This is a genomic window from Aquamicrobium sp. YD-1-mutant5 (genome assembly GCF_059509755.1).
In genome coordinates, this window is record NZ_JCAKKP010000001.1 from 282,027 (window position 1) to 336,488 (window position 54,462).

General features: G+C 61.7%; 60 protein-coding genes, 1 tRNA gene and 1 pseudogene (2 of these 62 running past the window's edge). 42 read left to right on the plus strand and 20 right to left on the minus strand.

Annotation, left to right across the window (positions count from 1 at the left end):
• On the plus strand, positions 1-102 hold the end of the coding sequence (locus AC5XE7_RS01330; RefSeq protein WP_495364462.1) for a DinB family protein. It extends 411 nt beyond the left edge of the window; 102 of the gene's 513 nt are visible here — the last part of the coding sequence; its start codon lies off the left edge, out of view; the stop codon is at positions 100-102.
• 60 nt (positions 103-162) lie between these two features.
• Positions 163-2,040: an ABC-F family ATP-binding cassette domain-containing protein gene (locus AC5XE7_RS01335; RefSeq protein WP_495364461.1), complete on the plus strand. Its 1,878-nt coding sequence runs from the start codon at positions 163-165 to the stop codon at positions 2,038-2,040.
• 101 nt (positions 2,041-2,141) lie between these two features.
• Here the strand turns inward: AC5XE7_RS01335 and AC5XE7_RS01340 are convergent, their stop codons facing one another.
• The 3 genes from AC5XE7_RS01340 to purM are packed head-to-tail and all read right to left on the minus strand — an operon-like array spanning position 2,142 to position 4,437.
• Complete coding sequence (locus AC5XE7_RS01340; protein ID WP_495364460.1) at positions 2,142-2,657, minus strand: SixA phosphatase family protein; 516 nt, start codon at positions 2,655-2,657, stop codon at positions 2,142-2,144.
• A 5-nt stretch (positions 2,658-2,662) separates the two neighbouring features.
• Positions 2,663-3,376, minus strand: coding sequence for a phosphoribosylglycinamide formyltransferase (purN, locus tag AC5XE7_RS01345; protein ID WP_495364459.1), 714 nt, complete (start codon positions 3,374-3,376; stop codon positions 2,663-2,665).
• A complete protein-coding gene (purM, locus tag AC5XE7_RS01350; protein WP_183830385.1) occupies positions 3,373-4,437 on the minus strand; it encodes a phosphoribosylformylglycinamidine cyclo-ligase in 1,065 nt (354 codons plus the stop codon). Before purM ends, purN begins: the two co-directional genes overlap by 4 nt.
• A 258-nt stretch (positions 4,438-4,695) precedes the next feature.
• Here purM and AC5XE7_RS01355 point away from each other — a divergent pair, with 258 nt between their 5' ends.
• Positions 4,696-5,853, plus strand: coding sequence for an AI-2E family transporter (locus AC5XE7_RS01355; RefSeq protein ID WP_495364458.1), 1,158 nt, complete (start codon positions 4,696-4,698; stop codon positions 5,851-5,853).
• A 7-nt stretch (positions 5,854-5,860) separates the two neighbouring features.
• Positions 5,861-6,562: a DnaA regulatory inactivator HdaA gene (hdaA, locus tag AC5XE7_RS01360; RefSeq protein ID WP_495364457.1), complete on the plus strand. Its 702-nt coding sequence runs from the start codon at positions 5,861-5,863 to the stop codon at positions 6,560-6,562.
• Positions 6,563-6,827: 265 nt separating this feature from the next.
• On the opposite strand, the gene AC5XE7_RS01365 is transcribed toward hdaA, so the two are convergent.
• Positions 6,828-8,033 carry a tyrosine-type recombinase/integrase gene (locus tag AC5XE7_RS01365; RefSeq protein ID WP_495364456.1) on the minus strand — a complete coding sequence of 402 codons (1,206 nt, stop codon included), beginning with the start codon at positions 8,031-8,033 and terminating at the stop codon, positions 6,828-6,830.
• Complete coding sequence (locus tag AC5XE7_RS01370; RefSeq protein ID WP_495364455.1) at positions 8,033-8,563, minus strand: hypothetical protein; 531 nt, start codon at positions 8,561-8,563, stop codon at positions 8,033-8,035. Before AC5XE7_RS01370 ends, AC5XE7_RS01365 begins: the two co-directional genes overlap by 1 nt.
• A gap of 128 nt (positions 8,564-8,691) precedes the next feature.
• On the opposite strand from AC5XE7_RS01370, the gene AC5XE7_RS01375 reads away from it, so the two are divergent.
• The 13 genes from AC5XE7_RS01375 to AC5XE7_RS01435 all read left to right on the plus strand — a co-directional run bounded on the left by AC5XE7_RS01375 (position 8,692) and on the right by AC5XE7_RS01435 (position 16,967).
• Positions 8,692-8,889, plus strand: a complete 198-nt coding sequence (locus AC5XE7_RS01375; RefSeq protein ID WP_495364454.1) for a DNA-binding protein — start codon at positions 8,692-8,694, stop codon at positions 8,887-8,889.
• Entirely contained in the window at positions 8,886-9,299 is a 414-nt protein-coding gene (locus tag AC5XE7_RS01380; protein WP_495364453.1) for a hypothetical protein, read from the plus strand. Before AC5XE7_RS01375 ends, AC5XE7_RS01380 begins: the two co-directional genes overlap by 4 nt.
• On the plus strand, positions 9,296-9,517 hold the full coding sequence (locus tag AC5XE7_RS01385; RefSeq protein ID WP_495364452.1) for a hypothetical protein: 222 nt from the start codon (positions 9,296-9,298) through the stop codon (positions 9,515-9,517). Before AC5XE7_RS01380 ends, AC5XE7_RS01385 begins: the two co-directional genes overlap by 4 nt.
• Positions 9,517-9,765 (plus strand): hypothetical protein, encoded by a 249-nt coding sequence (locus tag AC5XE7_RS01390; protein WP_495364451.1) that lies wholly within the window; start codon positions 9,517-9,519, stop codon positions 9,763-9,765. The genes AC5XE7_RS01385 and AC5XE7_RS01390 overlap by 1 nt, the downstream gene beginning before the upstream one ends.
• Positions 9,765-10,256: a hypothetical protein gene (locus tag AC5XE7_RS01395; protein ID WP_495364450.1), complete on the plus strand. Its 492-nt coding sequence runs from the start codon at positions 9,765-9,767 to the stop codon at positions 10,254-10,256. The genes AC5XE7_RS01390 and AC5XE7_RS01395 overlap by 1 nt, the downstream gene beginning before the upstream one ends.
• Positions 10,257-10,512: 256 nt before the next feature.
• Positions 10,513-10,893 (plus strand): hypothetical protein, encoded by a 381-nt coding sequence (locus AC5XE7_RS01400; protein WP_495364449.1) that lies wholly within the window; start codon positions 10,513-10,515, stop codon positions 10,891-10,893.
• Complete coding sequence (locus AC5XE7_RS01405; protein ID WP_495364448.1) at positions 10,890-12,524, plus strand: terminase large subunit domain-containing protein; 1,635 nt, start codon at positions 10,890-10,892, stop codon at positions 12,522-12,524. Before AC5XE7_RS01400 ends, AC5XE7_RS01405 begins: the two co-directional genes overlap by 4 nt.
• The gene (locus AC5XE7_RS01410) at positions 12,515-12,823 is read left to right on the plus strand and encodes an HNH endonuclease (protein ID WP_495364447.1); all 309 of its coding nucleotides are present in this window, start codon (positions 12,515-12,517) and stop codon (positions 12,821-12,823) included. Before AC5XE7_RS01405 ends, AC5XE7_RS01410 begins: the two co-directional genes overlap by 10 nt.
• Before the next feature lie 39 nt (positions 12,824-12,862).
• On the plus strand, positions 12,863-14,140 hold the full coding sequence (locus AC5XE7_RS01415) for a phage major capsid protein (protein WP_495364446.1): 1,278 nt from the start codon (positions 12,863-12,865) through the stop codon (positions 14,138-14,140).
• Positions 14,140-14,757: an HK97 family phage prohead protease gene (locus AC5XE7_RS01420; RefSeq protein ID WP_495364444.1), complete on the plus strand. Its 618-nt coding sequence runs from the start codon at positions 14,140-14,142 to the stop codon at positions 14,755-14,757. Before AC5XE7_RS01415 ends, AC5XE7_RS01420 begins: the two co-directional genes overlap by 1 nt.
• Position 14,758: 1 nt before the next feature.
• Complete coding sequence (locus AC5XE7_RS01425; protein ID WP_495364443.1) at positions 14,759-15,298, plus strand: hypothetical protein; 540 nt, start codon at positions 14,759-14,761, stop codon at positions 15,296-15,298.
• The gene (locus tag AC5XE7_RS01430; protein ID WP_495364442.1) at positions 15,295-16,377 is read left to right on the plus strand and encodes a phage portal protein; all 1,083 of its coding nucleotides are present in this window, start codon (positions 15,295-15,297) and stop codon (positions 16,375-16,377) included. The genes AC5XE7_RS01425 and AC5XE7_RS01430 overlap by 4 nt, the downstream gene beginning before the upstream one ends.
• On the plus strand, positions 16,377-16,967 hold the full coding sequence (locus tag AC5XE7_RS01435) for a hypothetical protein (RefSeq protein WP_495364441.1): 591 nt from the start codon (positions 16,377-16,379) through the stop codon (positions 16,965-16,967). The genes AC5XE7_RS01430 and AC5XE7_RS01435 overlap by 1 nt, the downstream gene beginning before the upstream one ends.
• A 371-nt stretch (positions 16,968-17,338) precedes the next feature.
• Here AC5XE7_RS01435 and AC5XE7_RS01440 read toward each other — a convergent pair whose 3' ends face one another.
• From AC5XE7_RS01440 to AC5XE7_RS01450, 3 genes are all read right to left on the minus strand, one after another.
• Positions 17,339-17,662, minus strand: coding sequence for a hypothetical protein (locus tag AC5XE7_RS01440; protein WP_495364440.1), 324 nt, complete (start codon positions 17,660-17,662; stop codon positions 17,339-17,341).
• A gap of 138 nt (positions 17,663-17,800) precedes the next feature.
• Positions 17,801-17,874 (minus strand) — tRNA-Gln (locus tag AC5XE7_RS01445).
• Positions 17,875-18,033: 159 nt separating this feature from the next.
• A complete protein-coding gene (locus AC5XE7_RS01450) occupies positions 18,034-18,966 on the minus strand; it encodes a putative bifunctional lysylphosphatidylglycerol flippase/synthetase (RefSeq protein ID WP_495364439.1) in 933 nt (310 codons plus the stop codon).
• Between the two features lie 391 nt (positions 18,967-19,357).
• Here AC5XE7_RS01450 and AC5XE7_RS01455 point away from each other — a divergent pair, with 391 nt between their 5' ends.
• From AC5XE7_RS01455 to guaB, 3 genes are all read left to right on the plus strand, one after another.
• Positions 19,358-20,632: a Ppx/GppA phosphatase family protein gene (locus AC5XE7_RS01455; protein ID WP_495364656.1), complete on the plus strand. Its 1,275-nt coding sequence runs from the start codon at positions 19,358-19,360 to the stop codon at positions 20,630-20,632.
• Positions 20,629-21,351: an RlmE family RNA methyltransferase gene (locus tag AC5XE7_RS01460; RefSeq protein WP_495364438.1), complete on the plus strand. Its 723-nt coding sequence runs from the start codon at positions 20,629-20,631 to the stop codon at positions 21,349-21,351. The genes AC5XE7_RS01455 and AC5XE7_RS01460 overlap by 4 nt, the downstream gene beginning before the upstream one ends.
• 136 nt (positions 21,352-21,487) lie before the next feature.
• A complete protein-coding gene (guaB, locus tag AC5XE7_RS01465; RefSeq protein WP_495364437.1) occupies positions 21,488-22,990 on the plus strand; it encodes an IMP dehydrogenase in 1,503 nt (500 codons plus the stop codon).
• 168 nt (positions 22,991-23,158) lie between these two features.
• On the opposite strand, the gene dprA is transcribed toward guaB, so the two are convergent.
• The 4 genes from dprA to AC5XE7_RS01485 form a co-directional block, all read right to left on the minus strand.
• The gene (dprA, locus tag AC5XE7_RS01470; protein WP_495364436.1) at positions 23,159-24,286 is read right to left on the minus strand and encodes a DNA-processing protein DprA; all 1,128 of its coding nucleotides are present in this window, start codon (positions 24,284-24,286) and stop codon (positions 23,159-23,161) included.
• 8 nt (positions 24,287-24,294) lie between these two features.
• Positions 24,295-24,882, minus strand: coding sequence for a glycerol-3-phosphate 1-O-acyltransferase PlsY (plsY, locus tag AC5XE7_RS01475; protein ID WP_495364435.1), 588 nt, complete (start codon positions 24,880-24,882; stop codon positions 24,295-24,297).
• Between the two features lie 133 nt (positions 24,883-25,015).
• A complete protein-coding gene (locus AC5XE7_RS01480) occupies positions 25,016-26,302 on the minus strand; it encodes a dihydroorotase (protein WP_495364434.1) in 1,287 nt (428 codons plus the stop codon).
• Positions 26,299-27,279, minus strand: coding sequence for an aspartate carbamoyltransferase catalytic subunit (locus AC5XE7_RS01485; RefSeq protein ID WP_495364433.1), 981 nt, complete (start codon positions 27,277-27,279; stop codon positions 26,299-26,301). Before AC5XE7_RS01485 ends, AC5XE7_RS01480 begins: the two co-directional genes overlap by 4 nt.
• A 185-nt stretch (positions 27,280-27,464) precedes the next feature.
• On the opposite strand from AC5XE7_RS01485, the gene AC5XE7_RS01490 reads away from it, so the two are divergent.
• Both AC5XE7_RS01490 and AC5XE7_RS01495 read left to right on the plus strand, forming a co-directional pair.
• A complete protein-coding gene (locus AC5XE7_RS01490) occupies positions 27,465-29,096 on the plus strand; it encodes a DNA alkylation response protein (protein WP_239798845.1) in 1,632 nt (543 codons plus the stop codon).
• Between the two features lie 192 nt (positions 29,097-29,288).
• Positions 29,289-29,558 (plus strand): annotated as a pseudogene (locus AC5XE7_RS01495) (DUF6105 family protein); the annotation flags it as partial.
• Between the two features lie 18 nt (positions 29,559-29,576).
• Here the strand turns inward: AC5XE7_RS01495 and ruvX are convergent.
• The gene (gene ruvX / locus AC5XE7_RS01500; RefSeq protein ID WP_495364432.1) at positions 29,577-30,053 is read right to left on the minus strand and encodes a Holliday junction resolvase RuvX; all 477 of its coding nucleotides are present in this window, start codon (positions 30,051-30,053) and stop codon (positions 29,577-29,579) included.
• 93 nt (positions 30,054-30,146) lie between these two features.
• Here ruvX and AC5XE7_RS01505 point away from each other — a divergent pair, with 93 nt between their 5' ends.
• From AC5XE7_RS01505 to AC5XE7_RS01520, 4 genes are all read left to right on the plus strand, one after another.
• A complete protein-coding gene (locus tag AC5XE7_RS01505; protein WP_495364431.1) occupies positions 30,147-30,851 on the plus strand; it encodes a metal-dependent hydrolase in 705 nt (234 codons plus the stop codon).
• 82 nt (positions 30,852-30,933) lie between these two features.
• Positions 30,934-31,221: an Asp-tRNA(Asn)/Glu-tRNA(Gln) amidotransferase subunit GatC gene (gene gatC / locus AC5XE7_RS01510; RefSeq protein ID WP_239798843.1), complete on the plus strand. Its 288-nt coding sequence runs from the start codon at positions 30,934-30,936 to the stop codon at positions 31,219-31,221.
• Between the two features lie 56 nt (positions 31,222-31,277).
• Positions 31,278-32,759, plus strand: coding sequence for an Asp-tRNA(Asn)/Glu-tRNA(Gln) amidotransferase subunit GatA (gene gatA / locus AC5XE7_RS01515; RefSeq protein WP_495364430.1), 1,482 nt, complete (start codon positions 31,278-31,280; stop codon positions 32,757-32,759).
• 23 nt (positions 32,760-32,782) lie between these two features.
• On the plus strand, positions 32,783-33,583 hold the full coding sequence (locus tag AC5XE7_RS01520) for a YdcF family protein (protein WP_280197477.1): 801 nt from the start codon (positions 32,783-32,785) through the stop codon (positions 33,581-33,583).
• Here AC5XE7_RS01520 and AC5XE7_RS01525 read toward each other — a convergent pair.
• Complete coding sequence (locus AC5XE7_RS01525; protein WP_495364429.1) at positions 33,532-34,287, minus strand: DUF599 domain-containing protein; 756 nt, start codon at positions 34,285-34,287, stop codon at positions 33,532-33,534. The genes AC5XE7_RS01520 and AC5XE7_RS01525 overlap by 52 nt on opposite strands.
• A gap of 147 nt (positions 34,288-34,434) precedes the next feature.
• Here AC5XE7_RS01525 and AC5XE7_RS01530 point away from each other — a divergent pair, with 147 nt between their 5' ends.
• Both AC5XE7_RS01530 and AC5XE7_RS01535 read left to right on the plus strand, forming a co-directional pair.
• Entirely contained in the window at positions 34,435-35,838 is a 1,404-nt protein-coding gene (locus tag AC5XE7_RS01530) for an L-serine ammonia-lyase (RefSeq protein WP_495364428.1), read from the plus strand.
• A gap of 85 nt (positions 35,839-35,923) precedes the next feature.
• Positions 35,924-36,361 (plus strand): DUF1489 family protein, encoded by a 438-nt coding sequence (locus tag AC5XE7_RS01535; RefSeq protein WP_495364427.1) that lies wholly within the window; start codon positions 35,924-35,926, stop codon positions 36,359-36,361.
• Between the two features lie 28 nt (positions 36,362-36,389).
• Here AC5XE7_RS01535 and AC5XE7_RS01540 read toward each other — a convergent pair whose 3' ends face one another.
• Both AC5XE7_RS01540 and AC5XE7_RS01545 read right to left on the minus strand, forming a co-directional pair.
• The gene (locus AC5XE7_RS01540) at positions 36,390-36,668 is read right to left on the minus strand and encodes a hypothetical protein (protein WP_495364426.1); all 279 of its coding nucleotides are present in this window, start codon (positions 36,666-36,668) and stop codon (positions 36,390-36,392) included.
• Between the two features lie 49 nt (positions 36,669-36,717).
• Entirely contained in the window at positions 36,718-38,091 is a 1,374-nt protein-coding gene (locus AC5XE7_RS01545) for an SPOR domain-containing protein (RefSeq protein WP_495364425.1), read from the minus strand.
• Positions 38,092-38,376: 285 nt separating this feature from the next.
• Here AC5XE7_RS01545 and AC5XE7_RS01550 point away from each other — a divergent pair, with 285 nt between their 5' ends.
• The 3 genes from AC5XE7_RS01550 to clpA all read left to right on the plus strand — a co-directional run bounded on the left by AC5XE7_RS01550 (position 38,377) and on the right by clpA (position 41,761).
• Positions 38,377-38,709: a phasin family protein gene (locus tag AC5XE7_RS01550; protein ID WP_183830316.1), complete on the plus strand. Its 333-nt coding sequence runs from the start codon at positions 38,377-38,379 to the stop codon at positions 38,707-38,709.
• A gap of 262 nt (positions 38,710-38,971) precedes the next feature.
• Positions 38,972-39,298 carry an ATP-dependent Clp protease adapter ClpS gene (gene clpS / locus AC5XE7_RS01555; RefSeq protein WP_210307345.1) on the plus strand — a complete coding sequence of 109 codons (327 nt, stop codon included), beginning with the start codon at positions 38,972-38,974 and terminating at the stop codon, positions 39,296-39,298.
• A 6-nt stretch (positions 39,299-39,304) separates the two neighbouring features.
• Positions 39,305-41,761: an ATP-dependent Clp protease ATP-binding subunit ClpA gene (clpA, locus tag AC5XE7_RS01560; protein WP_495364424.1), complete on the plus strand. Its 2,457-nt coding sequence runs from the start codon at positions 39,305-39,307 to the stop codon at positions 41,759-41,761.
• A gap of 62 nt (positions 41,762-41,823) precedes the next feature.
• Here the strand turns inward: clpA and AC5XE7_RS01565 are convergent, their stop codons facing one another.
• Positions 41,824-42,246, minus strand: coding sequence for an HIT family protein (locus tag AC5XE7_RS01565; RefSeq protein ID WP_287943217.1), 423 nt, complete (start codon positions 42,244-42,246; stop codon positions 41,824-41,826).
• Positions 42,247-42,413: 167 nt separating this feature from the next.
• On the opposite strand from AC5XE7_RS01565, the gene AC5XE7_RS01570 reads away from it, so the two are divergent.
• Entirely contained in the window at positions 42,414-42,749 is a 336-nt protein-coding gene (locus AC5XE7_RS01570) for a DMT family transporter (RefSeq protein ID WP_425291441.1), read from the plus strand.
• Here the strand turns inward: AC5XE7_RS01570 and AC5XE7_RS01575 are convergent.
• From AC5XE7_RS01575 to AC5XE7_RS01585, 3 genes are read right to left on the minus strand one after another with little or no spacing between them, the layout of a single operon-like run.
• Positions 42,743-43,948, minus strand: a complete 1,206-nt coding sequence (locus AC5XE7_RS01575; RefSeq protein ID WP_495364423.1) for a GNAT family N-acetyltransferase — start codon at positions 43,946-43,948, stop codon at positions 42,743-42,745. The genes AC5XE7_RS01570 and AC5XE7_RS01575 overlap by 7 nt on opposite strands.
• A gap of 47 nt (positions 43,949-43,995) precedes the next feature.
• A complete protein-coding gene (locus tag AC5XE7_RS01580) occupies positions 43,996-44,721 on the minus strand; it encodes a glycerophosphodiester phosphodiesterase (protein WP_495364422.1) in 726 nt (241 codons plus the stop codon).
• Between the two features lie 6 nt (positions 44,722-44,727).
• A complete protein-coding gene (locus AC5XE7_RS01585) occupies positions 44,728-45,192 on the minus strand; it encodes a RidA family protein (RefSeq protein ID WP_280197469.1) in 465 nt (154 codons plus the stop codon).
• A 137-nt stretch (positions 45,193-45,329) separates the two neighbouring features.
• Here AC5XE7_RS01585 and AC5XE7_RS01590 point away from each other — a divergent pair, with 137 nt between their 5' ends.
• The 10 genes from AC5XE7_RS01590 to bamA all read left to right on the plus strand — a co-directional run.
• Complete coding sequence (locus AC5XE7_RS01590; RefSeq protein WP_495364421.1) at positions 45,330-46,163, plus strand: cell envelope integrity EipB family protein; 834 nt, start codon at positions 45,330-45,332, stop codon at positions 46,161-46,163.
• Between the two features lie 10 nt (positions 46,164-46,173).
• Positions 46,174-46,464: a DUF4031 domain-containing protein gene (locus AC5XE7_RS01595; protein WP_495364420.1), complete on the plus strand. Its 291-nt coding sequence runs from the start codon at positions 46,174-46,176 to the stop codon at positions 46,462-46,464.
• A 172-nt stretch (positions 46,465-46,636) separates the two neighbouring features.
• Positions 46,637-47,422, plus strand: coding sequence for a 30S ribosomal protein S2 (rpsB, locus tag AC5XE7_RS01600; RefSeq protein WP_183830288.1), 786 nt, complete (start codon positions 46,637-46,639; stop codon positions 47,420-47,422).
• Positions 47,423-47,539: 117 nt separating this feature from the next.
• Positions 47,540-48,460, plus strand: a complete 921-nt coding sequence (tsf, locus tag AC5XE7_RS01605) for a translation elongation factor Ts (protein WP_495364419.1) — start codon at positions 47,540-47,542, stop codon at positions 48,458-48,460.
• A gap of 139 nt (positions 48,461-48,599) precedes the next feature.
• Complete coding sequence (gene pyrH, locus AC5XE7_RS01610) at positions 48,600-49,322, plus strand: UMP kinase (protein WP_495364418.1); 723 nt, start codon at positions 48,600-48,602, stop codon at positions 49,320-49,322.
• Between the two features lie 81 nt (positions 49,323-49,403).
• Positions 49,404-49,958 (plus strand): ribosome recycling factor, encoded by a 555-nt coding sequence (frr, locus tag AC5XE7_RS01615; protein WP_280197466.1) that lies wholly within the window; start codon positions 49,404-49,406, stop codon positions 49,956-49,958.
• A 45-nt stretch (positions 49,959-50,003) separates the two neighbouring features.
• Positions 50,004-50,738 (plus strand): isoprenyl transferase, encoded by a 735-nt coding sequence (locus tag AC5XE7_RS01620; RefSeq protein ID WP_495364417.1) that lies wholly within the window; start codon positions 50,004-50,006, stop codon positions 50,736-50,738.
• Positions 50,735-51,550: a phosphatidate cytidylyltransferase gene (locus AC5XE7_RS01625; RefSeq protein ID WP_495364416.1), complete on the plus strand. Its 816-nt coding sequence runs from the start codon at positions 50,735-50,737 to the stop codon at positions 51,548-51,550. The genes AC5XE7_RS01620 and AC5XE7_RS01625 overlap by 4 nt, the downstream gene beginning before the upstream one ends.
• 105 nt (positions 51,551-51,655) lie before the next feature.
• Positions 51,656-52,798, plus strand: coding sequence for an RIP metalloprotease RseP (gene rseP, locus AC5XE7_RS01630; RefSeq protein ID WP_495364415.1), 1,143 nt, complete (start codon positions 51,656-51,658; stop codon positions 52,796-52,798).
• 214 nt (positions 52,799-53,012) lie between these two features.
• Positions 53,013-54,462, plus strand: partial view of an outer membrane protein assembly factor BamA gene (bamA, locus tag AC5XE7_RS01635; RefSeq protein ID WP_495364655.1) — the 5' portion only. The gene runs 911 nt beyond the window's last position; 1,450 of the gene's 2,361 nt are visible here — the first part of the coding sequence; the start codon lies at positions 53,013-53,015; its stop codon lies beyond the right edge, outside the window.

Here is a 54,462-nt window from a genome sequence, read left to right on the forward strand (position 1 = left end):
CGCGGACAGGCGCATGCCATCCTGACGATGCTCGGCCAGCCTTCCGTCGTTCTGGATCTCGTCTATTTCCAGCGCACCGAAGAGGGCAGGGCCTACGCCTGAGCGGTCAGATCGCGCTTTCGGCCTTGCCATTAATGCAAAGGCGGGCCAAAACGCGCCACCATGTTGATCATAAATGACCTTTCGCTGCGTATTGCCGGCCGCCTGCTGCTCGACCACGCCTCGCTGACCCTTCCGGCAGGAAGCAAGGCCGGCCTGGTGGGACGCAACGGCACCGGCAAGACTACCCTGTTTCGCGCCATCACCGGCGATCTCGCCTCTGAAACCGGCAATGTTTCGATGCCGAAGAACACGCGCATCGGCCAGGTTGCGCAGGAAGCTCCGGGCACCGAGGAACCGCTGATCGAGATCGTGCTGAAGGCCGACAAGGAGCGCGCGGCCCTTCTTGAGGAAGAAAAGACGGCGACCGATCCGAACCGGATCGCCGAAATCCACATCCGTCTCGCAGATATCGACGCGCATACGGCCGAAGCGCGCGCGGCGACCATCCTGTCCGGGCTCGGTTTCGACGAAGAAGCGCAGAAGCGCCCGGCGTCGTCGTTTTCCGGTGGCTGGCGCATGCGTGTGGCGCTGGCGGCGGTTCTGTTTTCGGAACCGGATCTGCTGCTTCTCGACGAGCCGACCAACTATCTCGATCTGGAAGGCACGCTGTGGCTGGAAAGCTATGTGGCGAAATATCCGCATACCGTGCTGCTCATCAGCCACGACCGCGACCTTCTGAACCGGGCGGTGAACTCCATCGTCCATCTCGACCAGAAAAAGCTGACCTTCTGGCGCGGCGGCTACGACCAGTTCGAGCGTCAGCTTGCCGAGCAGCGGGAGCTTCAGGAAAAAGGCCGGGTCAAGCAGGAGGCGCACCGCAAGCATCTGCAATCCTTCATCGACCGCTTCCGCGCCAAGGCCAGCAAGGCAAGGCAGGCGCAGTCGCGCATCAAGGCGCTGGAGCGCATGAAGCCGATCGGTGCGGTTCTCGATGAATCGGTGCGGCCATTCTCGTTTCCCGAGCCGCAGAAAATTGTGGCCTCGCCCATCGTGGCCTTCACCGGCGTCGATGTCGGCTATACGCCGGGCAAGCCGGTTTTGAAGCGCATGACGCTGCGCATCGACAATGACGACCGCATCGCGCTTCTGGGGGCCAACGGCAACGGCAAGTCCACCTTCGCAAAACTGCTGGCTGGAAGGCTGCCGCCGGAAGCGGGCACGATCACCATTGCGCCGGGCCTGAAAGTCTCCATCTTCGCCCAGCACCAGATGGACGATTTGCGGCCGGAGGAAAATGCTTATGAGCATGTGCGGCGGCTGATGCCGGATGCACCGGAGGCGAAGGTGAGGGCGCGCGTCGCCCAGTTTGGTCTCGCAACCGAGAAGATGAACACCGCCGCCAGGGATCTCTCCGGCGGCGAGAAGGCGCGGCTTCTGATGGGGCTTGCCGCCTTCGAGGGGCCGAACCTGTTCATCCTCGACGAGCCGACCAACCATCTCGACATCGACAGCCGCGAGGCGCTGATTCATGCGCTGAACGATTTTCCCGGTGCCGTCATTCTCGTCAGCCACGACCGCCATCTGCTTGAGGCGACGGTGGATCGGCTGTGGCTGGTCAAGGATGGCCGTGTCGAGCCTTTCGACGGCGACCTTGACGATTACAAGACCATCGTCACCGGCCAGCCCGCCGACCGCCGCGAAAAGCGCGAGGCTGAAAAGGCCAACAAGGCCGATCGCCGCCGCGAGGCCGCGCAGCGCCGGGCGGCACTTGAGCCGCTGGCCAAGCAGATCAGGGCTACCGAAGGGCTGATGGATCGGCTGCGCAAGCGCATCGACGGGATCGAGGACGAACTGGCCGATCCGGCTCTCTACGAGAAGGACGCCGCCCGCGCCACAAAGCTGGCCAAAGAGCGTTCCGAACTCGCTTCACAGCTCAGCGGTCATGAAGAGCGCTGGCTGGAAATGTCTGCCGAATATGAAGCGGGCATCGCCGAATAGAGCATTGTGCAGTCAGACGGGATCGTCTGACTGCACACATGCGGCTAAGGAAAACATGCTGGAGCAGGAGGCGTTCGTCAGAGCGCGCCCTGCTCCAAGCGTCAGGCGATGTCCTTCGGTGTGATGAAGTCGGTCAGACGGGATGTTTCGGCGGATAGGTCCTGCCAGTTTGAGCCGATTTCGAGGCGCACGATCGCGGCCGTCGGAAACTTGCGTTCAAGCTTTTCGAGGGTGGGGATCGAGGAACCCGGCCCGGCGAGCATTCCGGCCAGAAGCTCCAACCCCGGATTGTGCCCGATGACGAGCAGGCTGCCTGCCTCGTCGGGCATTTTCCGTATTCCTGCCAGAATGTCCGCTGGATCGGCTTCGTAAATCGTTTCGGTGCAGATGCTGGTGCAGGGATTTTTCCACTGTGCGGAAACCAGTTCCCATGTCTGGCGCGTGCGCACCGAAGACGAGATCAGCGCCAGATCGGGGAGCCATCCCCGTCGCGCCATTTCCCTTCCCATGAGTGGAGCGGCCCGCCTGCCGCGGTTGGCGAGCGGGCGCTGGAAGTCGCTGAGCGATGGGTCGTCCCAGCTCGATTTCGCATGCCGCAGGAGAAAAAGCTGGCGCACCCGCTTCAGGGCGTGAAACGCGCCAGCGCTTCCAGATCGACCTCGTCGCGCAGGTCTGCCGGGGAAAACAGGATGGTGTCCGCATTCTCGACCAGACCTGTGCCAGCGGCAAAGCGGACCTTTCCGTCTTCCATGGCGACCTTGCCCTCTGCCAGCATCTTGAGTGCCAGCACATAGAGCGGATGCTCGGCCTTCAGAACGCGCGCGACAAGCGAAGCTTCGTCATCGCCGGCCAGAACCGGCACGGCCGCCTGAGCGATGATCGGGCCGTCATCCATCTCCGGCGTGACGAAATGGACCGTGCAGCCATGGACCTTCACGCCGGCCTCCAGCGCGCGCCTGTGCGGCTCAAGACCCTTGAAGGAGGGCAGCAGGGAAGGGTGGATATTGATCATCCGGCCTGCCCATTTCTCGGCGAACCCGGCGGTCAGCAGGCGCATGTAGCCGGCAAGAGCGACGATATCGGCATTGAACCCGTTGAGTGCTGCATCGATGGCAGCGTCGTGATGCGCCTTGCTGGCATAGTCGCCACGCACGATAGTGCGGGTGGGAATGCCACGCGCTGCCGCCACGCGCAGGCCGTGTGCGTCCGGCTGGTCGCTGATGACGCCGACGATTTCAGCCGGATAGCTGGTGTCCGATGCCGCCTCGATCAGGGCAGCCATGTTCGAGCCGCGTCCGGAAATCAGGACGACCGTGCGCTTACGTGCGGTTTTCATAGGCCGATTTCCCCCCGATAGATCACGCCTGCGTCGCCGCGCGGCACGATACGGCCGACCGGCTTCACGGTCTCGCCGGCTTCCTGCAGAACGGCAGCCACCTGCGCTGCCTGACCGGAGGCCACCACGATCACCATGCCGATGCCGCAGTTGAAGGTGCGCATCATCTCATTGGCTTCCACGCCACCCGTCTTAGCCAGCCAGGAGAAGACAGGCGGGACGTCGATGGTGTCAAGATCGAGTTCGGCGGAGAATTCCTTCGACAGCACGCGCGGAATGTTCTCCGGGAAACCACCGCCGGTGATATGCGCCAGCGCCTTGATGCCATGCGTGCTTCGTATCGCCTTGAGGATCGGCTTCACATAGATGCGGGTGGGTTCCAGCAGGGCTTCGGCAAGCGTCAGATCCTTGTCGAAGGGAGCGGGATCCGACCAGTTCAGACCGGATGCGGCGACGATGCGGCGCACCAGTGAATAGCCATTGGAATGCACGCCGGAAGATGAAAGGCCGAGAATGACATCGCCTTCGGCGATATCGTCGGTCGGCAGAAGCTGGCCGCGTTCGGCAGCACCGACGGCAAAGCCGGCGAGGTCATAGTCGTCGCCGTGATACATGCCGGGCATCTCAGCTGTTTCGCCGCCAATCAGCGCACAGCCGGCATCGCGGCAGCCACGGGCTATTCCGCCCACAATGGCTGCGCCCTGTTCGGGATCGAGCTTGCCGGTGGCCAGATAGTCGAGGAAGAACAGCGGCTCCGCGCCCTGCACAACGAGGTCGTTGACGCACATGGCAACGAGGTCGATGCCGATCGTGTCGTGCTTGCCCGCATCGATGGCGATCTTGAGCTTGGTTCCGACGCCGTCATTGGCCGCGACCAGAACCGGATCGGTGAAGCCGGCTGCCTTCAGGTCGAACAGGCCGCCAAAGCCGCCGATTTCGCCATCGGCCCCGGGCCGGCGGGTAGCCCGCACCAGCGGCTTGATTTTCTCGACCATGAGATTGCCGGCATCGATGTCGACGCCCGCTTCCGCATAAGTCAGCCCGGTCTTGCGCTCAGCCATCGCTTTCCCCTTGCTAAAGCGGGCTCTTCGCATGAACCGCCCTGTCCCGCAAGGTAGCGCATCGGCACATGATGACGGAACTGGGGAAAGCCACATTTTGCACCATATGGCGCCGGCAATTTGTCGGTTTGCGGCAATATTGCCGGACAGTCGGCAACTCTCGTTCCACAGGCAGTGCTCCGGATTGTCGGGCCAGCCTCTTGACCATCACTTCGACAGCGGCCTATCTCGATTATTGGCTGAAGCACATGAGCGGCAATGGCAAAGGCAATACGACCGGCAAGCGATAAAGATGCCTCCAGAGCCGACATGTCTGTCGCTCTGAGACGGCAGGCGCTGTTCTGGGGAACGGCGATGGTTCTGCTGATCCTCTTTCTCTACGTGTTCTCGGGAATCCTGCTGCCCTTCGTAGCCGGCATGGCGCTCGCCTATTTCCTCGATCCGGTGGCTGACCGCCTGCAGCGACTGGGGCTCTCGCGTCTGATGGCGACGATCGTCATTCTGTTCGCCTTCGTCATCGTGCTGGTGCTTGGCTTTGTCGTGCTGGTGCCCATCCTCGCATCCCAGATGGCGGATTTTGCCGCACGGCTGCCGGATTACATGACGCGGCTTCAGGCGCTGGTCACCAATTTCGACCCTGCATGGCTGGAACGCCGCTTCGGCGTTGATGCAGCGGGACTGAAGGAGGGGCTCAACTCCTTGCTGACCTCCGGATTCGGCCTGCTGACGTCTCTGTTCCAGTCGATCTGGAACTCGGGAATGGCGCTGGTCTCGGTGGTCAGCCTGCTGGTGGTGACGCCGGTGGTTGCGTTCTACATGCTGCTCGACTGGGACCGCATGATCGCCGTCGTCGACAGCTGGGTGCCGCGCGACCATGTGCAGACGGTGCGGACGATTTTTTCCGACATCAACACGGCAACGGCCGGATTCGTGCGCGGGCAGGGCACTTTGTGCCTGGTTCTGGGGGGCATGTATGCGTTCGGCCTGACGCTGACGGGGCTCAACTTCAGCATCCTGATAGGTCTGTTTGCCGGGCTGATCAGCTTCATTCCCTATGTCGGATCGCTGACCGGGCTGGTGCTGGCGGTAGGCGTTGCCTTTGTGCAGTTCTGGCCGGACTGGATCATGGTCGCGGCTGTCGCCTGTGTGTTTTTTGTCGGGCAGTTCATCGAAGGCAACATTCTGCAGCCGAAGCTGGTGGGAAAAAGCGTAGGCCTGCATCCGGTCTGGCTGATGTTCGCGCTGTTCGCCTTCGGCGCGCTGTTCGGCTTCGTGGGCCTTTTGATTGCCGTGCCGGCAGCCGCCGCAATTGCCGTTCTGGTGCGTTTCGCGCTCTCCCGTTATCTGGAATCGCCCCTCTACAAGGGAACCAGTAACGAGGACGCTCCGGCTGTGGCGCGCCCCGGAAAAGACTGATCCCGGCATGGTACAGCAGCCTGAAAAACCACGGCAGTTGCCGCTCGATTTCGGCCATGCGCCGGGTTATTCGCGCGATGATCTCGTCGTTTCGCCGGCCAATGAAGAGGCCGTGGCGCTCATCGACCGCTGGCCGGAATGGCCGGCGCCCGTCATGGTGCTTTCCGGCCCTACAGGTGCTGGAAAAACCCATCTGGCGGAGATCTGGCGCGCTCAGGCAGATGCTGTTACGCTGAGGCCAGCCAACATCTCGTCTTCACTGGAAATGCTCGAAACCCGGCCGGTGCTGCTCGACGATGTCGACCGCGGACCGATCGATGAAACCGGGTTGTTCCACCTGATCAATCATATACGCGCCAATGAGAGCCATCTGCTGATCACCGCGCGCCGTTTTCCGGCTGCGTGGGGTGTGACGCTGGCGGATCTGGTGTCGCGCCTGAAAGCCGCGCCGGTGGTGGAAATACGCGAGCCGGATGACCTGCTGCTCGCCGGCGTCATAACCAAGCTCTTCGCAGACCGGCAGATCGAGGTTGATCTTCCGGTGGTCCAGTATCTCGTGCGCCGCATCGAGCGCTCGCTGGCAACCGCGATACGGGTGGTCGAGCGGCTGGATCGCATGGCTCTAGAAGAGCACAGCCGCATAACACGCGCTCTTGCCGCCGAAGCCGTCAATGCCATGGACGAGGGGCAGGCCGAATTCGATCTCTGATCGCGGGCAGAAGGGATGTTTCCCCGCAATCGTGGTAACCAGATTGTCCTGAATTTTGCGGTGGTTAAGAAATGAAGATTATCTGACGCAGGAAATATGATCTTGCCGTGCGTGGCGAGCCACGCGCATCATCGCGATGGTTAAGACGGGAGATTGTGTGAAGAAAGAAATTTGGCTGGGGAACCTGGATTCGAACCAGGACTAACGGAGTCAGAGTGTTCTAACTGTCTCTGTTTTCATTTCACTTTTCGTCTATATGTCGCGCCTATGTCGCGTTGACCGCCAGCAAACGGCTTTCTGCATCGGCCAAAGCCTGCGCTTCATCGGCGGCCGGGAACAGGTGTCCGTAGGTGTCGAAAGTTACCTGAATGCTGGAGTGGCCCATGCGGGCTTGCACCGCCTTGGGGGATAACTCCAACCCGCCATCGGCCTTGGAATTGATGCACCACGACGCGAACCAGTGCCGCAGGGCATGAAGGCCCGTATACTTCACAGCAAGGATCGGCTGGCCTTCCTTGTTTCGCTTCCCGGTGTCTGTCGTTACGCCTGCCGCGATCAGGGTAGGGTGCAGGCCGCGCTTGATGATGTTCGCGTGCCACTCAACGTTGCCCTCGCCATTCGGGAAGACGAGGTTCAAGTCGCCCTTGGGGCAGGCCAGCTTCCATTCCTTGAGCGTGTTCACCACCATCGGCGTGAGCGGGATTGTCCGCTGCCCGGCGTCTGACTTCGGCATTCCTATGACGTGATATTTGTCGGCGCGCTGCCGGACGTGGATTTGCGCTTTGTCGAGATCGACATCGGCCCATGTCAGACCGCGAAGCTCTGACGCTCTCATGCCTGTGAAAATGGCCGTGACGATAAAGGGGCGATAGCGGCCTTCCGCAGCCTCCAGAACGGCGCGGACCTCCTGCATGGTGGGAATGTCTACGCCATACCGCAGACGGGCTTTCTGGCGCTTCTCGACCGTATTGCCGCCCCGGCCGCGCTTCGCCATCTCATGCACCGCATTTCGCACGACGAGGCCGCGCTCCTGCGCATCCGACAAGATGCTGCCGAGGCTGACCGTCACGCGCTTTATCATCGCAGCGGATCGGCCGTTCTCTCTCAACTCCTCCTGAAACGCCCGCACGGCCGGCACCGTGATCTTGCTCAACTTCACCGGACCGATTGTCGGCTCGATATGAAGGCGAAGGTGCTGTTCATACTGATCGAGCGTTGACCGCTCCAGTCCGGCCGCGTCACAGCTCTTGAGCCACAGGTCGCCAGCTTCCTTGACCGTGACGGTTTCCCGGTCGGCGACGTGAACGCCCTCGCGGACCTCAACGCTGGCGGTTGCTGCGAACTGATCGGCATCCTTCTTCTTCGCGAAGGTTTTCAGCCGGCGCTTGCCCTTGGTGTCCACATAGTCAACGACCCAGGCTGTCTTCTCGACGCCCTTGCCGGTGGTCCATGTGCGTTTGCGGATCGACATTAGAACGGTATTTCCGCTTGTGGAACGTCGGAGGCTCCTATCGCGTCAATCCACTTTGGGGCTTCAAGGTTGGCATCCTTCAAAGCTTGGGCCATCGCCTCACCTGCTTGGAAGAAATTTTTCGCCTTCATGTCGTCATGCAGTTGAATGAATTCATCGATACGCGGCCAAAGCACATCGATATAGTGGTTCACGAAGCGATCATAGGTCGGCGTCTGGTAAAAGAAGGGCCAGTGAAGGCGCGTGAATGCGAGGCGCTTCTCTTCCTCGTACGTAGGGAAAAAGTCAGAGTTGGAAGCGATCTTTAATGCTCGCACGCCATCGCTGACGTCCCAGAAGTACTGCCAGCTGACGTAGCCATCTCCGGTGGAAACAGATTCATTGGAGGCTGCGTTCACAATTGCGCGCTCTACAACAGTCGTTATCGTCTGTCCTTTCAGGCGGGACAGATATTCAAGCACAAATCGGGTCTTCGGATCGAGCCTGATTGTTAACGTTTCGCTTTTCGAAGCCTTTGGCTCACGTGCCATTCGTGCGATTCCCTGTTTTCCCCACGTAATTACGCGCACTGCATCAAGAGTGCAAATATTGCTTGACGACGCATAGTTAATGGGCAATCCGAACGTATTGCAAATGCAGTGCGAAAGGATGCCACGCAATGACAGTGAATGCCGAACGAATTGAGAACATGGAGTTGGTGTGGGGCTGTACCGAGATCGCCAAGGTCATCGGTCGCTCGGCTCGCGCGACCTTCCATATGCTCGATAAGGGGGAACTGCCGGCGAAAAAGGTCGGTGGTCGCTGGGTCGCTGAACGCGGTCAGCTTCTGCGGTTCTTTCTTGAGACGGCCGCGTGATCGTCATGTCCCAGAAAACGAAAAGGCCCGGCGGTGCTGGAACACCTGCCGAGCCCATGTCCGCAGCAAACCTCGCGAAAGGAAAGCCTATGAACTTGCAGATGGATACCACGGCAACGGCCGGAACGGCAAGAGAGGCTGCGGTCGCGGCCGCAATGCGCGACCTCGAAGATGACATATGCTCGGTCCTGAGCATGGCTCGTATCCTTGCCGACCTGCTCGACAATGATCTGGTGGGATATGAAAACGGCAAGAAAATCCAGATGCCGGAGCGGGGCAAGCCCATGAAGGTTTACCTCAGCTACGATCAGATGGAGTGCCTGTCCTTCGCGTGGAATGACGTGATTAACCGGGCATTCCGGCTCAAGAACAAGTTCTATGCTGCGCACGATGCTGGGGTTGCAGCATGAGCGTCAAACCTTCCTTCGACAACATCACCGACTGGCTGGCCGCGAAGCCGGCCGGTCACTTCACGGTCGAGAAGTGGGGCAACGGATGGGCGCTCAATGTCCATCGCGTCGGCAGCCCTGTCGAGACGATCCTTGCCAAGACACCCGGCGAAGTGAACCGCTTGCGCCAGAAGCTCACCGATGAGGGCTTGTGCGGCTATGTCGGGAAAGGTGCCTAATGGATCGCATCTCCCCTCAACTGAAATGGAACCGCGCGAACCGGCAAGCGATCCGGGCGCACGGGATCGTTGCCCGCGCTGTGCGACGTGGTGAGCTTCAACGGGAACCTTGCGTCATCTGCGGTGCTGCTGCGGAGGCGCACCACGAGGATTATTCGGATCCCTTGAATGTCGAATGGCTATGTCGGTTTCATCACCGCCGTCATCACGACAAGCAGCCCGGCGACCTTTTTGCAGTAGGTGCTTGATGGCAAGAGACAAGCGCGACGGCGGCGAACACTTCACCACGATGATTCGTCCCACGATGGAGGAGCCCGCTTGGCGGGCTCTTTCCACGACCGCACAGGCGCTCTATCCGTGGCTGAAACTCGAATGGCGTGGTCCCCGCGCCAACAACAACGGCAAGATCAGGCTCAGCACCCGGCAGGCTGCCGAACGGCTTGGGAATACCTCGCCTTCAACTGTCTCACGAGCATTTCAGGAATTGCAGGCGAAGGGCTTCATCGTCATGACGGAACACGCCCGGCTCGGCGTCGAGGGTGCTGCGTGTTCCCCTGCCTTTGAACTCACCGAATTGAAGATGCCTGCCAGCGACCGGCCCGATGGCCGCAAGCTCTATCGCGACTGGCGACCCGGTAAGGACTTCCCCGTCCACCGCGCCAACGCCAACAATCCGCATGGCCGCAATGCTCACAAACAGGTCAGCGGTAAGGTGGTCCGCCTGCGGCCGAAGAAATAGAACCCTGTTTCAGATGGATGACAGGGCGTTTCAATCCGATGACGGAACTACCTGTGCCTGTTTCAAATGGATGACACGCTGTTTCAGGTCGATGACGGATTCGACCGTTTCGCTGCTTGGTCCGTTTCAGATGGATGACATCCTTATATACCATACCCATAGGGCCATTAAGCAGCGCAGCATCCTTCACCACAGCATGGTTTGAGCGTAGGAGCATATTCCTATATCATGCACCTCAACAGCAACGAGGTGCGGCATGTCTATTCTGCTTGGTGAACTGGCACAGACGATCAGCGAGGCCCTGATCGACGCCAATGTGCCATATGAGATCATCGTGCCGCGCGTCACACAGTCCGAGCCACCGGAAGACTGGCCGACATGGCAACCGTGGCCGGGCGAGGAAGTCACCGTCGAGCACAAGATGCAGGGCTTTGTCGTGGACTATGACGAGGCGCTGATCGCGGCTGGCGTGGTGCAGATGGGTGATGTGAAGATCGTGATCTTAAAGCCGACGATCCCGGCCGGGATCACCATCGAACTCACGGATTATGTGGTCGCACGCGGGCGGACGTTCATCATCCTCAACATCTCGGAAGACCCAGCGGGCGCGACCGTCGAGCTGCGAGCGCGCGCATGACAAAGGGCGAGCCGAGGCGGCGCAAGAATGGTCCCAATGCCTCGAAGTTGGGAGAGGGGCGCGTGCGCGGAGCGGGCTCTTCCTTTCTCTCTCCCGATAAAATTCCGGGAAATGAGGCGGCAGAAACGGCGATCCGGTTCCTCGAAACCCTGAAAATTCCGGAGGGGCCGAAGGCCGGCGAACCGCTGCGCCTAGCTGAATTCCAGCGGTCCTTCGTGCGGGGCGCGCTCGACCCGGTGAACATGGTCGCGTGTCTGTCCATCGGTCGCGGTAACGCCAAGACGGCCCTGTCGGCCGGGCTGGCGCTCGGTGCGCTGATCGGTGTGTGGGATGAGCAGCCGAAACGCGAAATCCTCATGGCCGCCCGCAATCGCGATCAGGCGAAAACGGCGTTCAACTTTCTTGTCGGCTTCATAGAGGGGCTTCCCGAAGGCGAGCAGGAGCTTTTCACGATCCGGCGCGGCTCGCGGCTGGAGGTGGAATACGAGGGCAACGGCGGCGGATTGGCGCGGTGCATCGCCGCCGATGGCCGGTCGATCCTTGGCGGTGCGCCGACGCTCGCCATTCTCGATGAACGCGCGGCATGGGAGCGGGAAAAGGGCGATCTGCTGGAAAACGCGATCTTAAGCGGCTTGGGCAAGCGGAACGGCAAGGCGCTGATTATCTCGACCAGTGCGCCCGACGACGCCAACACCTTCTCGAAATGGCTCGATGAACCGCCGCCCGGAACCTTCGTGCAGGAACATCGCCCGCCCTTCGGTCTTCCTGCCGACGATCTGGATTCGCTGCTGATCGCCAATCCCGGCGCGGCCGAGGGCATCGGTGCATCGGCCGACTGGTTGATGGCGCAGGCTCGGCGAGCGATCGCTCGCGGAGGCTCGGCGCTGTCGTCGTTCCGCAACCTCAACCGCAATGAACGTGTCTCGACCGAAGATCGGTCGGTGCTGGTGACGGTGGACGAATGGCTGTCGGCCGAGGTGAAGCCCGACGATCTGCCGGCGCGGGAAGGACCGTGCATTCTCGGCGTCGACCTGGGCGGCTCCCGTTCCATGTCAGCCGCCGCCTTCTACTGGCCGGAGACGGGGCGGCTGGAGGCGGTAGGCACGTTCCCGGCAACGCCTTCCCTTGCGGATCGTGGCGCGGCCGATGGTGTGTCCGGTCGCTATGTCGAGATGCAGGAGCGCGGCGAGTTGACCGTGCTTGGCGAGAACACCGTGCCGCCGGGGCCGTGGCTGGTCGAGGTGGCGAAACTCGCCGAGGGCGCGACGATCACCTGCATTGTCGGCGACCGCTTCCGCCACGCTGAATTCACGGAAGCCATGCAGAAGGCCAATCTCCAGCGCGTGCCATTCATCTGGCGCGGCTTCGGCTGGAAAGACGGCTCCGAGGATATAGAGCGGTTTCGGCGCGCTCTGTTCGACGGGCAGGTGAAGACGCTCCCCAGCCTCTTGCTGCGCTCGGCCTTTGCGGACGCGATCACGCTGGTTGACCCGGCCGGCAATCACAAGCTCGCCAAGGCCCGCTCGCTCGGGCGGATCGACGCTGCTGCGGCTGCGGTGCTGGCGGTGGCCGAGGGCGCGCGTCGTGTTGCCCGGCCGGCAGCGCGTCCGTCGCGGGTGGCATGGGCGTAGGGCGCTTTCCTCGCCACGGCTCGGCGATCTACCGGACAAACCAGTGGAAGGCCGTTCGGCTGCTGGCGAAGCGCCGGGACGGCTTCAAATGCGTCCAGTGCGGTGAGCGCGGCCGGCTGGAGGTGGATCACGTCAAACCGATCCGCGACGGCGGCGCGCCCTATGACCTCGATAACCTGCAATCCCTCTGCCCGACCTGCCATGCCCGTAAGACCCGGATGGAAATCGGACTGGGCCGGGAAGACCCCGAGCGGGATCGTTGGAAGGCTCTTTTGAAGGACTTTATTCCTACCTCCTGATGCGGTATTATATTACCTCTGTTAACAGGAGAACTCCCAATGCTGACCAGCGTGACTATCGCCCGGCGTCAGTCCGAAATCCGCGAAGCCCTCGCCGGGCTGGTCGGCAAGGACACGCCTTCGGAAGACGAAACCCGCCAGATGGCGACCCTCGATGCGGAATACCGCAACAACGAAACCCGGTATCGTGCCGCCCTGATCGCCGAAGATACCGAGCGCCGGGAAGCCGGTGCAGACCTCGAAACCCGCTCGGATCGCGAATTCAACGAACTGATCGACAATTTCGAGCTTCGGCAGGTTGCCCTTGCGCTCGATGAAGGCCGCACGCTCGACGGCGCGACGGCAGAAGTCGTCCAAGAGCTTCGTGCGCAGGGTGGTTTCCGGGGCATCCCGGTTCCGTGGCTGGCGCTGGAGCAGCGCGCAGGCGAAACCGTCGCGGCCGGCACGCCGAACCCGATCCAGACGCGGCCGATCATCGACCGCCTTTTTCCTGACAGCGTTGCGGGCCGCATGGGCGCGCAGTCGATCACCATCGACCACGGCGCAGTCGAGTGGCCCGTCACCACGTCGAGCGTGACGGCAGGCTGGGCCAATGGCGAGCTTGCCAACGTGCCGGGGCCGACGACCTACGCCACGACCGACAAGGCGCTGGAGCCGGATCATAATCTCGGCATCACCATGAAGATCAGCCGCAAGGCCCTGAAACAGTCCGGGGCGGCTCTGGAACAGGCGGTGCGCCGCGACATGGCCGGCACGATTGCCGCCGAACTCGACAAGGCGGTGTTTCTCGGCACTGGCGCAACGGGACAGCCGCTCGGCGTGATGACGACGCCGGCAACCTACGGCATCACGGTAACGCCTGTCGGCGCTCTTGCATCGTGGGCGGCCTTCCGCGCCGCGGTAGTGCGGTTTATGACGGCGAATGCGGCCGGCTCGCCCGGTTCCGTCCGGTTGCTGATCCGCCCGGAAACGTGGTCGGTGCTCGATGACACGCTGATTACCGGCACGGCGGTTTCGGAGTGGGATCGCCTTGTGCGCCATATCCCGGCCGGCAACATCGCCATGTCGAGCAACGCCCTTGCGGCTCCGGCCGGCGATCCGCTGGCGACTTCGGCGCTGCTGACCACGAATGCCGGCGGTGTCTCGCCGATCTTCGTCGGCCTGTGGGGCGCGGTGGACGTGATCCGCGATCCTTACTCGGATGCGGCTTCCGGCGGGCTTCGGATCACCGGCCTTGCGACGGTTGACGTGACCGTGGCGCGCGGCACCCAGCTCGAAATCCTGACCGGCATCCAGCTCGAGGCGGATGAAGGCTGATGGACGGCCCGGTTTACAGCGCCGGGCTGGAATTGCGGGCGGCGGGGGATGGCTCCCGCCGCCTGTCCGGCTCGTTTCCCTATCTCTCGCTGGCGGTCATAGACAGCGGCGGCAATGGGCGTCGGCCGAAGAAAGAGCAGTTTGCCGAAGGTGCATTTTCGTGGGGGCTGGAGCAGCCGGCGTCGGAACGCGACGTGCATCTGCTGATCGGGCATAGCTTCGACAAGCCGCTCGCCAGCCGCAAGGCCGGCACGCTCAATTTCAGCGACACGAAGTCGGCCTTGAAATTCGAGGCGATCCTGACCCCGGAAATTCAGCGCACGACATGGGGCGCGGACTTCCTCGCCGCGTTCTCTGCCGGCTTGGTCGGTGGCATCTCTCCCGGCTTCCGTGTCGCACCGAAAGAGGTTGTGCCACTCCCGGAGGAAGTCACCGACGAGGATAGTTCGCTCGGCGAGGCGCTGATCCGCACCATCTTCGCCGCCATCCTCTTTGAACTCTCCCTTGTGACCCGGCCTGCCTACCACGACACGCAAGTCGATCTGCGGTCATGGGAAAAGACGGCGGACAGGGGCTTGCTGAAAAATCAGCAGGCGCTTCGGCGCTGGAGGGTCTGACATGGCGACGACGATCAAACAGACCGAACAGATCCCGGAAGAATATCCCGACGCACCGACGATGAACGCGGCGGCAACGGCGCTCGACGCTGCGATGATCTGGCAGCGCATCGAAGCCTATACCGCGTGGCGCTGGTCGGAACGGGCCGTGGAATGGATTGTCGAGGGCTCGGGGCAGTGGGAACCGCCGCTGTCACCGACGACGATCACCAAGGCTGAAATCTGGCGTGGCGGGGCATGGGAGGAATTGACGCTCCCGGCCGCACCGCTCGGCGGTTTCATGCTGTCCGGCGATGGCCCTTACCGTTTCACCGGCACTGTCGGCGAGGAAGACGCGGACGTGCCTGTGTCGGTCAAAGAGGCATTCCGCCGCCTGGCTGAATATTCGGCGCAGTCCAAGGGCAAGGCCGGGGCGCGCTCCGAACGGATCGGGGCCGGTTCAATCTCCCTGTCGCATACCCGCTCGGCGTCGTGGCTGGCGCAGGCAATGGAAAATTCAGGGGCCGGCGACTTGCTCCGCAAATGGAGGAAGCCCCATTGAGCATTCTCGATTTCTTCCGGCGCAAGCCTGCCATTGAAACCCGCGCGTCGGCGTCCGGCTTCACGGCCGAGATCATGGCGGCGCGCGAAGCCTATATCTCCGGCATGTCCGGCGTCGGCGAGCTGACGGCCGCCGTGCAGGGCTGTGTGTCTCTCTGGGAGGGCGCTTTCGCGCTCGGCGACGTGTCCGGCACCGACATGCTCGACCGGCGCACGCTGGCGATGGTGGCCCGCTCCCTTGCGCTTCGCGGGGAGTATGTCGCCCTGATCGGCGACCGCCGGCTGATCCCCGCTGCCGATTGGGATTTGAGCACGCGCGACGGCGAGCCGAAGGCGTATCGTCTTTCCGTCTCCGAAGCCGGCGGCGGTCGCACCATGACGGCGCTCGCGGCCGAGGTGGTGCATTTCCGTGTCGGGGCCGATCCTGTCCAGCCTTGGACCGGCATCGCTCCCTTGCGCCGCGCCCGGCTGACTGCCGGACTTCTTCAAGCTATCGAAACCGCGCTCGCCGAAGTCTACGACAACGCGCCTCTCGGCTCCCTGATCGTGCCGTTCCCCGAAAGCTCGGAAACCGATCTGGAGACGCTGGGGCGCGGCTTCCGGCGTCGGCGTGGCCGTGTGCTCCTGCGGGAGAGTGTTTCCGTCACCGCTGCCGGTGGCCCGGCTCCTGCGCAGGACTGGCGGCCTTCGGACGTGACCCCGAACATTCAGCCGGCGATGCCGCTGGAGGCGTGGCAGGCGGGGCGTGGCTCGATCCTGTCGGCCTTCGGCGTTCTCCCGGCGCTCCTGTCCGACACGGCGCAGGGGCCGCTTGTGAGGGAGGCACAACGGCATCTGGCGCAATGGACGCTACAGCCGCTCGCCATGCTGATCGGCGAGGAAGCCGGCCGCAAGCTCGGCGGCGAGATCATGATCGACCTCATGCGCCCGGTGCAGGCTTTCGACGTGGGAGGCCGCGCCCGCGCGCTGTCCACCATCATCGAGGCGCTGGCGAAGGCGAAGGAAGCAGGGCTGGAGCCGGCCGCGCTCAACGCTGCGCTGACGACTGTGAACTGGGGGCCGAACGATGGAGCGGCATAATGCTTGCGCGCGTTCCCACGAAGTCGCTCCGCATCGTGCAGGAGCCAGCGAAACGGCTTAACCGTGATCGCCAGAAAGACATCCGCGACAAGATCGTCGCCATTATGCGCACGGTCGAGCCGACCCCGTTCGCAGCCGAGGGACCATGCCGGGCCGGCATCCGCTCCAGTCTGTGTCTTCAAGGCTGGGGCTGGGCGAACGCGGATGCTGTCGCTGCCGAGATCGTCGCTGCGGCATTGAACATCGTCGGGGCCAAGCGCCCGACTTGGTATCAGGGGCAACCGGAATATACCCAGCCCGGCGCGCTGCCGATCCTGCGGGAACGTTGCGCCCGGTGCTCAAAGCCTCTCCCGGAAGGAAATCGCCTGTGGTGCAGCGACGTATGCGCCCATGCGGCGAAGATGGACCGCCAGCGCCAGCGTTGGGACGAAGAATCCTATGCGCAGTGGAAGGCATTGAAGGCGGCATGGACGGATCGCCAGCCCGACCAGCGATGCGAAGGCTGCGGCGGCATGTTCAAGCCCAGACGCAAGGGACAAAGGTTCTGCCGATATGAATGCACCGCTATCTCTAGACGATCTGCCGGATGATATTTGCGCGTGGTGCAGCAAGAGCTTCACCCGCAAACACCCGATCCAGAAGTATTGCTGCGAAGCCTGCCGATATGCGTCGGCACAGGCTTTCGATAGGCAGTGGCGGAAAACAATGAGGGAAAACCTGAAATGCCAGCATTGCGGCGGCGCGGTGCAGAACGCCAAATACCGCAGTCAGAGATACTGCTGTGTTCCGTGCCGAACCGCCGCGCGCACTGTCCGCGAAAAGGGTCCGCTTGATGAGATTCGGTGCATTGACTGCGGCGGTCCCATACCCGGCTTGGTGCGTCGCGACACTAAACGATGCCTCGTCTGTAATCGCGACGAACAGAGAAGACGGAATAAGGAACGGGCGCAGTTACTGCGCCTCAGCGTTCATCCATGAATTTCTCGTATCGGTGCTGACAGCTTCCACACCGACCGGGCGAATGGATATGTTCATAAGCTTCGGACCATGGAATTAAATCTTCGCATTCTTCACAGCGCGGCTGTGGGAATGTGTCCTCGATGCCCTTCTTGAACACATAGCGTTGCTTCTCACTTAGCGCATCGAGGCCCCTATCAATGGCGAGCTTGGTAATTCCCTCAACTGCCTTGTCCTCGATGTCGTCGCACTCAACGAGTCGAACAAGATAGCCGCGGTAATCCTCCCATTCTCGCTTGCGTTCCGCTTCCTCAACAACCCCGCTCATACGGCCCTCCCATGTTGCATGTCATGTTGCGTGGACTAGCCGAGTCTGCCCGGAAACCCTTGGAAATCAAGGGAATCAGTTTGCAACACAATGCGACATGAAATTGGGTGATTTGGGAGCTAAGTGCTTGAAAACGTTTGGCTGGGGAACCTGGATTCGAACCAGGACTAACGGAGTCAGAGTCCGTGGGTCTACCGTTAACCTATTCCCCAACAGGGCATCGCCTGCGATGCTTACCTGCCTTTTCCAACCGGTCTCTTGTGATCCGGTCCGGAGCGCTTCGGTAAAGTGCGCCCGGCAAGTGGCTGCGTTTTAATCGTCGCTTTGAATTAGTCAACCCCGCCTGTGATTTCAATTGTGGGATTGTGCATTCAATTGTCGTTTCGACGCAGTTGAGCGCGTTCGAACAGCAGGACGACGCCGAGGCTGATGATCAGCGGCACGATCAGATAGAACAGCCGGAACACCAGCAGCGCGGCCAGAACGTCCACCGCCTCCATATCCGGCAATCCCATAAGAAATATGACCTCCAGCACGCCGAGGCCGCCCGGAGCATGGGAAATCTGCGCCACCGAGAACGACACCAGAAACACGCCGAGAACCACGAGGTAGCCGGGATTGCCTGCTTCCGGCAGCGCGAAATAGATGATCGCGCCGGCGGCAAAAAGCTCCAGAGGACCGATGATGAGCTGGCGCGCGACGATCGGCAGACGCGGATAGTGGATTTGCAGAGAGCCGATTCGTAATGGGCGTAGATTCAGCCACGAACAGAAGACATAAGCGATTACCGGCACAAGCAGGAGCATGCCTGTCAGGCCGGAAAATTCCCGCAAGCCGAGGTCGGAAAAGCGATCGAGCAGGCCGGGAACCAGAATCAGCACGATTGCGCCGACCGTGATGGTGGAAAGCACGAAGGTGAACCAGCAGACCGCCACCAGAACGCCGACTTCCTGACCGCTCAGCCCTTTGGTGACATAGGCGCGATAGCGAATCACGGCACCCGAAAACACTGATCCGCCGATATTGTGGGACAGCGCATAGGTGGTGAAGGAGCACAAGGTGACGAACAGCCAGGATACACGCTTGCCGATATGCAGGAGGGCGATGTGATCGTATCCGGCAAGGGCCGCATAGGCGACCACCGCACTGAGCGCAGACAGCGCCCAGCGGGTGGACGAGATGGCCATCAGGCTGTCCCAGACATCATCAAGCGAGATGCCGCGCAATTCATGAAGCAGAATCCAGATGGAGAATGCGACGGCTGCCAGCCCAACGGCCGGCCAGAAATAGCGTTTCCAGTTCATGCACGGCCTGTCATGCGCGGCGGGTGCCTCCATGAGAAAGGTTCAAGGGACATGCATGGCTGCCGGCCCCCCGGCGAATCCGAATTTCAGGAATGCATGATGAATGTGGCCGCTTCAACCTTTGACGGGCCATAAAGTTCACTCTGATGATTCTTTCTGCGCTTTGCTCTTGGTGAAACCCGACACCGCTGCTAATCTTTCCTCAACTTGAAAATATGAGCGCCTGCAGCGTCCGGCTCTATCGGTTCGCGCGGCGTCGGAAGGAACGACTGTGAGATACCGCGACGCCGGCGCCAGGACGCCGGAGAGTGGCGGGTCCGGGGAATCGGCGGAGCCTTCGGGCGTGTCCGCTCCCGTTGCTGGTGGCCGCCTTGAGGGTGTCCCGGCAAATCTGTCCGCTGCCGGGCAGGATGGCCCCACCGCCCAGAACGGAAAGCCCAGAAAGCGACGCAAGCGTCGACGTGGCCGCAAGGTTTACGCCCGCGACGGGCAGGGCGCGCCCCAGGGCCAGCCAACGGAAAAAGCGGGTTCGGGTCAGGCCGCCAAAACCGCCTCCACCTTGTCCGGCCGATCTTCGGCAGGCGTGAAAGAGCGCAGAAGCGAAGCCACAAATGGGCAGGCCTTCAACGGTGCGCCCGCCCGCAAGCCCTTTGAAGATCTTCCCGTATTCGCCGCGCTGGACCTCGGAACCAATAATTGCCGGTTGCTCGTCGCCATTCCGACACGTTACGGCCAGTTTCGTGTCATCGATGCATTTTCGCGCATTGTGAGGCTGGGCGAAGGGCTTTCGGCGAGCGGACGCTTGTCGGACGCCGCGATGGACAGGGCCGTCGAGGCCTTGAAGATTTGCGGCGACAAGCTGCGCAGCAGAAATGTGCGCCGTGCGCGCCTCATCGCCACGGAGGCCTGTCGCTCGGCTGAAAACGGTTCGGAATTCATCGACAGGGTTGAGAAAGAGGCCGGACTCAAGCTCGAGATCATAGATCGCCAGACAGAGGCCCGGCTGGCTGTTTCCGGCTGTGGTTCGCTCGTCGAGCGCGACACGCAAGGCGTGGTGTTGTTCGACATTGGGGGAGGTTCCTCCGAAATCGCGCTGATAGATCTGAGCAAGGGGCGGCGCTCCCAGCACCTCGCCAATCACATCGTGTCATGGACATCGCTGCCTGTGGGTGTTGTTTCGCTGGCGGAGCGATTTGGGGGACGCACGGTCACGCGCGATTCGTTCGCTGCCATGGTGGATGACGTAGCCACGCGGCTTTCCGCCTTTGAGGGACGCAACCGGCTCAATCACGTGTTGCAAAGCCCTCGGTTTCACCTGCTTGGCACATCCGGTACGGTGACCACGCTTGCGGGCGTGCATCTTGATCTGCCGCGCTATGACCGCCGCCGCGTCGACGGCTTGTGGATGGACCGCACCAATGTCGACCGCATGGTGGAAAAGCTGCTCGGCTGGGATTTCCAGAGCCGCGTTGCAAATCCCTGCATCGGGCCGGACCGGGCCGATCTGGTTCTGGCGGGATGCGCCATTCTGGAAGCGATCCGCGCCGTGTGGCCCTCCCAGCGCCTGCGGGTGGCGGACAGGGGCCTGCGCGAAGGCATATTGAGCGAACTGATGGCGGATGAGGGCGTGTGGCGCGACGCTCGCAGAGGCGGGGTAAGGCGATGACGAAGAAACCGGAAAAGCCGGGCGCGGGCGCCTCCCGCGTGCTGCGCACCAAGATCAAGAAGAAGAGCGGGCTCAAGGAATCGTCGCGCCGGTGGCTGGAGCGCCACATGAACGACCCGTATGTGCAGCGCTCGAAGGCAGATGGCTATCGCTCGCGGGCCGCCTACAAGCTGATCGAGATCGACGACAAATATAAGCTCCTCAAGCCCGGCATGCGCATCATCGATCTTGGTGCAGCGCCCGGAGGCTGGTGCCAGGTGGCGGCAGCACGCGTGAAATCGAGCGCGGAAGCGCCGACCGTCGTCGGCATCGACTATCTGGAAATGGATCCGGTTCCGGGTGCAGCCATCCTGCAGATGGATTTTCTCGACGACGATGCGCCTGAAAAGCTGATCGAGGCGCTGGGTGGCGAACCGGACGTGGTGCTGTCGGATATGGCCGCACCCACCACCGGGCATCGCCGCACGGATCACCTGCGGACCATGCATCTTTGCGAGGTTGCGGCCGACTTTGCCATGACCGTGCTGCGGCCGGGCGGGCATTTCCTCGCCAAGACCTTTCAGGGCGGCACCGAGACCGGATTGCTGGACGACCTGAAGAAAAGTTTCCGCACCGTCCATCACGTCAAGCCGCAGGCTTCGCGCGCCGAATCCGTCGAGCTTTATCTGCTGGCGCGTGATTTCAGGGGCAGGGCGGGTCAGCAGGAAAATGACGAATAAAGGCTGAACTTTTCCGGCCGCCGCTTTTCAGCGGCCGGGAACCGTGTTACGAGCCACCGCCAATCCTGAAAGGGACAGACGAGTCGGCGCGGGCCATCCGGGTTCCGTGCCCTTCACGCATTCCGGGAAGTTGGCCATGGCAAAAATCATCGAAACGTCCACCGGCGCGCTGGCGCTTACCTTTGACGACGTGCTGCTGCAGCCGGGTCATTCGGAAGTCATGCCGGGTGAAGTTGACATCTCAACGCGAATTGCCGGCGATATCGATTTGAATTTGCCGATTATTTCGGCAGCCATGGACACGGTGACGGAGGCTCGTCTGGCCATCGCCATGGCGCAGGCTGGCGGCATCGGCGTCATCCATCGCAATCTTACCCCTGTCGAGCAGGCCGAGCAGGTCCGCCAGGTAAAGAAGTTCGAATCCGGCATGGTGATCAACCCTGTCACCATCGGCCCGGATGCCACGCTGGCCGATGCGCTGGCGCTGATGAGCGCGCACGGCATTTCCGGCATTCCGGTGGTGGAAAATGGCGGCACTGGCGGCCATAAAGCGGGCCGCCTCGTCGGCATTCTGACGAACCGCGACGTGCGCTTCGCCTCCGACCCGGCTCAGCGCGTCTACGAGCTGATGACCCGCGAGAACCTCATCACCGTCAAGGAAAACGTCGACCACGACGAAGCCAAGCGCCTGCTGCACCAGCATCGCATCGAAAAGTTGGTCGTCACCGACGGCAAGGGCGTGTGCGTCGGTCTGATCACGGTCAAGGACATCGAGAAGTCGCAGCTCAACCCCAACGCCTCCAAGGATGCGCAGGGACGCCTGCGCGTGGCTGCCGCGACCAGCGTCGGTGCGGATGGTTTCGAGCGCGCCGAGCGCCTGATCGACGCCGGCGTTGATCTTTTGGTGATCGACACGGCGCACGGCCATTCGCAGCGCGTTCTGGATGCCGTCACCCGCGCCAAGAAGCTGTCGAATGAAGTGCGCATCATGGCTGGCAATGTGGCCACAGCGGAGGGCACGCAGGCGCTGATCGACGCGGGTGCCGATGCCGTCAAGGTCGGCATCGGTCCGGGCTCGATCTGCACCACCCGCATCGTTGCGGGCGTCGGCGTGCCGCAGCTGTCGGCTATTCTGTCGGCGGTCGAGGTCGGCCAGAAGGCCGGGATTTCGATCATCGCCGATGGCGGCATCAAGTTCTCCGGCGATCTTGCCAAGGCGCTGGCGGCAGGCGCCTCGGCCGTCATGGTCGGCTCGCTTCTGGCCGGCACCGAGGAAAGCCCCGGCGAGGTCTACCTGCATCAGGGGCGCTCGTTCAAGGCCTATCGCGGCATGGGATCGGTCGGTGCCATGGCGCGTGGATCGGCTGACCGCTATTTTCAGGCGGAAGTGCGCGACACGCTGAAGCTGGTGCCGGAAGGCATCGAGGGGCAGGTGCCGTACAAGGGGCCGGTCGCAGGCGTCCTGCATCAGCTTGCCGGTGGACTGAAGGCCTCGATGGGCTATGTCGGCGGCGCCGATCTGGCCGAGTTCCGCAATCGCGCTACGTTCGTGCGCATCTCGAACGCCGGCCTGCGTGAAAGCCATGCCCACAACGTGACCATCACCCGCGAAAGCCCGAACTATCCGGGCAGCGTGTGATCCGGGAGTTTTGAGGTTTCGGTCATATTGAAGCGATATGCCGGTGATTTCGTGCCCCCATGTCTTATGCGGGCAACGTTTGCGATCTCCATGATCGGCTTCACTGATGGTGGCGGACCGGAAGCGGGTCCGTCGCCTCTGTGGTTCACCCGTCAGATGCTTTTTCTTCTATTGAGAAGCCAGCAGCGAGACATGCCCGCCTGAATGGCGTTCAAGTCTTCCCACAAGGTCCAGTTCGAGCAGAACCATCTGCACCTGTGCGGGTTCCAGACCGGTGTGGCGGATGATTTCATCAATCCCGACCGGGGTTGGCCCCAGAGCATCGATGACGAGACGTCGTTCGTCTTCCTGCGGTGGAGGTACATCCGACAGGTCGGTCGATTCCTCAAGCGGGAACTCCGCTGGCTGCGCCGTGCCGTAGAGCGGTTTGACTGCCTCCAGAACGTCATTGGGTTCCGTCGTAAGGATCGCGCCATCCTTGAGCAGGCCATTGGTGCCGCCGGCGCGAGGGTCGAGCGGGGAGCCCGGAACCGCGAAGACCAGCCTGCCCATTTCTCCGGCAAGCCGCGCTGTGATGAGGGAGCCGGAACGTTTCGCCGCCTCCACCACCAGCAGCCCTATGCCCATGCCGGCCACGATCCTGTTGCGGCGGGGGAAATCCTGCGCGCGAGGCTGCCAGCCGAACGGCATCTCGGAGACGATGGCGCCGCCGCGTTCTACGATTTCACGGCAAAGCCCGACATTTTCCGGCGGATAGGGCATGTCGAGCCCGCCGGCCAGAACGCCGATCGTGCCTGTATCGATGCTGCCGCGATGTGCCGCCGTGTCGATGCCGCGTGCGAGGCCGGACACGATGGCATAGCCTGCCTGACCGATTTTCGCGGACAATGCAGCAGCCAGCCTCGTTCCTGCGACAGAGGCATTGCGTGCGCCAACAACGGAGATCGCAGGGCGGCTCAGCACCGCTCCTTCGCCGATCACGGCCAGAACGGGCGGCGGATGATCCACCTGCTTCAGCAGCAGCGGATAGTCGGGATCGCCGATGCAGACGAAACGCGCGCCGAAACCGGCGGCATGATCCATCTCCCGAAGGATTTGCGCTTCATCGGGTATGCGCACGACCCGGCGCGCGCCGGCGGACTGCATGAGCTCTGGCAGCATGTCGAGCGCGGTCTGTGCCGAACCGAATCGATTGATGAGATCGCGAAATGATGCGGGCCCCACATTGGGAGTCCGTATCAGGCGCAGCCATGCGAGCCTTTGTCTGTCGCTCAGGCCGGGCCGCGCCTGGCTCACTTCCCCTCTCACCCCTTGGCCCCGATCCGGCCTTCCGTGCCGGAAGCAAGGCGCTGGATGTTGGCGCGGTGCTTGATGAAAAGGATCACGCTCATCACGGCAAACAGACCGGCGAGCTGCGGCGTGGCGAGGAACCACAGGGCGACCGGCACGGCGACGGCTGCGCAAAGCGCGGCCAGCGAAGAATATCGGAACGCTATGGCGACCAGCAGCCAGACAGCGGCGAAGATCAGCGCTACCTGCCATGCGAGAGCGATCAGCACGCCGAGATAGGTCGCAACGCCCTTGCCGCCCCTGAAGCCCAGCCAGACAGGAAAGAGATGTCCCAGAAACGCGCCAAAGCCGGCCCATAAACCCAGATCGGGAGCATACCAGTTTGCCAGAAGAACGGCTGCAGTGCCTTTCAGCGCATCCAGAAGCAACGTGGCCGCGGCAAGCTTCTTGTTGCCGGTGCGCAGAACATTGGTCGCGCCTATATTGCCCGAGCCGATGGAGCGCACGTCACCGAGCCCGGCCGCGCGCGTCAGCAGCAGGCCGAACGGAATCGATCCCAGCAGATAGCCGAAGATCAGCGCCGCGATGGTGATGAAGGTCATGCTTCCCCCTGGCTGACCGATTGGTTCCGTCCTAGCGCAGTTCCAGCAAAAGTGCGACGCGGTTTTGCGTCCGGAACTGTCTGGAAACAAAGAAACAGAGCATTGAAGGTGATCCGTTTTTCACCAAAACGCTCTAGATGCTGAACACTGTGCGGCCCGCAACCAGTGTTTGCAAGACCCTGCCTTGCAAACGCGCGCCCTCGAAGCAGGTGTTCTTGGAGCGGGAGCGAATGCCGGTTTCGCTGACCACCCATGGCTCGTTCAGGTCTACGACCGCCAGATCAGCCGGCGCGCCGGGCTTCAGGCTGCCGCCGGGCAGGCCGAAGAGGCGGGCAGGCGCCGTCGAAAGCGCCTCGATGATCCTGAGGAGCGGCACCTCGCCATTGTGATGAAGGCGCAGGGCAACGGCCAGCAGCGTTTCCAGCCCGATTGCGCCAGCCGCTGCATCCGAGAACGGCAGGCGCTTGGTGTCGACGTCCTGCGGATCGTGAGAGGACACGATGAGATCGAGTGTGCCGTCCTTCAGCGCGTCGATCATGGCGATGCGGTCATCCTCGGTGCGCAGCGGCGGCGTCAGCCGGAAGAAGGTGCGGTATTCGCCGACATCGTGCTCGTTCAGCGCCAGATTGTAGATCGCCACGCCGGCGCTGACATTGGCGCCGTCGCCCTTGGCGCGGCGGATGGCATCGGCTGCCATGCCCGTCGAAATCTTGGCGGCGTGGTAGTTGCCGCGCGTGAGGCGGGCGAGCGCCAAATCGCGCTCCAGCGGGATGGTTTCCGCTTCGCGCGGAATACCGGAAAGGCCGAGCCAGCTCGCATAAAGCCCTTCATTCATGACGCCGGAGGAGGCGAGGTCCGCATCCAGCGTCTCGTGAACGATGGTCGCGCCGAAATCGCGTGCATAGGTGAGCGCGCGGCGCATCACCAGCGAATTGGCGATGGTGTGGCGCCCGTCGGTAAAGGCGACTGCACCCGCCTCGCGCAGAAGGCCGAACTCGGTCATCTCGCGGCCTTCGAGGCCCTTGGTGATGGCAGCGGCGGGGAAGATGTTAACACAGGCGGTGTCGCGCGCGGTGCGCAGCACGAATTCAACCAGCGCGACATTGTCGATCACCGGATCGGTGTCCGGCATCATCACCACCGAGGTGACGCCGCCGGCGGCAGCGGCCTGACTGGCGGAAGCGATGGTTTCGCGATGCTCGCCACCCGGTTCGCCGATGAAGACACGGCTGTCGATCAGTCCGGGGATGATGGTTTTGCCTGTGCAGTTGATGACGGTGGCGCCTTCCGGGGCACCCTGATTGAGCGCGCCCTTGCCGGCGGCGGCGATCTTTCCGTCCTGCACGACGACGCTGCCGGTCTCGTCCAGTCCGCGCGAGGGATCGACGATGCGGGCGTGGCTGAAGATGGTGGTGCTCATGCGCTCAGCCCCCCGGTGTTATGGGCCGGATTGCGGCGCGGGTCGAGCAGCGCCTCCATCACCGCCATGCGGACGGCGACGCCCATCTCCACCTGTTCCTGGATCACGCTCTGCGGTCCGTCCGCGATTTCCGACGCGATCTCGACGCCGCGGTTCATCGGGCCGGGATGCATGACCAGCGCGTCATCTTTGGCCGCTTTCAGCTTTTCGGCATCGAGGCCGAAATAGCGGAAATATTCGCGTACGGAGGGCACGAAGCTGCCGGCCATGCGCTCGCGTTGCAGGCGCAGCATCATCACCACGTCCGCGCCTTTCAGGCCTTCTTCCATGTTGCGGAAGACGTTGACGCTCATCTGATCGATGCCGGATGGCATCAGCGTCGAGGGCGCGACCACGCGCACCTGCGCGCCCAGCGCGTTGAGCAGGATGATGTTGGAGCGGGCGACGCGCGAATGAAGAATGTCGCCGCAGATCGCGACCGTCAGCCCGCCGATGCGCCCCTTGGCGCGACGGATGGTGAGGGCGTCGAGGAGCGCCTGCGTCGGATGCTCATGCGTGCCGTCGCCGGCATTGACCACCGAGCAGCCCACCTTCTGTGCCAGCAGGGCGGCCGCACCCGCCGACTGGTGGCGGATGATGAGGATATCCGGCCGCATGGCGTTGAGCGTCATCGCCGTGTCGATCAGCGTTTCGCCCTTCTTCACCGAAGAACTGGCGACGGACATGTTCATGACATCGGCGCCGAGGCGCTTGCCGGCCAGCTCGAATGAAGACTGGGTGCGGGTCGAGGATTCGAAGAACAGGTTGATCTGCGTACGCCCGCGCAGGGTCGACGTCTTTTTCTCCGATTGCCGGGAAATCGAGACGGCGCGATCGGCGCGGTCCAGCAATATCTCTATATCGGGTGGGGAAAGGTCCCTTATGCCAAGCAGGTGGCGGTGGGGGAAGAGCGGCAGGGGCGCGTCTGTTTGGGTCATCTCAGGGGCGTGCTATACGGCCAGCAGAAGTGACCTGCAAGGACCCGCTTTGCATTGGATGGGCATCTTCCCCTATTTTCATGGCCCGCACATGCAGCCATGAGATATAAAGCCGCCAATAAGCGGATTCGACAAGCCGCCACAGGCCCCGGACCGGAGGCCGCCACGACACACAGGGACATTGCGTGACAGACGACGTGACCAACCAGCCGCCGCCCCTCACAGGCACGAACGCCTGGAGAGGCGATCCGCTGCTGATCCAGCTCGCCGAGCAGTTCTCCGACCCTGTGCGCAAGGACCTCGACGGCCTTGGCCGCTTCGTGCTGACGCAGGAGGCGCAGGATCTGGCGCGCCTGGCCAACACCGAAACCCCGCGCCTGCGTACGCATGACCGGCAGGGCCGGCGGATCGATCTGGTCGAGTTCCACCCAGCCTATCACGCGCTGATGCGCCGCTCCGTGGCCAACGGCCTGCATTCCTCGATATGGGAGAACGGCGATACGGAGATCGGCCGCCGTCATCAGGTGCGTGCCGCGCGATTCTATCTGACCGCCCAGCTTGAAGTCGGTCATCTGTGCCCGATCACCATGACCAGCGCTTCGCTTGCGGCGCTGATGGGCAGCCCGAAAACATTCCGCGAATGGGCGCCCCGCGTCACGACACGCAAATATGATCAGGCGCAGAAGCCGCCTGTGGAGAAAACCGGTCTCACGCTCGGCATGGGCATGACCGAGAAGCAGGGCGGCACCGATGTGCGAGCCAATGTCACCCGCGCCGAACGCGCGGGCTCGACCGGGTTTTTTCGACTCACCGGCCATAAATGGTTCATGTCGGCCCCGATGTCGGACGCGTTTCTGGTGCTGGCGCAGGCGACCGAAGGCCTGTCGTGCTTCCTCGTGCCGCGCATTCTGGGGGATGGCACCGGCAATGGCTTCCGCTTCCAGCGCCTGAAGGACAAGCTCGGCAACCGCTCCAACGCCTCCGCCGAGGTGGAATTCGAGAATGCCATCGGCGAGATGGTGGGCGAGCCGGGCGCGGGCGTACGCACTATCATGGACATGGTCACGCTGACGCGGCTCGACTGCGCCGTCGCTTCCTCTGCGCTGATGCGGGCCGGTCTTGCCGAGGCGGTCCATCACTGCCGCCATCGCCAGACATTCGGCAAGCGGCTGATCGACCAGCCGCTGATGCAGCGCGTGCTGGCCGACATGGCGCTCGACGTTGCCGCCGCCACTGCACTGTCGTTCCGTCTGGCGCGTTCCTTCGATGAGGCCGCCGGCGACCGGGGTGAGGCGGCTTTCGCCCGCGCCATGACGCCGGTGGTGAAATACTGGGTCTGCAAGATCGCGCCGGCACTTCTTTATGAAGCGATGGAATGCCTCGGTGGCAATGGCTATGTCGAGGAAGCGCCGCTTGCCCGCTACTATCGCGAGGCTCCCGTCAATGCGATCTGGGAAGGCTCCGGCAATGTCATGGCGCTGGATGTGCTGCGCGTGCTTGGCCGTGCGCCGGGCCTGTTCGACGATGTCATGGCCGGTATAGACCGGGATCTGGGCGCCAGCGGCCACGGCACGGTCGGTGTGCTCAAAGCGGCCATGCAGGTCGCGTCCAGCGACGAGGGTTCGGCGCGCATCCTGACCGAGCAGCTTGCGCTGGCCGCAGCCGCTGCCGAATTGCGGCGGCTTGGGGCAGGGCGCATCGCCGACGCCTTCGTCGAGACCCGGCTGGCCGGGCAGTGGCGTACTACCTATGGCCTGCTCGACTCACGGCACGACGCGCGGCTCATCATCGATACGCTCTATCCTCCGGCCAGCTGAGTCAGAACCCTCCGAAAGCAAAACCGCGCAGTTCTGCGGACGTTAACCATAGTTAACGAAATCCGTTGCGGTGCGCCGCTGCGGCCGTCACTCTTATGGTTAGCAAAGCGTTAACGAGCGGGGTTGAGCAGTCGTGTCGACAGGACATCCGGAACAAGACGGCACTGCCCGCAAATTCGCGGGCGTTTGCTGATGCGCTACGTTTTCGCACTGTGGGCCGCACCGCTGCTTCTGTTCTGGGGCTGGTATTTTCTGTCCTTGAATGACATGAATTTCGGCTATGTGATGTTAAGCCGCCCCCTGCATGACTTCGTGTTCCAGCTTTACGGCGACATTCTGGGCATCGACCCTGAGATCATTCCGAGCGTCGTGGCGCGGGCCTGCATCATGGACACCGGCCTCATTCTGGCGTTCTGGGCTTTTCGCCGTCGCCGCCAGATCGCTGCGTGGATCAGGAGGAAGCGGGGGCTGGAAACGGAATCAGCCGTCGCTGCGCAGCCGGTGCAACCTGTCGAGAACACCCTGCAGGATGAAGGACGCGGCGGCCGAATCGATCTTCCCGCTGCGCTTGGCCCGCGAAAAGTCCATTTCGATCAGGGTGCGCTCGGCAGCCACGGTTGACAGGCGCTCGTCCCAGAACAGGAAGGGCAGGTCTGTCAGCTGCGCCATATTGCGCACGAAGGCGCGGGATTTCTGCGCGCGCGGTCCATGGCTGCCGTCCATGTTGACCGGCAGGCCGATGGCGATGGCCCCCACATTGTCCTTTTTCAGAAGATCGAGAAGAGCTGTCGCATCCTGCGTGAACTTCTTTCGCATGATCACGGGGCGTGGATGCGCGAAGGAAAGGCCGGCATCCGAGACGGCAACGCCGATCGTCTTGTCGCCGAGATCGAGGCCGGCCACGGTCTGGCCCGGTTGAAGACGCTGGATCAGTTGTTCCGCTTCAATGATATTCAAGGTGGCCCCGGCTTTCCTTTGACATGGCTGGTCAGGCTTCTATCCTCGCACCGAATTAAAATCCCGAAATAAATATAATCGAGGACGCTCACCATGAAACTGACCTGGTATGGCCATTCCGCTTTCCGTATCGAAACCGGCGATGCCACGATCCTGATCGACCCCTATCTGGTTGGCAATCCCGTCTGGCAGGATGGCTGGGAAGAGCCCGCGCAGGGTGTCACCCATGTGCTTCTGACCCACGGCCATGACGATCACATCAGTGGGGCGGCGGAAATCCTCAAGCAGTCCGGCGCCATGCTGGTCGCGAATTTCGAGATCTGCATGCATCTGGTCGGCAAGGGCGTCAGCGATCAGAAAATCAATCCCGGCAATATCGGCGGAACGGTCGATTGCGGCGGTTTCACCACGACTTTCGTGCAGGCGCTGCATTCGTCTTCGGCTTCGGCGGAAAACGGCAATGTCTATCTCGGCAATCCGGGCGGTCTGGTACTGCATTTCCCCGACGCGCCGACCCTTTACCACATGGGCGATACCGACATCTTCTCAGACATGGCGCTGATCAACGAGTTGCATGAACCGAAGATCGGCATCGTGCCGGTCGGGGATCGCTTTACCATGGGTGGAGCTGTGGCCGCATTGGCCTGCCGGCGCTTCTTCCGTTTCGACACGGTCGTGCCCTGCCATTTCGGCACTTTCCCGCTGCTCGACCAGACCGCCGACAAATTCGTCGAGGGGCTGGAAGGGTCCGGCGTGAAGGTTGCGCTGCCCGGGATCGGCAAGCAGATCACGATCTGACCGGCTCTGGATGTTGCACCCGCCAGCCTGCACCGCTATAGCGCAGGCTGGTTCCAAAACAGTTTTGAAGCGGACTTTCTACATGTCGGTCGATCTGGATACGGTCAAACGCGTCGCACGTCTTTCACGCATCGCGGTCAGCGAGCAGGAGGCGGCCGTCATGGCGGACAAGATCAATTCCATCCTTGGTTTCGTCGAGCAACTGAACGAAGTGGATGTAACCGGCGTCGAGCCGATGACGTCGGTGCTTCCGATGGAGATGCGCAAGCGCGCGGATGAGGTGAGCGACGGCAACAAGGCTGACGATGTGGTCGCCAATGCGCCGGCTACGGAAGAGAATTTCTTCCTCGTGCCCAAAGTGGTCGAGTAACGACCCCGCCAGCGCAGCCTCTATACCAGAACAAGTTTCCGGAAGAAGAAATTTCGATGACCGATCTTACCAGACTGACGATTTCGCAGGCGCGCCAGAAGCTGCGCGACAAGGAAATTTCCGCCACGGAACTGACCGACGCCTATCTTGGCGCGATCGATGCGTCCAACGACAAGCTCAACGCCTATGTGGCCGTTACCCACGACAAGGCCCGTGACATGGCGAAGGCCTCCGATGCGCGGCTGGCTGCGGGGCAGGGTGGCGCGCTCGAAGGCATTCCGCTTGGCGTGAAAGACCTGTTCGCGACGGAAGGCGTCCACACGCAGGCATGCAGCCATGTGCTCGACGGTTTCAGGCCCCGCTATGAATCGACCGTCACGGCCAATCTGTGGGCCGATGGCGCGGTGATGCTGGGCAAGCTCAACATGGATGAGTTCGCCATGGGCTCTTCCAACGAGACCTCTTATTACGGCCCGGTGAAAAACCCGTGGCGGGCGAAAGGCTCGGACGCCGATCTGGTTCCCGGCGGCTCGTCTGGCGGTTCGGCCGCTGCGGTTTCGGCATTTTTGTGCGCCGGTGCGACCGCAACCGATACGGGTGGCTCCATCCGTCAGCCGGCTGCCTTTACCGGCACCGTTGGCATCAAGCCGACCTATGGCCGCTGTTCGCGCTGGGGGATCGTTGCCTATGCCTCGTCCCTGGACCAGGCAGGCCCCATCGCCCGCGACGTGCGCGATGCGGCCATCCTCCTGAAGTCGATGGCTTCCGTCGATGTGAAGGACACCACCTCCGTCGATCTGCCGGTGCCGGATTATGAGGCGGCGCTCGGGCAGTCGGTGAAAGGCATGAAGGTCGGCATTCCGAGGGAATACCGTGTCGACGGCATGCCGCAGGAAGTGGAAGCGCTCTGGCAGCAGGGCATCGCCTGGCTGAAGGAGGCCGGCGCCGAAATCGTCGATATTTCTCTTCCGCATACGAAATATGCGCTGCCGACCTATTACATCATCTCGCCGGCCGAGGCTTCCTCGAACCTCGCCCGTTATGATGGCGTGCGTTATGGTCTGCGGGTTCCGGGCAAGGACATCGTGGAGATGTACGAGAACACCCGCGCCGCAGGCTTCGGCGACGAGGTGAAGCGTCGTGTCATGATCGGCACTTATGTCCTGTCCGCCGGCTATTACGATGCCTATTATCTGCAGGCACAGAAGGTCCGCACGCTGATCAAGAAGGATTTTGACGATGCCTTCGCGGCAGGCGTGGACGTGATCCTGACGCCTGCCACGCCATCGGCTGCCTTCGGCATTGCCGACAAGGAAATGGCGAGCGATCCGGTGAAGATGTATCTCAACGACATCTTTACGGTGACGGTGAACATGGCAGGTCTTCCCGGCATTTCCGTGCCGGCCGGCCTCAATGATCAGGGGCTGCCGCTGGGACTGCAGCTTATCGGCCGGCCTTTCGACGAAGAGACCCTGTTCCGTACGGCGCACGTCGTGGAGCAGGCAGCCGGAACCTTCCAGCCGCAGAAGTGGTGGTAGCACCTGCCCGGGAGGGATAAGACATGTTCTTCTATCTCTCCAAGCTGTTCTGGTTCGTGATGCAGCCGATCAACCTGATCGGCCTGACGGCGCTGGCGGGGATCATGCTCGCCATCGTCGGGTGGCGCCGTCTGTCTATCTTCTTCTCGTCCATCGCGTTTCTTGTGCTGGCCATCGGTGCATGGACTTCGACCGGTGCGCTGATGCTGCACCCGCTGGAGGATCGGTTTTCCCGCCCTGATCCTGCCCCTGCCGGAATCGCCGGCATCATCGTGCTGGGTGGTGGCTTCGAGGGCGGCGTGAACCTTGTGCGCGGCGGCTACGAGTTGAACGCAAGCGGCGATCGCTTTGTCGAGGCGGCAGTTCTCGCCAGACGCTATCCCGAGGCCCGGGTGGTGGTGACCGGCGGTACCGGCAGCATGATGCTGGAAGGTGAGGGCGATGGCGACACCGCCCCCCGGCTGCTGACTGCGCTGGGCGTGGAGCCCGGGCGTCTGGTTCTCGAAAACAAGTCTCGCAATACATACGAAAACGCCGTTTTCACACGCGAAATCGTCAAGCCGCAGGCGGGCGAGACATGGCTTCTGGTCACGTCCGCCTTCCACATGCCCCGATCGGTCGGCCTGTTTCGCAAGGCCGGATTCGACGTGGTGCCGTGGCCGGCCGATTACCGCACTGCCGGCAACGAGTATTTCGGCCCGGCGCAGGACAATGTGTCCGACTCACTCCAGAATCTGACGGTCGGCCTGCGCGAATGGATCGGCTTGCTCGCCTACTGGCTGTCGGGCCGTATCGATTCGCCGCTTCCCGGTCCCGCAGACTGATCGTTCATTTCCGTCAGAACGGCTTCGCGCGCATTGGAAAAGAACTGGCGGCGCATCAGAACGACCGCCAGCAACGCGCTCGACAGAATGAAGGCTACCGGTCCGACGAACCAGCCGAGATAGCCGATCGAGAAGAAAATCGCGCGCAGGCCGGAATTGAAATGTTTGCCGGCAAGCTGGTTCATCTTTGCCGCGCGCATCACGGCGTTGCGGGTTTGCGGATTGCGCGCCATCTCCCCATGGGCGACAGGCACGGCGCCGATCAGGATCGAGCAGTAGTTGAAGAGCCGGTATGACCAGCCGAACTTGAAGAAGGCGAAGGCCAGGATGATCACCAGCCCGACGACCTTGAGCTGGAAAGCCATGCGCGTGGCCGCACCCTGAAGGTGGAGATCGGAAAGCACGCCGATCACCTGATCGGATGCGCCAATGAGCGCAAAACATCCGCCGATTGCAATCAGGGAGCTTGAGGCGAAGAAAGCGGTTCCCTGCTGCAATCCGCTCATGATGGCGGTGTCGACGATGCGGATCTCCCGCTCGGCCATGCGCTGCATCCATATTTCGCGCTGCCGGTTCATCGCCATGGTGAGTGATGGCCGATGGAACAGCCAGCCGTCAGAGGCCAGCGTGTGCAGCCCCCAGGCCAGAAGGAAGAAAGCCAGTGCGCCGAAATCGGCCGCCGACAGATGGTAGGAATCGAGCATGGTCATCCTTTACCACAGGAGAGCCTGCAGCCGCAGCAGGCAGCGCTTGTCGCTGGCTCATCGAAAAGTGCAGCAAATGGTGACAGGAAACATTATATAAGCATGATATGCCAATCTGCATTGGCTGTTTCTGTGAGGTGATGGTTCTTGTTTCTTTCGGTTTTCGACCTTTTCAAGATCGGTATCGGCCCTTCCAGTTCCCACACCATGGGGCCGATGACGGCGGCCGCACGTTTCCTTGCGGAAATCCTGTCCGACGACTGGCCGCGCCCGGCCGGGGCAAAGGTGAGCCGCGTCGGCGCAAGTCTGCATGGCTCGCTGGCCTATACCGGTGTCGGCCATGGCAGCGACCGGGCTGTCGTGTTGGGCTTTACCGGCCTTGTACCGGTCAACGTCGATCCCGATGAAGCTGATTCCATTGTCGCGAAGGTGACCGCTGAAAAGCGCGTGACGCCGCCTGGCCATCCCACCTACCATTTCGATCCGGCAACCGATCTGGTTCTCGACAAGAAGACGCCGCTCAAGGGCCACGCCAATGGCATGAGCTTCTATGCCTATGACGCCGGTGACAGGGTGCTGCTCAAGCGCATCTACTATTCCATCGGCGGCGGTTTCGTCGTTTCCGAAGAGGAGTTGCAGCGCATAAAGCAGCGCGGCTCTGTCACCACCGAAGGCAAGAAGGTGCCGTATCCCTTCAAGAACGCAGTGGAAATGCTGGCGATGGCGAAACGGAGCGGGCTTTCCATCGCCGAGATGAAGCGCATCAACGAAGAAACCTATATGGAGCGCGAGAAGCTCGACGGTGGGCTCGATGGCATCTGGGCTGCCATGAAGGGCTGCATCGACAGGGGCCTGTCGCAGGAAGGCATCATGCCGGGCGGCCTCAAGGTGCGCCGGCGCGCGCGCCAACTGCACGACAAGCTGCAGGAGGAATGGAGCCGCAACCGGCCGAATCCGCTTCTCGCCAACGACTGGCTGTCGATCTATGCGATGGCGGTGAACGAGGAGAACGCCGCCGGCGGGCGTGTCGTCACTGCGCCGACCAATGGTGCCGCCGGCACCTTGCCGGCCGTGCTGCGCTACTGGCTGCATTTTCACCCCGAGGCCGATCAGGCTTCCATCCGTGATTTTCTGCTCACTGCTGCTGCCATCGGCGGCATCATCAAGACCAATGCCTCGATTTCGGGCGCTGAGGTCGGCTGTCAGGGGGAGGTGGGCTCCGCTTCCGCCATGGCTGCTGCGGGCCTGTGCGCCGTGATGGGCGGTACGCCCGAGCAGGTGGAGAACGCTGCGGAAATCGCGCTGGAACATCATCTGGGCATGACCTGTGATCCCGTTGGTGGACTGGTGCAGGTGCCCTGCATCGAGCGCAACGCGCTGGGCGCGGTGAAGGCCGTGACGGCCGCATCGCTCGCCATCAAGGGCGACGGCCAGCATTTCGTGCCGCTGGATGCGGCAATAGAGACGATGCGGCAGACCGGCGCCGACATGAATGAGCGCTACAAGGAAACCAGCCTTGGCGGTCTTGCCGTCAATGTGGTGGAGTGCTGAGCGCTCATTTCGCTGTCAGGTAACGCAATTGTGCAAAACCTCGCGCCGCGTTGAATGACGCGTCGCCAGACGTTAGTTTCCCCTCATGGCTCTGAACATTCTCAAACTGTGCGTCGGCTGTGAAAGCGTCGAGGATCTCGAAGCGTGGGTCGCTCACCGGCTCGAAGAGCGTCGGCGCAATGGCGAGCCGGCCGAGCACTGGCATGTCACGCGCATGGTGCCGACGCGCGGCCCCGAAATTACCGATGGCGGGTCGATGTACTGGGTGATCAAGGGCAGCGTCCAGTGCCGCCAGTTGATCACGGAGATAAGGCCATTTACCGATAATGAGGGCATCGGCCGCTGCAAGATCGTTCTGGCGCCGGAGATCATCCGGACCGAATGGCAGCCGAGACGACCGTTTCAGGGATGGCGCTATCTGAAGGCCGAAGATGCGCCGGCCGATGTCGGAAAGGGAGGGGCGGGTCTGGTCGAACTGCCGCCCAAGCTTCGTCAGGAACTGGCGGAACTGGGGCTGCTGTAATCCGCCTGCCAGCTCTGGACTGCGAAAACTAATCCCTGAACCTGAGTTTCAGGCCCGGCATTCCGCCGGGTGCGCATACCTTCAGGCGGATGCGAACCACAGGCTGCGTATTGCGCCATGTGCGGGCGCCATGGCTCAGAAGAAGGCCGACGAGATCCCGCGTCTTGAACCGCGAATTGCCGGGCCGGATATTCTTCAGCCGCGTGGCGGCCTGATAAAGGGCCTGCGTTCCGATGTCGCTGGCCGGTTCCCTGTCCTGGAGAACAGGGTTGGCTGAACCGGCTACCTGCTTTTCTCCGATCACCACTGACACTCCTTCGATACCGAACATTTCCGGGAGTTTGTTGCCGGGCAGCTTATTGCTGCACGGCAAAGCATTCGATGCGCTGCTTCTTCAGGGCGGTGCAGGCCCGCAGCGCCGCAGTTTGCGTCTCAAAGCCGCCGAAACGGGCGCGGAAGTAAGTCACGCCGCCCTTCCTGAAGGGAACGGTGTAGCCGGAGGCGCTGGCAAGAACGGCGCGGGCCTGCGCGGCTGTCTTGTCGAGCGCGGCTTCCGCTTCGGACTTGCTGGGCGAGGAAGCCACCTGCACGACCCACCCTGACGGCAGGGAAGCGGTGTTGACCGGATCAATCTGCTGTGGCTCAGGGCCGGAATAAGCCTGTGCAAACGGGATGTCTGCGGGTTCAGGCGCAGCCATCGCCACCGGAAGCTTGGGCTTCGGCGCGCGGGCGGGAACCGGAGCCGCACTTGCAATGACGGCTTCGACGTCCGTTCCGGGTTTGAAGTCAGGGGTTGGAGCGTCGTGCTTGGGCAGCGAGACCCTGGCGATCGCCTTGGAAGCGGTGTCGTTGTCCGCGCGGGCGATCAGCGCCCCGCCGCCCCGCTGCGACGCCTTTGGTAGGTAGGCATTGATCAGGCGCGCCATTTCATTGTCGCGGCTGGCGCCGGACTTGCCGCCCATGACCACGGCAACCAGCTTGCGGCCGTCGATCGAGACTGAGGAAACGAGATTGAAACCCGAGGCGCGGGTGTAGCCGGTCTTGATGCCGTCCACGCCCTTGATCCGGCCAAGCAGGCGGTTGTGGCCATTGATGCGCTGGCGTCCATACATGAAGGAGCGTTCAGCGAAATAGCCATAATATTGGGGGTGATGTTCGCGCAGCGCCATGCCGAGCGTCGCCATGTCCCGCGCTGTGGTGAACTGGCCCGGATTGGGCAGTCCGTGCGCGTTACGGAACACGGTATTGGTCATGCCGAGCGAGCGGGCCTTGGCCGTCATCATCTTGGCGAAATTAGCCTCGCTGCCGCCGAGCAGTTCCGCAAGGGCGGTCGAGGAGTCATTGGCGGACTTCGTGACCATGGACAGGATCGCCGTTTCCACGGTGATTGAACCACCCGAACGAACGCCCAGCTTGGTCGGCGGCTCTCCTGCTGCATTGGCAGAGAAGGGAACCTGCGTGGTTTTGCTGATCTTGCCCTTCGAGAGCGCCTCGAAGGTCAGATACAGCGTCATCATCTTGGTCAGCGAGGCCGGATAGCGCCGCGCATTGGCATTGGATGAATAAAGCGTCTTGCCGGTGTTGGCGTCGATCACGATGGCAGCGTCATTGGCCGCTGCCTGTGATGTCACGGTGGCGCCAGCCAGAAAAACTGCGGCTGCCGTGGCCGTCGCCACGACCCGGAAAGAACGCACGGAAAGGGAAACGATACCCGAGAACGCCTTACGCACTGTTACTTCCTTTGGGTTTCATTGCGGAGGGGATGGCAAAGGTCCTATCCCAGCCTGATTTTGACAGACCCTATCCACCCACCGTTACCAATCCGTTTATGGTAACCGGCGCGTTCACCATTTTCGGCGCAGTCGAGGTTAATTTTATGGGAATTTTAGCAATTGCCGGCCGACAACCGCCCAGTTGACATTTTGTGCAATGCACAATATTTTATCTGGCATCGCACAAATGCCGGTCATTCATTTTGCGTCCGGCCAATCCGATCCCACGAAGGAGGGCATCCGATGTCCCAGACCGCTTACGAAGACTTCAGCAAATACGGCAAGGAATTCGCCGATTCGGGCCTCAAGAGCCTTGCTTCTCTGTCCAAGGGCGCTCAGGCGATTGCCGTAGAGGCCAGCGAATACACCAAGAAGAGCCTGGAGACCGGCAGCGCCGCTTTCGAGAAGCTTCTGTCGGCCAAGTCCTTCGAGGACGCGCTGGCGATCCAGACCGACTATGCCAAGCAGGCTTACGAGTCCTTCGTCGCCGAAGCGACCAAATTCGGAGATCTCTATTCGGATCTCGCCAAGGAAGCCTACAAGCCGTTCGAAGGCATCGTGGCCAAGGCCAGCTAAGTTTCGACAGACTCATTTGCCGGCACGCGCCGGTAAGAACCCGGTTGCGCATCGCGCAGCCGGGTTTTTGCGTTTCCAGCCTGTGTGCAAAGCCCGGATTTCACCGTTGACGCATTATTGGTGTTGTCTGCGTATTGTCAGTGGCGAAGAAGGGCTTAAAATTCCACAATAACGACCTACATGTCGGTTTGCCCTTGGGGCTGGATCGAGAGGCAGGGATAAAGTGACTGGCAGTCTGGTGGCCACGCAAAATACAGTACGAATGCAGAAAGACCAACGTGGCAACGGTGGCGGTCGTGGAACGGCGGTCATCACGCGCACGCAGACCAAGACCAAGCGGCCAAGCCTCTATCGTGTGCTGATCCTGAACGACGACTACACGCCAATGGAATTCGTCGTGCACGTTCTGGAGCGTTTTTTCCAGAAGGACAGGGAGGCCGCCACGCGTATCATGCTTCATGTGCACAACCACGGTGTGGGAGAATGTGGCGTTTACACATTCGAGGTGGCCGAGACGAAAGTGTCTCAGGTCATGGATTTCGCCCGACAAAATCAGCATCCGCTGCAATGCGTGATGGAGAAGAAGTGAGGTAACATGCCGGCTTTCTCCCAAGGCTTGGAAAAGGCACTTCATCAGGCGCTGACAATCGCCAATGAGCGCCACCATGAATATGCGACGCTGGAACATCTGCTGCTGGCGCTGATCGACGATACCGAAGCGGCCGCCGTGATGCGCGCCTGCAACGTCGATCTCGACGAATTGCGGCAGACGGTCCTGAACTACATCGATACCGAACTCGATAACCTCATCACGGGCTATGATGAGGACTCGAAGCCGACCGCTGGTTTCCAGCGCGTGATTCAGCGCGCCGTCATCCACGTGCAGTCCTCAGGTCGCGAGGAAGTCTCCGGTGCCAACGTGCTGGTGGCGATCTTCGCCGAGCGCGAAAGCCACGCAGCCTACTTCCTGCAGGAACAGCAGATGACCCGCTACGACGCGGTCAACTACATTTCCCACGGCATCGCCAAGCGGCCGGGCGCCTCTGAGGCGCGCATTCCGCGCGGTGCAGAGGACGATCAGCCCGGCGGAGCCGCCGGCGAACAGCATGAGGACGGAAAGAAGAAGGCGCAGGATGCGCTGACCGCTTATTGCGTCAATCTCAATGAGAAGGCGCGCGCCGGCAAGATCGATCCGCTGATCGGTCGTGGACCGGAGATCAGCCGCACGATCCAGGTGTTGTGCCGCCGCTCGAAGAACAACCCGCTCTATGTGGGCGATCCCGGTGTCGGCAAGACCGCCATCGCTGAAGGTCTGGCCAAGCGCATCGTCGAGGGCGATGTGCCGGAAGTGCTGGCGGACGCGACCATCTTTGCGCTCGACATGGGCACGCTGCTCGCCGGAACGCGCTATCGCGGTGACTTCGAGGAGCGCCTGAAGCAGGTCGTGAAGGAACTGGAAGACTATCCGGGCGCCGTCCTGTTCATCGATGAAATCCACACCGTCATCGGTGCGGGTGCGACCTCGGGCGGCGCGATGGATGCCTCCAACCTGCTCAAGCCCGCCTTGTCTTCCGGTGCAATTCGTTGCATCGGATCAACGACTTACAAGGAGTTTCGCCAATTCTTCGAGAAGGACAGGGCGCTTGTTCGCCGTTTCCAGAAGATCGATGTCAACGAGCCGACCGTCGAGGACGCCATCGAGATCATGAAGGGGCTGAAGCCCTATTTCGAAGAGTTCCACAAGGTCAAGTACACCAACGACGCCATCAAGGGCGCGGTGGAGCTTTCGGCCCGCTACATCAGCGATCGCAAGCTGCCGGACAAGGCCATCGATGTGATCGACGAGACCGGCGCTTCGCAGATGCTGGTGCCGGAAAACAAGCGCAAGAAGACGATCGGCATCCGCGAGATCGAGGCCACCATCGCCACCATGGCCCGCATTCCGCCCAAGACGGTTTCGGCCGATGACGAGAAGGTGCTGGCCGGTCTGGAGAACGAGCTGAAGCGCGTCGTCTACGGTCAGGATACCGCGATCACAGCGCTGAGCTCGGCGATCAAGCTGGCGCGTGCCGGCCTGCGCGAGCCCGACAAGCCGATCGGTTCCTACCTGTTCTCCGGCCCGACCGGCGTCGGCAAGACCGAGGTTGCCAAGCAGCTTGCCGCATCGCTCGGGGTCGAACTGCTGCGCTTCGACATGTCGGAATATATGGAGCGCCATACCGTATCGCGGCTGATCGGTGCCCCTCCCGGCTATGTCGGCTTCGATCAGGGCGGCCTGCTTACCGACGGCATCGACCAGCATCCGCACTCGGTGCTGCTGCTGGACGAGATCGAGAAGGCCCATCCGGACCTGTTCAACATCCTGTTGCAGGTGATGGACCACGGCAAGCTGACCGACCACAACGGCAAGCAGATCGACTTCCGCAACGTGATCCTGATCATGACCACCAATGCGGGTGCTGCCGACATGGCGAAAGCCGCGATCGGATTCGGGTCCTCGAAGCGCGAAGGCGACGACACGGAGGCGATCAACCGGCTGTTCACGCCGGAGTTCCGCAACCGTCTCGATGCGATCATCCCGTTCGGTTCGCTGCCGGTGCCGGTGATTCATCAGGTGGTGCAGAAGTTCGTCATGCAGCTTGAGGCCCAGCTTTCCGAGCGCGGCGTGACCTTCGACCTCTCCGACGAGGCCGTCGCATGGCTGGCTGACAAGGGTTATGACGAGCGCATGGGCGCGCGTCCGCTCGGTCGTGTGATCCAGGAGCACATCAAGAAGCCGCTGGCCGAGGAAGTGCTGTTCGGCAAGCTGCGCAAGGGCGGCACGGTCCGTGTCACCGTCGAGACGAAGGACACGGGCGAAACCGGCCTGAAGCTGGAGACTTTGCCCGAGGAGACGAAAGTCCAGCCGAAGAAGGAACCGGAAGAGCAGCCGAAGGCCCGCAAGCCGGCGGCTAAGAAGGTTCCCGTGAAGAAGGCTGCGTCGGCCAAGGCTACGCCTAAGCCAAAGGACGCCGGCAAGCGCAGTCTGGTGCCGCAACTTCCGCGAAAGTAAACAACAAAAAGGCCCCGGAAACGGGGCCTTTTTTCCTGATCCCTGCAATTGGCTGAAGCTGGTTACTGCGCCAGCGCGGCCCGGATTTTCTCCGCGTTCGCAGCCAGAATTTCAGGCTTTTCCATTTCCATGGCGTGCTTGCCGAGGTCAACGCCCTCGAAGCGCGGCAGAATGTGGACGTGCAGATGAAATACCGTCTGGCCGGCTGCCGTCTCGTTGAACTGGGAAACGACGACGCCATCGGCATCGAAGGCTTTTTTCACCGCATTTGCCACCTTCTGGACCGTCCTGAAAAGCGCGCCCAGTGTTTCGGGATCGGCGTCCAGCAAATTGCGCGACGGGGTCTTGGGCAAAACCAGCGTATGGCCGACGCCCTGCGGCATCACATCCATGATCGCAATCGTATGCTCGTCCTCGTAGACGCGATGTGACGGGATTTCGCCGCGCAGGAGTCTGGCGAAGATGTTGGTTGTGTCGTAGGCCATGCTGGTCTCTCGTTCTCTTCTGGAGCATTTTGCAGCCAAGTGGGCTCACCTGACGTTGCGTAAATGCGGCAAGCACATATATGGAGCGGCAGCCCGGATTTATCCGGGTGCCTGCCGCTCTGGGGCATGATCATATCGGATTGATATGCGAATCAAGGGTGAGCACGATGCTCCTGACTTATCTTTACCTGTTTGTGGCAATCATATTCGAGGTGATCGCCACAACGGCGCTGAAGCAGACCGATGGTTTTACCCGGCTTCTGCCTTCGCTGATGACGATTCTGGGATATGCGCTTGCTTTCTATTTCCTCGCCCTGACCCTGCGCACCATGCCGGTGGGCATCGTCTATGCCATCTGGAGCGGAGCGGGCATCATCCTCATCACCGCCATCGGATGGCTGCTGTTCCGGCAATCGCTGGATCTGCCGGCGCTGGTCGGGATGGGGCTGATCATGGCCGGCGTGCTGGTGATCAACCTGTTCTCGAAGTCGGTGGTTCACTGATCGTCTTTGCGGAACGGGGTGTGCTCCGCCAGATAATCACCCATCAGCCCGACCTCCTGCCTTTCGCGCCGGAGGTAGTCTGCCACCGCCCGGCGGAATGATGGATTGGCGATGTAGTGCATCGAATGCGTGGTGACAGGCTGGTAGCCGCGCGCCAGCTTGTGTTCACCCTGAGCACCTGCCTCTACGACCCTGATTTTGTTGGCAATGGCAAAGTCGATCGCCTGATGGTAGCAGACCTCGAAATGCAGGAAAGGGTGGTCCTCGATACATCCCCAGTTGCGGCCGAAGAGCGTGTCGGAGCCGATGAAATTGATCGCGCCGGCAACATAGCGGCCGTTGCGTTTCGCCATCACCAGCAGAATGTCGTCCGCCATCCTCTCGCCTATCATGGAGAAGAATTGCCGGTTGAGATAGGGACGGCCCCATTTGCGGGAGCCGGTGTCCATGTAGAAGGTGAAGAAGTCGTCCCAGACGCGCTCGGTAAGATCGCTGCCCGTCAGCCAGTCTATGCTGATGCCGTCAGCCAGCGCTTCGCGCCGTTCCTTCTTCAGCGCCTTGCGCTTGCGCGACGCCAGCGTGGCCAGAAAATCATCGTAGCCGGAAAAGCCTTCGTTGAAAAAATGGAATTGCTGGTCGGTGCGGTGCAGGAAACCGGCTGCCTCCATCAGGGCCACATCGTCCTGCGGCAGGAACGAGACATGCGCGGAGGAGACGCCAAGCCTGTCGGTAACCATGCGGAGCGCTTCAGCCAGTCCGGCTTTGACGATGAGTGGATCGCATCCACCGGCCACGAGCAGGCGCGGACCCGTGGCGGGTGTGAACGGAACAGCACTTTGCAGCTTGGGATAGTAGCGGCCGCCGGCGCGCTCGAATGCATCCGCCCAGCCGTGGTCGAAAACATATTCGCCCTGACTGTGCGATTTGGCATAGCACGGTATCGCGCCGACAAGGACACCTTCCGCGCTTTCGAGCCTCAGGTGATGAGGTTGCCAGCCGCTGCGCCCGCCGACGCATCCGGATTCTTCCAAGGCGCTTAGGAAATCATATGAAATGAATGGGTTATATTGATTTCCGCATGTTTTTTGTGAGCCTGAAAGGCTGTCCCATTCACCACGCGTGAAGCCATCCATGCCGCCGACAACGCGAACGACATGCCCGGTGGTTTTGCTGTTTGCCTGATCGTTGCCCTGATCCATCCGGTTTACTTAAGCTGCCGGCAGGGAGGTGCAAGCCCGCGGCCAGCTCAGGTGCTGGCCACCGGCGGCTCGAATCCCTCAAAAGTCATCTGGTCGGCATATCTGAAGGTGAGATCCACGGCGGGCTGGTCGCGGATGGTCCATGTGATGACCGGCATGCCAAGCTTTTCACGAACGAACGACACGAAGCTGTTCGGCAGGTCCCCTGCCGCATAGGACACGAACGAAATGCCGTGCGCCAGCATGGTGAAATGGGCTTCTATCTCGTGCTGGCGGCGCCCGCAGGCGGTCAGCCCGGCCGGAATGCCGGGCGCATGGTGGCCGAAATCGCGGATAAGCCAGTGATCGAAGGACATGATCGCCGCTTCGCCCTGAGAGGATTTGAGGCGCTGGCCGACCGCCTCGACGAGGCCGTCGTCATGGCCCGGCGTTCCCTTCAGCTCGATCACCAGCGGCACGCGGCCGCCGACCAGTTCCAGCATTTCATCGAGGGTCGGCGGATGGTCCGCGGTGCCGCCGATCCTGAGCGCGGCCATTTCAGCCGCGGTTCTCTGCCATACGAAGCCATCTTCTCCCGTCAGCCGCTTCAGGTCCCCGTCGTGAAAGACTATCGGAACCCCGTCGCTGGTCAGCTGCACATCGCATTCGATAGCGTAGCCACGCTCCACGGCGGCGGAGAACGCCGACAGGGTGTTTTCCCAACATTTGTTGTTGAGATCATGCAGGCCCCGATGTGCGATCGGGCGTGCCGTCAGCCAGGAGAGACTGGTCATCTGAACTTATTCGACCTCGAGAATCGCCTCGACCTCGACCGAGGCATTGAGCGGGAGAGCGGCCATGCCGATGGCGACGCGCGCATGCTTGCCACGCTCGCCGAGTGCGGCCACGAAGAAATCGGAAGCGCCGTTGCCGACCAGATGCTGCTCGGTGAAAGTCTGGGCCGAAGCCACGTAGACGGTGATCTTCACCAGCCGCCTGATCTTCTCCAGATCGCCGAGTGCCGCCTTGGCCTGGGAAAGCACGTTGATGGCGCACAGCTTCGCGGCCTCCTGACCGGCAGCCAGATCGACATCCTTGCCGAGCAGGCCGGTCACGGCGAGCTTGCCATCCTTGATAGGCAGCTGGCCGGAAGGGAACAGCAAATTGCCGCTTTTCACGAACGGAACGTAGTTGGCGGCAGGTGCCGCAGCCACAGGCAGCGTCACACCCAGATCGTTCAGCCGCTTTTCGATTGTTTCGCTCATGGTAATTCCCTATTGCTTGATGCCCCTGTGGCGGTGCAGCTGAAAGTGCAATTTTTGCCTCGCTTCCGCCACGACTATTTTTATGCTTGGCCATTCCCGCCGCCGGAACGGCCGGCTGCCATGACCGGAGCTTGTACATGCGCGCAACGCGCCTTGCCTATACCGCCATCCTGCTTCCGACCATTTTTTCCACCGTTCCAGCCTTTGCAGCACCGGTTCTGCAGCCCCACCGCGCCGTTTATGACATCTCTCTGAACAAGGCTAACGAGCGCTCCGGCATCACCGGCATATCGGGGCGCATGGTGTATGAGTTCGACGGCTCGCAATGCGACGGCTACACGGTCAAGTTCCGTCTGGTCACGCGCATCAGCACCACCGACGCCATGCGCATGACCGACCAGCAGACGACGACATTCGAGGATGGCGACGGCAAGACATTTTCCTTCGTCACCAAATCCTTCGTCGACCAGAATCTGGAAAAGGAAGTGAAGGGCACCGCCCATCGCGAACAGGATTCGGTGCGCGTCGACATCGACAAGCCTGAGCCGAACACGGTGACGCTCGATCTCACCCAGTTCCCGACCCAGCACATGGTCGAGCTGATCGACAAGGCGGAGAAGGGCGAGAACTTCTACGAGACCAGCCTGTATGACGGTTCGGAAGATGCCGACCGCACCATGCTGACCACCGTCGTCATCGGAAAGCCGGCCGAAGCGGACGGCAAGGATCCCGAGCTTCCGGTGCTGGCAGCGCTGAAAAAGGACAAGTTCTGGCCGGTCGATATCGCTTATTTCAATCCCGCTGAAACCGACGGCGGCGAGGAAATGCCGGAATACCGCATCAGCTTCAAGATGCATGCAAACGGGCTGACACGGGATCTGCAGATGGACTACGGCGACTTCTCGATGACCGGGAAGCTTGTCGATCTGTCGCTGTTCGACGGAGCCCGCGCCGGCTCCTGCAAGAAGTAAGGCGCTTGCGATGGCGGTCTATGTGGATGCTCCCATATGGCACTTCGCGGGCCGGCGCTGGTGTCATCTGATGGCCGACGATACTGCCGAACTGCATGGTTTCGCGGCGCGGCTCGGGTTGAAGCTGTCTTCCTATCAGGGGCCGCCGAAAACATCCGCGCCGCATTACGACATCACCGGCCTCGAGCGCGACCGTGCGCTGCGACTGGGCGCTGTCGAATGCAGCCGTGAGGAGATCGTGGCGATCTTCCGGCGCGTGCGCGTGTCGGGCCGGGGCAGGGCGTTTCGCAAGGCAGCGTGAACCTTTTCGCCACCCGGGTTGCGTTTTGCTGCCCGAGCCGATATATGCGCGACCATTCCACACACGGACTTTGGGATCGTGCCGGGAGAAATCCGGCCGGTACCTCCGGTGGCATCGGGGCAGACCCCCGGATGCCGATGTCCGTGGAGGCTAACCGGAAAGGAACTACAGAATGGCAGTGCCAGATTTCACCATGCGCGAGCTTCTTGAAGCAGGCGCGCACTTCGGCCACCAGACCCACCGCTGGAACCCGAAGATGGCCCCATACATCTATGGCGCCCGTAACAACGTCCACATCATCGATCTGTCGCAGACGGTTCCGCTGCTGCATCAGGCCCTGAAGCAGGTTTCGGATGTCGTCTCCCGCGGCGGCCGCGTCCTGTTCGTCGGCACCAAGCGTCAGGCCTCGGACATCGTTGCCGACGCTGCCCAGCGTTCGGCTCAGTACTACGTCAACTCGCGCTGGCTCGGCGGCATGCTGACCAACTGGAAAACGATCTCCAACTCGATCCAGCGTCTGCGCAAGCTCGACGAGCTTCTGGCCAGCGATGCACAGGGCTTCACCAAGAAGGAGCGCCTGAACCTTGAGCGCGAGCGCGAGAAGCTCGACAAGGCTCTCGGCGGCATCAAGGACATGGGCTCGACGCCGGACCTGATGTTCGTCATCGATACCAACAAGGAAGCGATCGCCATTCTGGAAGCCAAGCGTCTTGGCATTCCTGTGGTTGCCATCATCGATTCGAACTGCGACCCGGACAAGGTCGACTTCCCGATCCCCGGCAACGACGACGCTGCCCGCGCAATCCAGCTTTATTGCGATCTGATCGCCAAGGCTGCGATCGACGGCATCGCCCGTCAGCAGGGCGCGCTCGGCATCGATATCGGCGCTTCGGCAGAGGCTCCCGTCGAGCCGGCACTGACCGAAACGCCCGCCGGCGAAGCATCGCCGGAAGCCTGAGGCGTGGGGCCGTCAGGCCCCGTGTTTTCCGCTATATGACGCATTGAGCGTCCGGGCATGGCGCATCGCTGAAAATCCGGCGGTGCGCATTCCCGTTTCTGAACGAAGAGGCATAGAATGAGCATTTCAGCAGCACAGGTCAAAGAGCTCCGCGAGCTTACCGGCGCGGGTATGATGGACTGTAAGGCCGCCCTTGCCGAGACCAATGGCGACATGGAAGCTGCGGTCGACTGGCTGCGCAAGAAGGGTATCGCCAAGGCAGACAAGAAGGCCGGCCGCACGGCAGCCGAAGGTCTGATCGGCATCGATCAGGGGCTGCGCGAGGCAGCGCTGGTCGAGGTCAATTCCGAGACCGACTTCGTCGCCCGTAACGAAGCTTTCCAGCAGATCGTCGGCAACATCGCCAAGGTCGCCCTTGCATTCGGCGACACCGAGGCTGTGGCTGCTGCGAACTATCCGGGTTCCGACAAGACCGTCACCGACACCATCAAGGATGCGGTCGGCACCATCGGTGAGAATCTGAGCTTCCGCCGCTCCGCCAAGCTTGTCGTGTCCGAAGGCGCTGTTGCCACTTACGTGCACAACGCGGTTGCCGACAATCTGGGCAAGCTCGGCGTGCTGGTCGCCATCGAAACCGCAGGCGACGCGCAGAAGGCTGCTGCCTTCGGCCGTCAGGTTGCCATGCACATCGCCGCGATCAATCCGATGGCGCTCGACATCGACGCCCTGGATCCGGCCGCCGTCGAGCGTGAGAAGGCCATCTTCTCCGAGCAGGCTCGCCAGTCGGGCAAGCCCGAGAACATCATCGAGAAGATGGTCGAGGGTCGTCTGCGCAAGTTCTACGAGGAAGTCGTTCTCCTCAAGCAGTCCTTCGTTCTCAATCCCGACGTCACCGTCGCGGACGCGCTGAAGGAAGCAGAGAAGGAAATAGGTGCTCCGGCTAAGATCACCGCTTATCTCCGCTTTGCTCTCGGCGAGGGTATCGAGAAGGAAGAAACCGACTTTGCAGCCGAGGTTGCAGCGACGGTCAAGAAGTAAGCTTCGACATCCGCCTGTTATATTGCGAGGGGCGCCGCGTGACATCGCGGCGCCCTTCGTGTATCGGGTCGGCCCATTACATGCAGGCTGGGGCATATTGGCCCCGCAGTGCCATTCAACGCTTTTACCGGGGATCAGTATGACGGGCAGGCTTCCTTACCGACGGGTATTGTTGAAAGCGTCGGGCGAGGCCCTGATGGGAGACCAGCATTTCGGCATCGATGTTTCCGTCGTCGACCGTATCGCCTCCGACATCGCGGAAGCCCGCAGCCTCGGCATCGAGGTCGGCGTCGTTATCGGTGGCGGCAATATTTTTCGCGGCGTGGCTGTAGCCTCCAAGGGCGGGGACCGCGTGACCGGCGACCACATGGGTATGCTCGCCACGGTGATCAATTCGCTTGCGCTGCGGACCTCGCTGATCAAGATCGGTGTCGATGCGGTCGTTCTCTCGGCAATCGCCATGCCTGAGCTGTGCGAGAGTTTTTCGCAGCGGCAGGCAACCGCCTATATGGATCAGGGCAAGGTGGTGATCTTCGCGGGCGGCACGGGCAATCCCTTTTTCACGACAGATTCGGCCGCAGCCCTTCGCGCTGCCGAAATCGGCGCCGATGCGCTGTTCAAGGGCACGCAGGTCGACGGCGTCTATTCGGCCGACCCGAAGAAGGACCCTTCCGCAACCCGCTTCGAGCGCATTGCCCATGCCGAGGTCATCAATCGTGGCCTATCCATCATGGATACGGCTGCAATTGCCCTTGCGCGGGAAAACAACATTCCGATAATCGTCTACTCAATCCATGCACAGGGTGGATTTGGAGAGATTCTGCGAGGCGGTGGCCGCTGCACGGTCGTTGCCGACGATTGAACGGTTCGCGGGGAGGAAATGCCTGCCCGCTTTTGCACATAGTGAATGACGAGCCTGGAACGACAGGCTGAGGAGAAGATCATGAGCGGCAATTTTGATGACCTGAAGCGGCGCATGGACGGCGCGATCAACGCATTCAAGCAGGATCTGGCTTCCCTGCGCACCGGGCGCGCTTCCTCGAACCTGCTCGATGCGATTCAGGTTCAGGCCTATGGCTCGGCCATGCCTATCAATCAGGTGGCTACCGTCGCCGTTCCCGAGCCCCGTATGATTTCAGTCTCCGTGTGGGACAAGTCTATGGTGGGCGCGGTGGATCGCGCGATTCGTGAGGCCAATCTCGGTTTCAATCCGATCGTCGATGGCAACAATCTGCGTATTCCGCTGCCGGAGCTCAACGAGCAGCGCCGCAAGGAGCTGGTCAAGATCTCTCACACCTATGCCGAGAACGCGCGCGTTGCCGTGCGCCATGTTCGCCGGGACGGCATGGATGCCCTGAAAAAGGCTGAAAAGGACGGGGATATCAGCGAAGATGATCAGCGCAAGCAGTCGGATCAGGTTCAGAAGCTGACCGACGAAACGATTTCCTCCATCGACAGCCTTCTGGCCGAGAAGGAAACGGAGATCATGCAGGTTTAATCCTGGCTTGCGATCTGTTGCATCAGCCGGCCTGAAGGCGGACGAATGACAAGCCCAACGCATGTTGCGATCATTATGGACGGAAATGGGCGCTGGGCGAAATCCCGGGGCCTGCCGCGCGTTGCCGGCCACCGGGCCGGTGTCGAGGCCCTGCGCAACCTTGTCCGGGCCATGCCGGATTTCGGCATCTCCGTCCTGACCGTCTACGCATTCTCCTCCGAAAACTGGTCGAGGCCCAAGTCCGAAGTTACGGATCTCATGGGCTTGCTGAAGCTGTTCATCCGTCGCGATCTGGCCGAGCTTCACAGAAACGGCGTTCGGGTGCGGATCATTGGAGACCGTGCAACCCTCCAGCCCGACATAGGCGGCCTGCTGGAAGAGGCTGAAAACCTTACGCGCGGGAACACCAGTCTCACGCTGGTCATCGCCTTCAACTATGGCAGCCGCGACGAAATCGTGCGCGCGGCGCGCAAGCTGGCGGAAGCTGCCGTTCGTGGAGAAATTCTGCCTCAGCAGATCGAAATGGACGACATCACCCGGTCGCTCGACACGGCCGACATTCCTGATCCGGACCTTGTGATCCGTACCAGCGGCGAGTTGCGGCTGTCCAATTTTCTCCTTTGGCAGGCGGCCTACAGCGAGCTTGTATTCGTTCCGTGTTACTGGCCGGATTTCGGCAGCGATCATCTGGCGGAAGCATTGCGTGATTATGCGGGACGCGAGCGCCGGTTCGGCGGGCTGTCGCCTGAGGAGGCCGTAGCGCCGGCAATCGTGCGATGAGCAACCTTCAGCTGAGAATCATATCGGGCGTCATTCTTGCCGCCATTGTCCTCACGCTCACCTGGCTGGGCGGTGTGCCGTTCCGTTTTCTGGCTGTCCTGATTGCAGGGGCGGTTTTCTACGAGTGGACGCGGATGACGCGTCAGGCTCCCGCCCGAGGGCTGGACCTGCTTCCCGAAGCTCTGATGGCTGTACTGCTGGTGACGCTGGCGCTCGGCGTGCCCGCATTGACCTTTCTGGCGCTGACGCTCGCCGGTGTCGTCATTCTTATCGCTTTCGGGGCGGCTCGCGGCACAGGTCAGTGGGACGCTGCGGGTCTGGCCTATGCGTCGCTGTCCGGTTTTGCGCTGGCTTATATTCGTGGTGCCGATCACGCTGGCTTTCTGGCAATCCTGTTTTTGTTCGCCGTCGTCTGGACCACCGACACGCTGGCCTATTTTGTTGGCCGCGCTGTTGGCGGGCCAAAGCTTGCTCCTGCCATTTCGCCGGGCAAGACCTGGAGCGGGGCCATTGGCGGCACTGTCGCAGGCGTGGTGGCGGGCGTTCTGGTCGTTACTTTGGCCGGAACGGGCAATCAGGGGCTCGCAGGACTTGCCGCCTTGCTGCTTTCGATCGTGTCGCAGATTGGCGACCTGTTCGAATCGTGGGTAAAACGGCGGCACGGTGCGAAGGACTCCAGCCAGCTCATTCCGGGGCATGGCGGCGTCATGGACCGGGTTGACGGACTTGTCGTGGCGGCACTTGCGCTTTACGTCATCGGCAGTCTGGCCGCTTCCCCCGACAATCCGGCACAAGGTCTGTTTGGAGGGTAGGCGGCCTGATGATGACGATCCGTGAGGGATCAGCCGGCTTTGGCGCATCAGTCGCAGCAGCGGTTCACTTCTTCCCGAGATGAACCGGCGAATCGAGGACTTGATTTGAACGACATCTGGCAGGCGCTGTTCAGCACCGAAGGTATATTGCTCGGCACTCTGGTGCCGTTTCTTTTCGTGCTGACCGTGGTCGTGTTCGTTCACGAGATGGGACACTACCTCGTCGGCCGCGCCTGTGGCATCGGCGTGCAGGCTTTTTCTATCGGCTTCGGGCCGGAGCTTGTGGGTTTCAATGATCGGCGCGGCACCCGCTGGAAGCTGTGCGCCATACCGCTTGGCGGCTATGTGAAATTCGCGGGTGACATGAATGTCACCTCCAGCCCTGTGGGCGATGATGCGGGCCCGGAGCTGAGCGAAGCTGAACGTCGCGTCGCATTCCATACGCAGCCGGTCTGGAAGCGGGCGGCCACCGTCTTCGCCGGTCCGCTTTTCAATTTCCTGCTCACCATCGCCGTGTTTGCGGTGATGTTTTCGATCCATGGCCGTTATGTCGCCGAGCCGATGGTCGCCACCGTCAACGCGGGCAGCCCCGCAGAAGAAGCCGGCATCATGCCCGGCGACCGCTTCGTCAGCGTAAACGGCGAGAAGGTGGAAACCTTCGCGGATGTGCAGCGGCTGGTTTCGGGCCGGGCAGGCGATGCGCTTACCTTTGTCATGCTGCGGGACGGGCGCGAGGTCAGCCTGACCGCGACGCCGCAGCCGATGGAGCAGGAAGATGCACTGGGCAACAAGATCAAGGTTGCGGTCATCGGCGTGGTCAACAATCAGGAGCTCGGCCAGCCGCGGCTGATCACCTACACGCCTGTCGAGGCTCTTTCAGCAGCCGTGACGGAAACCGGCCACATCATCGAGCGTACCGGCCAGTTCATGAAGCGATTCGCGTTCGGTCGGGAGGATAAGTGCCAGCTCGGTGGGCCGGTAAAGATTGCCGGCATGTCGGCGCAGGCCGCCAAACTGGGCTTCGACTGGCTTGTGCAGCTCGTGGCGCTGCTTTCCGTGGGGATAGGCATCCTGAATCTTTTGCCGATTCCGCCACTCGATGGTGGACATCTGCTTTTCTATGCTATGGAGGTCGTTCTGCGGCGGCCCGTGACAGAACGCACGATGGAAGCCGTATATAAGGTTGGCATGCTCGTGGTTCTCGGATTCATGGGATTCGTGTTCTGGAACGACCTGTTTGGCTGTTGAAATCATGAACGAATCCTGATCAGGGAGCGAGGTCGTTGATAAGGCGTTTACCATGGTCCGGAATATGCGTGACGCGAAAGCAACGCCGGCCGGCCAAGTAAACACTAATTAACCAGAAGCCTTGCGTGTAGGGAAAATCCGGTTAATACGGTATGGGAATTTTGGCCGAGTGTCCGGTTTCTCGCCGTGGAATACGAGAAGGTTATATAGCCCGATGAAGGCAGCATCCAAGTTTCTGAGCGCCGCTTCCGCGGCGGCATTGTCCGCCGCGCTGGTCGTTCCGGGCGCGTTCACAGTACAGTTGATGTCAGTGTCTGCCGCTGAGGCTGCTGTGGTCAGCCGCATCGAGGTTCGCGGAAATTCACGCATCGATGCCGATACGGTTCGCAACCAGATCGCGATCAAGCCGGGCCGCGCTTTCTCCAGCGCCGATGTGGACAACGCGGTGAAGACCCTGTTCGCCACGGGCATGTTCTCGGACGTGCGCATCAATCAGGTTGGCTCTTCTCTGGTCGTGACGGTGTCTGAGTACCAGATCGTCAATCAGGTGATGTTCCAGGGCAACAAGAAGGTTAAGGACGCACAGCTTTCGGGCGCCGTGCAGCTGAAGCCGCGCAGCCCCTATTCGCAGGCGGCCGTCGATGCGGATATCGAAGCCATCAAGGATGCCTATCGTCGCGTCGGCCGTGAGGATGCAGCTGTCACCTCACAGGTGGTCGATCTCGGCAACAATCGCGTCAATGTCATTTTCAATGTGGTTGAGGGCGGGCGCACCAAGATTGCTGCGGTGAATTTTGTCGGCAATCAGGCGTTCAGCAGCCGCCGTCTGGCCGATGTCGTCAACACCAAGCGCTCCAACTTCATGTCTTTCCTGCTGCGGGATGACGTCTACAGCGACGACAAGCTGCGCGCTGACGAAGAACTGCTGCGCCGCTTCTACTACAATCGCGGCTATGCCGATTTCCAGGTCGTGTCGTCCTTCGGCGAGCTGGATGAGGCCACCAATCAGTACACGGTCACCATCACCGTCGACGAAGGTCCTCGCTACACCTTCGGTGATGTGAGCGTCGACAGCTCGATCGGCGAGATCGACCCGAATTCGCTCCAGTCTCTGGTTCAGACCCGCTCGGGCGCCGTTTACAGCGCCAAAGCGGTTGAGGACACGCTGATTGCACTGACCGAGCGTGTTGCCGAGCGCGGCTATGCCTTCGCGCAGGTGACGCCGCGTGGCGACCGCAATTTCGAAAACCGCACCATTTCGGTGGTCTATACTGTCGATCAGGGCGCCAAGGCCTATATCGAGCGCATCGAGATTCGCGGAAACAGCCGTACGCGTGACTATGTGATCCGTCGCGAGTTCGATCTGAGTGAGGGTGATGCCTTCAACCAGGTGCTCGTGCAGCGCGCGAAGAAGCGCATCGAAGCCCTTGATTACTTCGAGCGCGTCGAGATTTCGACGGCGCCGGGCTCCGAGCCGGATCAGGTCGTTCTGGTTCTTGATGTGGTCGAGAAATCCACGGGTGAATTCTCCATCGGTGCCGGTTATTCGACCGGTGGCGATACGCCCGGCGCATCGGTGCAGGGTTCGGTCACTGAACGCAACTTCCTGGGTCGTGGCCAGTATATCCGCCTGTCGGCGGGCGGCGGCAAGGACTCGCGCGACT

Excerpts from the sequence above, each read along its gene's own strand:
- AC5XE7_RS01335 (WP_495364461.1), top strand. The coding sequence starts at position 163 with ATGTTGATCATAAATGACCTTTCGCTGCGTATTGCCGGCCGCCTGCTG.
- purN (WP_495364459.1), bottom strand. The coding sequence starts at position 3,376 with ATGAAAACCGCACGTAAGCGCACGGTCGTCCTGATTTCCGGACGCGGC.
- purM (WP_183830385.1), bottom strand. The coding sequence starts at position 4,437 with ATGGCTGAGCGCAAGACCGGGCTGACTTATGCGGAAGCGGGCGTCGAC.
- AC5XE7_RS01355 (WP_495364458.1), top strand. The coding sequence starts at position 4,696 with ATGGCAAAGGCAATACGACCGGCAAGCGATAAAGATGCCTCCAGAGCC.
- hdaA (WP_495364457.1), top strand. The coding sequence starts at position 5,861 with ATGGTACAGCAGCCTGAAAAACCACGGCAGTTGCCGCTCGATTTCGGC.
- AC5XE7_RS01365 (WP_495364456.1), bottom strand. The coding sequence starts at position 8,033 with ATGTCGATCCGCAAACGCACATGGACCACCGGCAAGGGCGTCGAGAAG.
- AC5XE7_RS01370 (WP_495364455.1), bottom strand. The coding sequence starts at position 8,563 with ATGGCACGTGAGCCAAAGGCTTCGAAAAGCGAAACGTTAACAATCAGG.
- AC5XE7_RS01375 (WP_495364454.1), top strand. The coding sequence starts at position 8,692 with ATGACAGTGAATGCCGAACGAATTGAGAACATGGAGTTGGTGTGGGGC.
- AC5XE7_RS01385 (WP_495364452.1), top strand. The coding sequence starts at position 9,296 with ATGAGCGTCAAACCTTCCTTCGACAACATCACCGACTGGCTGGCCGCG.
- AC5XE7_RS01390 (WP_495364451.1), top strand. The coding sequence starts at position 9,517 with ATGGATCGCATCTCCCCTCAACTGAAATGGAACCGCGCGAACCGGCAA.
- AC5XE7_RS01395 (WP_495364450.1), top strand. The coding sequence starts at position 9,765 with ATGGCAAGAGACAAGCGCGACGGCGGCGAACACTTCACCACGATGATT.
- AC5XE7_RS01400 (WP_495364449.1), top strand. The coding sequence starts at position 10,513 with ATGTCTATTCTGCTTGGTGAACTGGCACAGACGATCAGCGAGGCCCTG.
- AC5XE7_RS01405 (WP_495364448.1), top strand. The coding sequence starts at position 10,890 with ATGACAAAGGGCGAGCCGAGGCGGCGCAAGAATGGTCCCAATGCCTCG.
- AC5XE7_RS01410 (WP_495364447.1), top strand. The coding sequence starts at position 12,515 with ATGGGCGTAGGGCGCTTTCCTCGCCACGGCTCGGCGATCTACCGGACA.
- AC5XE7_RS01415 (WP_495364446.1), top strand. The coding sequence starts at position 12,863 with ATGCTGACCAGCGTGACTATCGCCCGGCGTCAGTCCGAAATCCGCGAA.
- AC5XE7_RS01420 (WP_495364444.1), top strand. The coding sequence starts at position 14,140 with ATGGACGGCCCGGTTTACAGCGCCGGGCTGGAATTGCGGGCGGCGGGG.
- AC5XE7_RS01425 (WP_495364443.1), top strand. The coding sequence starts at position 14,759 with ATGGCGACGACGATCAAACAGACCGAACAGATCCCGGAAGAATATCCC.
- AC5XE7_RS01435 (WP_495364441.1), top strand. The coding sequence starts at position 16,377 with ATGCTTGCGCGCGTTCCCACGAAGTCGCTCCGCATCGTGCAGGAGCCA.
- AC5XE7_RS01440 (WP_495364440.1), bottom strand. The coding sequence starts at position 17,662 with ATGAGCGGGGTTGTTGAGGAAGCGGAACGCAAGCGAGAATGGGAGGAT.
- AC5XE7_RS01450 (WP_495364439.1), bottom strand. The coding sequence starts at position 18,966 with ATGAACTGGAAACGCTATTTCTGGCCGGCCGTTGGGCTGGCAGCCGTC.
- AC5XE7_RS01460 (WP_495364438.1), top strand. The coding sequence starts at position 20,629 with ATGACGAAGAAACCGGAAAAGCCGGGCGCGGGCGCCTCCCGCGTGCTG.
- guaB (WP_495364437.1), top strand. The coding sequence starts at position 21,488 with ATGGCAAAAATCATCGAAACGTCCACCGGCGCGCTGGCGCTTACCTTT.
- plsY (WP_495364435.1), bottom strand. The coding sequence starts at position 24,882 with ATGACCTTCATCACCATCGCGGCGCTGATCTTCGGCTATCTGCTGGGA.
- AC5XE7_RS01480 (WP_495364434.1), bottom strand. The coding sequence starts at position 26,302 with ATGAGCACCACCATCTTCAGCCACGCCCGCATCGTCGATCCCTCGCGC.
- AC5XE7_RS01485 (WP_495364433.1), bottom strand. The coding sequence starts at position 27,279 with ATGACCCAAACAGACGCGCCCCTGCCGCTCTTCCCCCACCGCCACCTG.
- AC5XE7_RS01505 (WP_495364431.1), top strand. The coding sequence starts at position 30,147 with ATGAAACTGACCTGGTATGGCCATTCCGCTTTCCGTATCGAAACCGGC.
- gatC (WP_239798843.1), top strand. The coding sequence starts at position 30,934 with ATGTCGGTCGATCTGGATACGGTCAAACGCGTCGCACGTCTTTCACGC.
- gatA (WP_495364430.1), top strand. The coding sequence starts at position 31,278 with ATGACCGATCTTACCAGACTGACGATTTCGCAGGCGCGCCAGAAGCTG.
- AC5XE7_RS01520 (WP_280197477.1), top strand. The coding sequence starts at position 32,783 with ATGTTCTTCTATCTCTCCAAGCTGTTCTGGTTCGTGATGCAGCCGATC.
- AC5XE7_RS01525 (WP_495364429.1), bottom strand. The coding sequence starts at position 34,287 with ATGCTCGATTCCTACCATCTGTCGGCGGCCGATTTCGGCGCACTGGCT.
- AC5XE7_RS01535 (WP_495364427.1), top strand. The coding sequence starts at position 35,924 with ATGGCTCTGAACATTCTCAAACTGTGCGTCGGCTGTGAAAGCGTCGAG.
- AC5XE7_RS01550 (WP_183830316.1), top strand. The coding sequence starts at position 38,377 with ATGTCCCAGACCGCTTACGAAGACTTCAGCAAATACGGCAAGGAATTC.
- clpS (WP_210307345.1), top strand. The coding sequence starts at position 38,972 with ATGCAGAAAGACCAACGTGGCAACGGTGGCGGTCGTGGAACGGCGGTC.
- clpA (WP_495364424.1), top strand. The coding sequence starts at position 39,305 with ATGCCGGCTTTCTCCCAAGGCTTGGAAAAGGCACTTCATCAGGCGCTG.
- AC5XE7_RS01565 (WP_287943217.1), bottom strand. The coding sequence starts at position 42,246 with ATGGCCTACGACACAACCAACATCTTCGCCAGACTCCTGCGCGGCGAA.
- AC5XE7_RS01570 (WP_425291441.1), top strand. The coding sequence starts at position 42,414 with ATGCTCCTGACTTATCTTTACCTGTTTGTGGCAATCATATTCGAGGTG.
- AC5XE7_RS01575 (WP_495364423.1), bottom strand. The coding sequence starts at position 43,948 with ATGGATCAGGGCAACGATCAGGCAAACAGCAAAACCACCGGGCATGTC.
- AC5XE7_RS01580 (WP_495364422.1), bottom strand. The coding sequence starts at position 44,721 with ATGACCAGTCTCTCCTGGCTGACGGCACGCCCGATCGCACATCGGGGC.
- AC5XE7_RS01585 (WP_280197469.1), bottom strand. The coding sequence starts at position 45,192 with ATGAGCGAAACAATCGAAAAGCGGCTGAACGATCTGGGTGTGACGCTG.
- AC5XE7_RS01590 (WP_495364421.1), top strand. The coding sequence starts at position 45,330 with ATGCGCGCAACGCGCCTTGCCTATACCGCCATCCTGCTTCCGACCATT.
- AC5XE7_RS01595 (WP_495364420.1), top strand. The coding sequence starts at position 46,174 with ATGGCGGTCTATGTGGATGCTCCCATATGGCACTTCGCGGGCCGGCGC.
- rpsB (WP_183830288.1), top strand. The coding sequence starts at position 46,637 with ATGGCAGTGCCAGATTTCACCATGCGCGAGCTTCTTGAAGCAGGCGCG.
- tsf (WP_495364419.1), top strand. The coding sequence starts at position 47,540 with ATGAGCATTTCAGCAGCACAGGTCAAAGAGCTCCGCGAGCTTACCGGC.
- pyrH (WP_495364418.1), top strand. The coding sequence starts at position 48,600 with ATGACGGGCAGGCTTCCTTACCGACGGGTATTGTTGAAAGCGTCGGGC.
- frr (WP_280197466.1), top strand. The coding sequence starts at position 49,404 with ATGAGCGGCAATTTTGATGACCTGAAGCGGCGCATGGACGGCGCGATC.
- AC5XE7_RS01620 (WP_495364417.1), top strand. The coding sequence starts at position 50,004 with ATGACAAGCCCAACGCATGTTGCGATCATTATGGACGGAAATGGGCGC.
- AC5XE7_RS01625 (WP_495364416.1), top strand. The coding sequence starts at position 50,735 with ATGAGCAACCTTCAGCTGAGAATCATATCGGGCGTCATTCTTGCCGCC.